The organism is Collinsella aerofaciens (assembly GCF_015558785.1).
In the GTDB taxonomy this organism is placed as follows: Bacteria; Actinomycetota; Coriobacteriia; order Coriobacteriales; family Coriobacteriaceae; genus Collinsella; species Collinsella aerofaciens_P.
The window spans coordinates 1-57,671 of the sequence record NZ_JADMOP010000016.1 but is presented as its reverse complement, the minus strand read 5'-3'; the positions used below and the strand labels follow the sequence as shown (position 1 = coordinate 57,671).

Sequence of the window (57,671 nt, the reverse complement as noted above, 5' to 3'; positions counted from 1 at the left end):
AATTGTCGGCAGAAGCGTTCGCGTCCGCCGAGGTAGCGTTGTAGGCGTTATTGGCTGCCGCGTTGGCAACGAGTGCCACGAAAGCCGCCGTGCTGCCCGCAGGGGCGGCCTGGGAACCAGACACGGCGCGTGCCGCGGCGGCGACGTCGTCGCGATTGAAGGAGCCGGTCTGCCCGCCGTTGGTGAGCTCGTCGATGGCGACTTGATAGACGTCGCGCGAGTGTGCAGGGTCGCAGCTCACCGGCGAATCGTCGTCGAGCATACTGTCGATCATGGACCAAGCCTCGGCCTCGTCCATGGCATCTGCGGCTCGAGCGATGGTAGGGACACCATCATCGGCATGACGGCGCTGGAACGCACCAGTCAGGCCGGAAAGGAATGCCGAGGTAGACTGCTCCGCCTGAGCCTGAGAAGCAGAAGCCGCAGCGTAAGGAGTCGCATCCTGCTGCTGAGCTGGAATCGAGGCGGTCTTGAACTCGCTTTGATGCTGATTGAGATTGGCGGCACCGCCCATGGCATCGGGCTGGAACAGACGCTCTTCACGCTGCGCACGGTACTCGGAGATACCCAGCGAGGCGGCATAGATACCCACGCCCGCCACCGCGCCCACGGCGAAGGGAACCGCACCCGCCACGACCGTCTCGTTCACCGACGAAAACGGCAGCGTCGCGGCATACATAACCACGGGAGCGGCAAGGCCGATCCCGCACGAAAGTCCGGCAAGGACTGCTCGTTGTGTTGCATCAGAAGAAGCCATGAGCTCTCCCCATCTTCCAGCACCCAAATCGCATCATTCAGTTGGCTGCGCGAGAGAAGATGAAGCGGGGCTATGCCCCAAAGCAACGGTATATGGTTCGTTTCATCTGCGTTTTCCGTCGCGAAGCTTAAAAGCTATTATGCGAAACCGCCCTGTCGATTGCAAGCGACGATGTCGGATTGAAACGGGAAACCTGCTGCTTGCCAGTCTTATGGTCAAAAATAAGCGCGGAGCGGCGATATGGAAAAGGGCCGAGGCTCAAAGCCCCGACCCTTTATCGCATTGATGACTATCGCTGCGCGTGGATGACAACCTAGAACGTCTGCTCGTAGTCGCTGTGCTTTTTGGCCGAACGCACCAGGAACTCCTGGTTGGTGTTGGTGCCCTTAAGACCCTTGATAAACGACGCGGCTGCGCGCTCGGTGTTGTTCATGCCGGCAAGAATGCGACGCAGACCAAAGACAAACGGACGCATCTGCTCGTCGACCAACAGGTCTTCGTTGCGCGTACCGGAGGCAACGGGGTCGATAGCCGGGAAGATGCGGCGGTCGGCCAGGTCGCGGTCGAGCTTAAGCTCCATGTTGCCGGTACCCTTGAACTCCTCGAAGATGACCTCGTCCATCTTAGAACCGGTGTCGATGAGGGCAGAGGCCAGGATGGTGAGCGAGCCACCGTTCTCGATATTACGGGCTGCGCCCAGGAAGCGCTTGGGAGGATACAGGGCCGCCGAATCGACGCCGCCCGAAAGGATGCGGCCCGAGGCGGGCGCCGCCAAGTTGTAGGCGCGGGCAAGACGCGTAATGGAGTCGAGCACCACCACGACATCGCCGCCCAGCTCCACGATGCGCTTGGCGCGCTCGATGACGAGCTCTGCCACGCGAGTGTGGTTGTCGGCGGGCATATCGAAGGTCGACGCCACAACCTCACCCTTGATGGAACGCTGCATATCGGTGACCTCTTCGGGGCGCTCGTCGACGAGCAGGCAGATGAGGTGCACCTCGGGGTTGTTAATCGAGATAGACTGGCAGATCTTCTTGAGGATCGTGGTCTTGCCGGCCTTGGGCGGGGACACGATCAGGCCACGCTGACCCTTGCCGATCGGCGACACGATGTCGATGGCGCGACCGGTAATGGAGTCTTTGCCGTGCTCCATGCGCAGCGGCTCGTTGGGATAGACCGGGGTGAGGTCACCAAACTTGGGGCGGTTGCGAATCTGCTCGGGGTCTAGACCGTTGACGGTCGTGATTTTGGCGAGGCCGGCGCGCTTGTCGCCGCCGCGCGAAGGACGAAGCGAGCCCTCGATGACGTCGCCCGTGCGCAGACGCGCGGAGCGGATGAGGTAGGCGGGGACGAAGGCGTCGTCGTTGGACTTCATGTAACCGTGGGCATGGATGATACCGGAGCTGTCCGGACGAATCTGCAGGATGCCCTTGATGTCGCGGAAGCCCTCGGCCTTCGCGGCGGTGACGTAGATCTCCTCGACGAGCTCGGCTTTCTTCTTGCCGGTCGTCTCAATCTCGAACTCCTTGGCCTTCTCGCGCAGTTCGGCGACCTTCATGGCCGCAAGTTCCTCACGCGAAAGCGTGGGCTCGGTGGGGGCGGCGTTGCGCTCCTTGTTGCGCTGTTTGCGATCGCGCTGGCGGTTGCGACGGTCGTTGTTGCGGTCGTCCTTGCGCTCGCTGCGCTCGTCGTTGCGCTTGTGCTGGCGACGGTTGGGGCGAGCGCCGTCTTCGGCCTCGGCGGGCGCGGCGCCACCGGTTGCGGCGGCATCGGCGTTAGCCGCAGTATCATCGCTGGCCTCGGCCTTGGAATCGCCCTGCAGCTCGGCCTCGGCCTGCTGCTCGGACGCCTTGGCCTTAGCGGACTTCTTGCGACCGCGCTTGGGCTTCTCGGACGCAGGCTGTTCAACGTCCTGGGGCTCGGCGGCATCAGTCGATGCATCGACGGTCGTCTCGGCGGAATCCTCGGATGCACCCTTCTTGGCAGCCTTGGCCTTGGACGTGCGCTTAGCAGCAGTGCGACGGCTGCGACCGGGACGGACGTCGGCGGGCTCGACATCGGCGGGAGCAGCCTCGGAAGTCGTAGCATCCTGGACGGGCGCGTCGGCGGCGGTTGCAGACTCGGCGGTCGCCGCAGCATCCCGAGCGGCTGCAGCTGCGGCTGCGGCCTTCTCTGCCTCGACGAAGGCCTTGGGCTTGCGACCGCGACGGTGCGGGCGCAAAGCCGGATCGACAACGGGAACTTCGCTGGCCTCGACAGGCGCAGCGGACTCAGCAGGCGATGCGCCCTCCCCTGCCGCGGAACGGACCGAAGCCTCAGTGAGCTCGGGGGTTACCTGTTCAGCAACCTGCTCGGCCTTAGCAGCCGTGCGACGGCGTGTGCGCGGTGCCGGCTTCTCGGTCGGTTGGTCGGCGGCAGGGGTCTCGGGCACAGACGGAGCTGCAAGCTCGGTCAGAGCCGCGGCCTCGCGCTCGGCAGCACGACGGCGGGCGCGCACCACCTGAGCCTCGCTAATCTGCGCCAACGCACGTGCCTGCGCGACCTCATCGGAAATCGGCGCCGAGGAGTCAGCTGCAACGGTGCGCTTGGCGCGCGTCGTGCGCGCGGTACGGCGCTTGGGCTTGGTGACCTCCTCGCCGTCAGCGGCAGGCTTGGCCGCGCGGCGCGTGCGCTTGGGCTTTGCCGGAGCAGCCTCCTCACCAGTTGCAGGCACGGCCTTCTCAGCCGTTGCAGCCTTAGGCGTCTCAGGAGCCGAGGTTTGCGCGGGCGCCGCGACCTGGTCCGACGCAACCGGTGCAGCGGGAGCGGCTTGCGTCGTCGTTATTTCGTTTTCTTGCTGTTGATCAGACACAGTGTTTGCTCAACTTTCTTTTCAAGCCCTGTGATCACATGCTCCCTGCATAAACCTTCAGGGCGGCTAAACAGTCTAGCTCCGTCAAATACCGACGGACATCATTGATCTGTATCGAGATATTTGCGTCATATACGCAGCGTTAGTGTAACACAACCGCCGCCACCTGCAACTTAGTCATTGGGGACGTTCTTAAACGACTATTCAAAAGGGACACTCTTTGGTTTACCGCCCACAAATCTGACTGCCTCCGCCAAAACTATGGCGGTTTACTACGATGAATCGCTCAACCGCGACCACTCCGAAACTTGTTGAACTAAAACCGCAGGTAGATGCCTTGCACTTTTTAGCTAAAAGCCGGCGTGGTTGGAATATCTCAATTCATCGTAGTAAACCGGCATAGTTTCGTATTTCCAGCAGTTCCAAATTCGTCAATACGTCGGCGTTTGCAAAAAAGCCCGACCTCCGTGTGAGATCGGGCTTTCAAGGCTTAGTTAAACCAAGTCTGTACGGTCAAATGACCCGTAGCTTACATCTGCTCGGGCGCGGAAACGCCAACGAGGGTGAGCACCAGGGCGAGCGTCACACGGACGGCATCGCAAGCGGCCAGACGGGCACGCGAAAGCTCGGGGTCGACGGGACGGCCCTCGCTCGGCAGCACCTGACAGGCAGCGTAGAAGCTGTGGAAGTCGCCGGCGAGTTCCTCAGCAAAGTGCGTCAGACGGAACGGGGCGCGGTCGCGAGCGCAGCTGGCGATGAGGTCGGTGAGCTCGTTGAGCTTGCGCGAAAGGGCGAGCTCGGTCGGGTCGGTCAGCAGCGAGTAATCGACGTTCTCACCGATGGCCTTGGCGGCGACGGCCTTCATGCCCATCTCGTCAGCCTGCTCGGGCGTAACGTCAGCGGCACGGCGCAGGATGGAGCACACGCGGGCGTGAGCGTACTGCACGTAGTACACCGGGTTGGAGTTGTCGCGCTTCTTGACGGCCTCAATATCGAAGTCGACCATCTGGTTGGAGCTCTTGGAGATGAGGGTGTAACGGGCAGCGTCGGAGCCGACCTCGTCGACGAGCTCCTGCAGGGTCACCATGGTGCCCTTACGCTTGGACATACGGACGGGCTTGCCGTTGCGCAGCAGGTTGACGAGCTGGCCCAGCAGAACCTCAAACTTGCCGGGGTAACCCAAGGCATCGCAGACGCAGCGGACGCGCTCGATGTAGCCGTGGTGGTCGGCGCCCCAGATGTCGATGACGTGGTCGACGCGCTGGAACTTATCCCAGTGATAGGCAACGTCGGAGGCGAAGTAGGTGTACTCGCCGTCGGACTTGATCAGAACGCGGTCCTTGTCATCGCCCAGGTCGGTGGAGCGGAACCACAGGGCGCCGTCCTTGGTGTAGAGATAGCCCATCTTGTCGAGCTTCTCAAAAGCGCGGTCGACGGCGGAGGTGCCGGCGGTCTCGCCCTCGGTGTCCTTCACATACAGCGAGCGCTCGGAGAACCAACGATCGAAGTCGCAGTTAACGGCATGGCAAAGGTCGCGCATGTTGTCGACCATCTTTACATAGCCGCGCTCGCGGAAGCTCTCCATGCGCTCCTGCGGATCGGCGTTGACCCACTTATCGCCGTCGGTGCGCCAGAACTCGGCGGCCTCGTCGATGATGTAGTCGCCGCCGTAGGAGTCCTTGCCCAGGGTCTCGGCAAAGTTGTCCTGATACGGATGGGTCTCGGGATGCTCGTCGTTCTCGTCGGCAACAAAGGCGTCGCGGTCGGCGATCAGCAGCTTGTGAGCCTCGTCGATATCCACGCCCTGCTTGGCGATGATGTCGGCAAGCTGCATATAGCGCGTGCTGATGGAGTTGCCGAAGGTGTTCATCTGAGAGCCGTGGTCGTTGATGTAGAACTCACGCTGGATGTCGTAACCGGCGTGATCCATAACGCGGCAGAGCGAGTCGCCCAGCGCGGCCCAGCGGCCGTGGCCGATGTGCATGGGGCCGACGGGGTTGGCGGAAACGAACTCGACCTGGGTCTTCAGGCCACCACCGACGTTGGACTTAGCGAAGTCCATACCCTTCTCGCGAGCCTCGCCAAAGATGGCATTCTTGACGGCAACGGAGAGGTAGAAGTTGATGAAGCCGGGGCCTGCGATCTCGACCTTCTCGATCGCGGGGTCCTCGGGCATATGGGCAACGATGGCCTCGGCGATCTTGCGCGGGGCGCAGTGGGCCAGCTTGGCGGACTTCAGGGCCATGGTAGAGGTCCACTCGCCATGAGAAGTGTCAGCCGGTCGCTCGATAGCGCAATCGTCAAGTTCAAATGCGGAAAGGTCGCCGGCCTCCTGGGCCGCAGCAAGCGCAGCGCGTACCAGCTCTTCAATCTTCTCGGGCATAGATCCTCCTTGTGTTAAAGCCCCCGAGCTCTTGGTCACTCGTAGGGCAAAAGCCAGAGTTTGTAGCACTCTATCACAAGCGACGGGCACTGTCGCAGGGTAAAGCTAATAGATATTGCATATGCACAAAAATGACTACAGCTTGTATGGAGTCACTCAAAGATGCCGGTCTGCCTGCAGATTATGCAGGCGTTGAAAATGCATAAAGGTGTGAATGAGCTGCGTCTGTTATCGAATACTCTTACCTATCAGAGTTGTGTGCTTTTCCTGCATAAAGTACGGGTTTGCGCACGTCAGCGTGTTATTCTAGACATACGTAAATTCGTATAAGTTGGAGGTAGCATGTTCTCAATCGGTCAACACGTCATTCATCCGGGCCAGGGAGTCTGCACCGTCGTCGGTTTTAGGGACGACACACCGCAGCCCATGCTGCTGCTCGAGACCAAGCAGGGACATGCGCAGACGATCCTCATGTACCCCGTGGCGCAGGCCGACCGTCTGCACGCCGCCATCTCTCAGCAAGATGCCGAGCACCTGCTGAGCCACTATGACGAGCTGGAGTGCGACACCTTTACCGAGCGCAACAGCTCGCTTGAGGAGACACACTTTAAGCAGCAGCTCAAGCTGGGCGCGCCCGAGACGGTCCGCGTGGCAAAGACCATGATGCACCGCATTCGCCAGGCCGAGGAAGCTGATAAAAAACCCAGCTCCTACTACATGCGCGTACTCAAGGAGGCCAAACGCCGCTCCATCGAGGAGTTCGCCGTGGCCCTTGGCGTCACCGAGGAGGCCGCCGAAGCCCGCCTAGCCCAAGCCGCCCTCAACTAACCCATCCGCGCCAAAAACCACCACAAAGGGAACAGGCACCTTTGTGGTGGTTTTCTTGTTCTAGTAGTATTCATTCTTATCGATACCCACGAGCACAAGGAGTCTCTTATGGCAGAGCCGCTTACCGCCGGAATCACCCGCGACCGCGCGTTCGAACTGCTCAATGAGCACAACAAGGACCCGTTCCATATCACCCATGGCGAGACGGTCGAGGGCACTATGCGCTACTTTGCGCGCGAGTTCGACCCCGAGAACGAGGAGTTTTGGGGCATCGTCGGTCTGCTGCACGACCTGGATTGGGAGGAGCATGAGGACGACCCCATTAACCACACCATCTATGCTGCCGAGATTCTTGAGGGCGAAGGTGCGTCTCCCGAGCTCATTCGCGCCATCCAGACGCACACGTCGGACTTCAACACCTCACTACCCAAGCCCGAGCTGCAGATGGAAAAGATCCTGTTTGCCTGCGATGAGCTCACCGGCCTGATCGGCGCTGCCGTCATCATGCGCCCGAGCAAGAGCGTTATGGACTTTACGACTAAGTCGCTCAAGAAGAAGTTCAAGGACAAACGCTTTGCCGCCGGCTGCTCGCGCGACGTGATTTCGCAGGGCGCCGAGATGTTGGGCTGGGAGCTCCCCGAGCTCTTTGACCGCACCATCGCGGCCATGCAGTCCTTCGCCCCCGACCGAGATACCTTCCAGGCCTAACCGTCAACGCCACCTAAAACCACCACAAAGGGGACAGGCACCTTTGTGGTGGTTTTTGTTTGCGCGGGCGTTAGGGACGGACCTGGCCGGTGCCGCGGAGCTTGTATTTGTAGGTGATGAGGGCCTCGGCGGCAAAGGGGCCACGGGCGTGGAGCTTTTGGGTCGAGATGCCGATCTCGGCGCCCAGGCCAAACTCGCCGCCGTCGGTGAAGCGCGTGCTGGCGTTGGCGTACACGGCCGAGGCATCGACCGCATCCAGGAAGCGCTCGCAAGCATCCGTGTCCTCGGCAACGATGGCCTCGGAGTGCATCGTGCCGTAGCGGTTGATGTGTGCGATGGCCTCGTCCTCGTTTGCCACGACCTTCACGCTCATCTCGAGCGCCAGGTACTCGCGACCCCAGTCCTCCTCAGTCGCGGCGACGTAGTCATCGCCCTCCACAAGCCCGGCATCGGCGCATGCGGCGCAGGTTGCCTCGTCGCCGTGAATCAGCACGCCGTGGTCATGCAGCACGGTCACGACCGCGGGCAAAAACGCATCGGCCACAGCACGGTCGACCAGCAGCGACTCGGCGGCATTGCACACGCCTACGCGCTGGGTCTTGGCATTAACGATAATGTTGAGCGCCTTATCAAAGTCGGCGGATTCATGCACGTAGATGTGGCAGTTGCCCGTGCCCGTCTCGATCACCGGCACAAGCGACTCGCGCACGCAGCGCTGGATCAGGCCTGCACCGCCGCGCGGAATGAGTACGTCGACAATACCGCGGAGCTTCATGAGCTCGCCGGTGGCCTCGCGGTCGGTGGACTCGATCATCGACACGGCCTCGCGCGGGAAGCCCTTGGCCTCGAGCGCATCGGCCAGCAGCTCGGCGATCATGGCACACGAGTGATAGGCCAGCGAGCCGCCGCGCAGAATGCAGGCGTTGCCGGTACGGATGCAGATGCCTGCGGCGTCGGCCGTCACGTTGGGGCGCGCCTCGTAGACCATAGCGACCAGGCCCAGCGGCACACTCACGCGGGTCAGGTCCACGCCGCTTGCAAGCACGCGGTGGTCGAGCACGCGGCCCACGGGATCGGGCAGCTCGGCGAGCTTTTCCAGGCCGGCGGCCATGCCCTCGACGCGCTCGGGCGTCAGCAGCAGGCGATCGAGCAGTCCGGCCGAGGTACCCGCATCGCGCGCGGCGGACATATCGAGCTCGTTGGCGGCAACGATGGAATCGACGCCATCGTGCAGCGCCGCGGCCATGGCGCGCACGGCCTCCTGACGCTGCTCATCGCTCGCCGTGGCAAGCGAGGCCGACGCTGCCTTGGCGGCAACGGCAAGATCGTGGACGTACGTGGCTATATCGACCGACATGGGCGGCCCTTTCTCCTAGAAGTTTGCAACCATGGTAGCCGATTTGCGCATGGCCTCGCCCGCGGCGGTAGAATTGGTCAACCCGAAACACCGCAACGAACGGAAGACTCACATGGCCCTCATCACTTCGTACCACGTCCCCGGCCTTTACGTCGAGGACCACAGCATCGACGTCCCCCTTGACTGGCGCGGCCTGGAGCCGATGCTCCTGGCCGTCGGCAGCACCATGCGCCGCGGCGCCATGCCGGCACCAATCGCCGGCGCGCCCGAGAGCATCAAGCTCTTCTACCGCGTGGTTTGCGCGCCCGACCGCATCAACGACGATCTGCCGCTGCTCCTGTTTTTGCAGGGCGGCCCCGGCGGCGAGAGCCCGCGTCCGCTGTCGCCCACAAGCGACGGCTGGATCGAGGAGGCCGTCAAGCACTTCCGCGTGGTCCTTCCCGACCAGCGCGGCACCGGACGCAGTTGCTGCGTGGACGGGCGCACGATTGCCGCACTGGGCGAGCGCGCGACGGCGGCCGGCTCCGATGCCGCACGCTCGCAGGCTGACTTCCTCAAGCGCCACCTCGCCAGCTCCATCGTGCGCGATTTTGAGTACCTGCGCCTGGTGGGCTTTGGCGGCAAGCCCTGGGTCACACTCGGGCAGAGCTACGGCGGCTTTTTGACGTTGAGCTATCTGTCGCTCTTCCCCGAAGGCGTGGCGGCGAGCTTTACCTGCGGCGGCATTCCACACGTGCCAGCGAGCGCAAGCGAGGTCTACGCGCACACCTTCCCGCGCATGGCGGCCAAGACTCAGCAGTATTACGACCGCTACCCCGCCGACGTCGAGCGCGTGGCGGCACTGGCCGATGCGCTCGAGGCCCAGAAGCCCGTGCTGCCCGACGGCTCACCGATGACGGTCGAGCGCCTACAGCTCATGGGCAGCGACTTTGGTATGAAGCCGAGCTTTGAGCGCATGCATTGGATTGTCGATCACGCTTTTGCCGACGGCGACGGCACGCTGGCCTGCGGCGCCTCGGTATCTGACAGCTTTTTGATGCGCGCCTTCGAGCGCACCAACACGCGTACAAACCCGCTGTACTGGACACTGCAGGAGTTCATCTACGCCGACGGCGACACTATGCCCATTGGTTGGGCCGCGGCCGAAGAGAAGGCACACCGCGCCGAGTTCGACACCCTCGCGCGCCCGCTCATGTTTACCGGCGAGGCAATGTTCCCGTGGATGTTCGAGCAGATGCCCGAGCTCAAGCCCTTCAAACCCGCCATGGACCTGCTGATGGAAGACACCAGCTGGGACAAGATCTACGACCCGCAGCGACTGGCGTGCAACGAGGTGCCGCTCCAGGCCGCGGTGTATTTCGACGACATGTACGTCGATTCGGGCTTGCAGCTCGATACGCTCAGCCGCGTGGGCGACTCGCATGCCTGGGTGACCAACGAGTTCGAGCACGACGGTCTGCACGGCAGCGTGGTGTTCAAGCACCTCTTCGACGAAGCCCTCAACCGCGGAGACCTGCGCCGGATCTTCTAGCAAAGGAGTGTCCCCACCTGCCGGCACAAAAGGAACGTCCCCAAGTGCCGGCACGAGAAAGACAGCGCTGCGGGAAACGATCCGCAGTGCTGTCTTTCTTTATGCAAATACGATCAAGTTATCCCTGTGTATCGCCGGCTTCTCGGCCAGGTTAGCGAGCAGGCGGTTGCTGGCGATCTGGTCCTGGCGGCGACCGGCAGCAAGTTCCAGCACGTCCGAATCGGCCTCGGCGATACCGCGGGCGACAACCATACCGCTCGGGTCGCACACGTCGAGCACATCGCCCTCGGCAAACTGGCCATCGACCTCGCGAATACCCACCGCAAGCAGGGAAGAACCACGGCTGACCAGCGCCTTCGCAGCACCATCATCGACCGTCACCGAGCCATGCGCCTTGTCGCCCAGTGCGATCCACAGCTTGCGGGGTGCGATGTCCAGACGCTCCGCCGGCGGATCGAACAGCGTGCCCACGCTCTCGCCGCGGGCGAGGCGCACGAGCGCATCGGGCTCCTCGCCCGAGCAAATCACGCTCTGAATGCCCGCCGTCATCAGGATGCGGCTCGCGCGAATCTTGGTAATCATGCCGCCCGTGCCCACCGATGTGGAAGAATCGCCCGCCGAGGCAATAATCTTGGCATCGATCTTATGCACGACAGGAACAAACTCGGCCGTGGGGTCCTCATGCGGATTGGCAGTATAGAGGCCATCGATGTCCGAGAGCGTCACGCACAGATCGGCAGAAACCAGGCAGCTCACAAGCGCCGCCAGTGTGTCGTTGTCGCCAAACTTGATCTCGTCGACGGTAACGGTGTCGTTCTCGTTGACGACCGGCACCACGCCCAGCTCCACCAGGCGCAGCAGGGCGTCGCGCGCGTGCAGGTAGGACGTGCGACGCGCCGTGTCGTGACGCGTGAGCAGCACGAGCGAGGTGAGCAGATCCCGTGCATGGAATTCCTCGTCGTAGGCCGACGAGATGATGCACTGACCAGCCGAGGCGCAGGCCTGCAGGCTCGGCAGGTCGCCGACCGGCTTGCGGTCGAAGCCCAACACGGGATAGCCGCAGGCGATAGCGCCCGAGCTCACCACGACCAGGCGCCAGCCGAGCTTGCGCAGGGCTGCGGCCTGATCGGCAAGCCCGCCGATAAAGGTGCGGTTGACCTTGCCGTCGGCGCCCACCACCGTGGACGAACCGATCTTTACCACCATCGTTTTATAAGAAGTCGTCATACGTCAAACCAATCGACTGTTCAGCGAACGGACGAACGGGCAAGCGAGAAAAATGATCCGTTTTCCTCCGTCGCATGCGGATCATTTTGCCCAGGGAAAGGCAGAGGCCGCGGCCATGTTCTTGCGCACGAGCTCGTCGCGTACCTGAGCCAGGCCCTGCTCCATGCCCACCACATAGGTCTGCGGGTACAGGAAGCGCTTGAAAGCTGCGTCCAGATGATCGAGCGCCCAAACACAGCGCTCGCGCGCGTCCTGGATGCTCTCACGCGGAGCCACTGCACTGCCATCGCGCACGATCGGCACCAGCAGCTCGCGATACTCAAGCTCCGACACATCGGTCACCAGGGCGGCATCATTCACGGCCACGAGGGTATTGCCGCGCGCGGCGCCCTCCCCCGCCAGATGGTCCTCGTCGTAGATCATGTCGCAGACCGGGCCGCCAAAGCCGTCGTAATAACGGCGCACGCGCTGCACGCCCGGGATCGTGCGCTTGTAGGGCTGCTCGGAGAGCTTGACCACCGGCGTCCATGGATCTGCCTCGCTCGCACGGCGGGCGGAAAGCTTGTACACGCCACCCAGCGCCGGCTGGTCATAGCAGGTCGCGAGCTTGGTACCCACGCCAAAGCTATCGATGGGCGCGCCCTGGTCCAGCAGCGACTGAATCGTGTACTCGTCAAGATCGTTGGAAACCGAGATCCCCACATAGGGCAGGCCCTCGGCATCAAAACGGCCGCGAACATACTTGGAGAGCTTGGCGAGGTCGCCGGAGTCGATGCGAATAGCCGACAGACGCTCGCCCACCGCCTCCATCTCCTTGGCAACCGTAATGGCATGCTCGCAGCCCTCGCGCACGTCATAGGTGTCGATGAGCAGCGTACAGTTCTTGGGGCTCGACTTGGCAAAGGCGCGGAAGGCCTCGAGCTCGGAATCGAAGCTCATCACCCAGCTGTGCGCATGCGTGCCAAAGACGGGAATACCATAGCGGCGGCCGGCGAGCACATTGGACGTAGAGGAGCAGCCGGCAACGTAGCTCGCGCGCGCAACGGCCAGGCCGCCATCGGGACCCTGGGCGCGGCGCAGGCCAAACTCCGCCACGGGGCGACCGTCGGCGGCGAGCACCACGCGCGCCGTCTTGGTGGCGACAAGCGTCTGGAACCCGACGATGTTGAGCAGCGCCGTCTCAAGCAGCTGGCACTCGAGCGCAGGACCGGTGACGCGCACCATGGGCTCGCGCGGAAAGACGAGCTCGCCCTCGGGGACGGCGTCGATATTTACATGCGCACGAAAATCGCGCAGGTAGTCGAGGAATGCGGACTTGAACATCGCGCCGCCGGCAGGGGCCTCAAGCGAGGCGAGGTAGTCGATATCCTCGGGCGTAAAGCGCAGGTTCTCGACGAGCTCGGGCAGCTCGGCGGTGCCGCACATGACGGCATAGGCGCTGCCAAAGGGATGGTCGCGGTAAAACGCGGTAAAACAACCCTGCTCATTGGCCTTGCCGCTCTCCCACAGGCCCTGGGCCATAGTGAGCTCGTACAGATCGGTGAGCATTGCAATGTCGGTGGGATGCGAGATGTCGGTCAAAGCCATGGGGCGACCTTTCGGATGTGTGGTGCAGAATTTGAGGGTTGGACGAGAGCAGAGCATGCGGACATGACGCCCGATGCGAGTCGGTTAGAGCAGGCCCATGCTGGTCAGGATCGTGTAGCCCATAAAGATGACAAACGCGATGAGGGCAAGGACAATGATGATTTTTTGAGCCGGCGCCATGCCAGGGATCTCGTTCTCGCCTGTAGGCTCCTTGGAGGTAACCATGCGCTGGGCAAAGGTCATCTCGTCACGACTCGGCTTAGGCTCGACGGACTTGGGACGAGCGGCCTTTTTAGGCTGAGGTTTGGGTGCGGTGGGCGCGGGCATCGCGGCGGCGGGCTTGGACGCAGGCGCGGGCGCAGGCTCGGATGCAACCTTCGCAGCGGCCTCCTCGGCCTTCGCACGCTCGGCACGCAGGGCAGCCAGCTCCTCACGCTCGCGACGGGCCTCTTCCCGAGCCTCGCGGCGGGCCTTCTCAGCGCGGAGCTCTTCCAACTCGGCGCGCTCCTCGTCGGACAATGGTTGGGACTCAAGCTCGGCCATGGTATAGCCCTTTCTTTTAAAAAAAGCCGCCGACACAATGTCAGCGGCTTATCAAATCCATGGGTGGAGACGAAGGGAGTCGAACCCTCGGCCTCTGCCATGCGACGGCAGCGCTCTCCCAACTGAGCTACGTCCCCAGGACAAGTCGATATTTTACCTACGGCTCGCCAACTGTCAACGCCCAATAACCAGTCTTTTTGGGACGCGGCTATTTTGACAACTTTTCGAACAGGCGATCCTCTCGATGATTTTTTAATCCCCGTCCCAGAAAAATCATCAGCGTGCGCTCTACTTTGCGCTGGTGAGGACGCCGGTGGTGTCGAAGGCGGGGGTGAAGCTCTCGTCTACCGCGCCGCCCTCTTGCCAGAACATTGTCGTAAAGCCCAGGTCGTCGGCATGGTCGAGCACCTGCTCGTACTCCTCGCGCGTCACGGCGCGCGCCAACTCGCCGCCCTGCTCGCGCATGAGCGCATTGGGCGTGTACTGGTTCATGACCGAGATCGGCACGTCGCCCACCGTCTGCCACACCAGGTCTAACACGCGGCACGAGTCATCCGCATGCCCCGGCAGCACCAGGTGGCGCACAATCATGCCGCGCTTCATGAGCCCGCCCTCATCCACCAGCTCTCCCCCGCGGCGCTCGATCTCGCGCGCCATCTGAGCCAGGCCTGACACGGCCACACGTGGGTAGTCCTTTATATGAGAGAGCGACTGCGCAAGCCCGGCATCGGCATATTTAAAGTCGGTGAGCCACACATCGACCAGGTCGCCCAGCGCCGCCACGGCACTCGCGCGCTCGTAACCACTCGTGTTGTAGACGATCGGGATAACCAGTCCGCGCGCCCGTGCCGCGGCAATCGCGGCAGGCAACAGGTGCGCATAGTGCGTCGCCGTCACCAAATTGATGTTGTTGGCACCCTGGTCCTGCAGTTCCAGCATAATCTCGACCAGGCGCTCAGGCGAAATCTCAAGGCCAAAATTGCCGGTCGAGATCTCGTGGTTCTGGCAGTAGATACATTTAAGCGAGCAACCGCTAAAGAAGATCGTGCCCGAACCGGCCTCGCCCGAGATAGGCGGCTCCTCCCACATATGAAGCGCCGCGCGGGCCACCCTGAGCGTGTCGTTAGCACCGCATACGCCGCGCGCGCCCTCATCGCGCGCCGCACCGCAACGGCGCGGACACAAATGGCAGGCGGGCGAAAAAAGTTCGGTCAACGACGTCGGCATAAAAACATGCTCCAAAACAACGATTCAGCAGCTCAAACGTAAAGGGCCAGACCGCGTAGACGGCTCCGTCCCTAAGGCGCCGTAATCGTCCGACACGATTTTTGTAATGTCAAGACTGGAATCGATAAAGTGCCGCTTTATGATGTAGGTATTCCGCCCCCCGCGGAGCAACTGGGTGAACCGTCGCGTTTATTTAGGGAGCCCACACAGTCGTGCCTAGTACAGGTATCCTTCGTTGTTAAGGACGCTGGAACAGTCGATGAGGGCACCCACCTGTTTTAGGTGGGTTCATTTTCGTAACGTGGGGGGTGGTTTTCTTTTGCCGAAAATCACCATTACAGTCCATATGGATCCCCGCCGGCATCCCGACAAGCCATCGACAACATCCCAATATCTGGTAAGCGCGTGATTATCGCTGCGTGCAATTCCATGCACCCCCCTTGGTCGAGTATTATGGTTCGGCTATGCGCTTTGCGCATGGCGTTCTTCTGACCTTTTCCTTCGACGCTTGGCGGTTTTTAGATTCATGGCTTCATCCCCGAGCTACATACCGTACCTATGCGTGGCAGCGGCGGCCTTTATCACGACCTTCCTCGCGGTGCCCCTGGTCAAGCGCTTGGCAATTAAGCTCGATGCCGTCGACTATCCTTCTAAGCGCCGCATCAACACCAAGCCCATCCCACGTTTGGGCGGAGCGGCGGTGTTTTTGGGCCTGGTCGTTGCCTGCATTGTGCAAATCCTAGGCACCTGGTACCTAGGCTGGCCACCCGTCCTGGTGCCGCACCCGCGCCTTCACATTAGCTATCCCATGCTGGCGCTCTCCTTTACCGTCATCTTTGCGACCGGCGCTATCGACGACGTCTTCCAGCTCACGCCCAAGCAAAAGCTGGCCGGACAAGTCCTCGCCGCGCTTATCGCCTGTATCGGCGGCCTAAAAATCGGCGTCATCGTCAACCCGTTTGCCCCCGGCGAAATCATGCTCGGATGGCTCGCCTACCCCATCACCGTAATCTATCTGGTGGCATTCACCAACATCATTAACCTCATCGACGGCCTCGACGGCTTGGCCACGGGCATCTGCGGCATCGCGTCGTTCACCATGTTTTCGATGGCCGTTCTCTCGGGCCGCATCGACGCCGCCGCGCTCTCCATTGCGCTCTTTGGCGCCTGTCTGGCCTTTTTGCGCTACAACTTCAACCCCGCAAGCATCTTCTTGGGCGACTCGGGGTCGCTGCTTCTGGGCTTTGCGCTGGGCTCCATCTCGCTGCTCAACGTGAGCCGCACCGCCGCACTCACCTCGCTTATCATCCCGCTCATCGTTGCCGGCGTGCCTATCATCGACACGTTTAGCGCCATCGTGCGCCGCAAGCGCGCCCACATTAGCATCGGGCAGGCCGACAAGGGCCACATCCACCACCGCCTGATCCAAGAAGGCTACAACCAAAAACAGGCCGTGCTGCTCATCTATGCCTGGTGCATCATGCTTTCGGCCGGCGCCGCCGCGATTAACCAGGTCGAGGTGCCCATGCGCGTACTCATCTTTACCGTGCTCGCCATTGGCTCGGCAGCCTTTGCCAAGCATCTACATCTGTTTGAGCCCGTGCTGCGCCACCATTACAACAAGCGCACGCACGAGGACGAGCTCGTCACCCCCGACGACCCCGCTTTTAAGCAGGAGGAGCAGGCAGCCGAGGAGCGCAAAGAAGAGCGCCACCACAAGCTCTAGGGCAAGCTGCCAAGGATGTGCCAAGGCACCGTTGGCCAAGCGCGGCCGCGCCGCACCCACCGCACAAGCCACCCCTCTCCCGCCCCTCGCCTACTTACGTCCCGCCCCTCCAATAAACGCGTTATCATCTTGACCCATGAACATACGTTAGGAGCAATCATGCCAAACGAGAACAGCTACGAAGTCGCGCTGCAAAAGAGCAACGCCATTCGCGAGGGCCTGGCCAATACGCCCGAGAAGTTCACCATGCTCACCGGTGATCGCCCCACCGGCCGTCTGCACCTGGGCCACTACTTCGGTACCCTCAAGGGCCGTGTTGAGCTGCAGGACATGGGCGCCAAGACCAACGTGCTCATCGCCGACTACCAGGTCATCACTGACCGCGACACCACCGAGCACATCCAGGACAACGTGTACAACATGGTCATGGACTACCTTGCCTGCGGCATCGACCCCGACAAGACCATGATCTACGCGCACTCCGCCGTGCCCGCCGCCAACCAGCTCATGCTGCCGTTCCTGTCGCTGGTGTCCGAGGCCGAGCTGGCGCGCAACCCCACGGTCAAGGCCGAGATGGAGGCCTCGGGCCACGAGCTTACCGGCCTCCTGCTCACCTACCCGGTGCACCAGGCCTGCGACATCCTGTTCTGCAAGGGCAACGTGGTGCCGGTCGGTCGCGACCAGCTGCCGCACATCGAGCTCACCCGCACCATCGCCCGCCGCTTTAACAACCGCTACGGCAAGGTGTTCCCCGAGGTCGAGGCGCTGCTGTCCGAGACCCCGCTGCTGCCCGGCCTGGACGGCCGCAAGATGAGCAAGAGCTACGGCAACGCCATCAATATTTCGATGACCGCCGAGGAGACGGCCAAACGCATCAAGAAGAGCCAGACCGACTCCGAGCGCATGATCACGTTCGATCCCGAGAACCGCCCCGGCGTGTCCGGCCTGCTTTCGACCGCCGCCATCTGCACCGGTCGCTCCGAGGTCGAGATTGCCGAGGAGATCGGCATGGGCGGCTCCGGCCAGCTCAAGAAGTACGTGACCGAGGCCGTCAACGAGTACTTCGCGCCGATCCGCGAGCGCCGTCAGCGCTACGAGAACGATCTGGACTATGTAAAGGACGTCCTGCACGAGGGCAACCGTCGCGCCAACGAGATCGCCGATCAGACCCTGGCCGAGGTTCAGGACGCCATGGGCATGGTGTACTAGGCAAAGCGCTTTCGCACAACATAGACGGTGAGATTAGATTTCTCCCCGAAACAGGAACAGGCCCGCTGGCAGTTAGTTGCCAGCGGGCCTGTTCCCGAAGTACACCGTTGAATCGCACAGAGGGGAGGAATGCGAATCAAACTCAACAGGGCAGGCTTTTTCATCGCCTATTGCCTGCTCCGTTGCTGAAACCAATATAGTTCACCATGGTTTACTTTCTAGCGTCAATATGCACCGCCATAGCTTCTCCATAAGTTAACCCAGGTAAACCTGCAACGGAAAACCACCACAAAGGGGACAGGCACCTTTGTGGTGGTTTTGGCCACGGTAGAGCCGCTAGAGCCCTACTGGCCAGCGACAGGCGGCCAAGTCGACGTGCATGGGATCGGTAAACGTCACGCCCTCCCCCATTAAGAGCTCACGCTGGGCATCGGGGCCGCCAAACGCAAAGCCCTCGCAAATGCGACCATCGGCAAACACCACACGATGGCAGGGAATCTGACCAGGGCGCGGATTGCTATGCAGGGCATACCCCACGTACCGCGCACTTCGTGGACGACCGGCAAGCAGCGCCACCTGACCATACGTGGCGACCATCCCCTCGGGAATCTGCTCGACCACCTCGTACACACGCTCAAAAAAGCCCTCAAACGCCAACATGCGCTCCTTTCAACCGGAACCAGCATAAACCACCACAAAGGTGCCTGTCCCCTTTGTGGTGGTTTTGACCGGATAGTTAGTTGGCGGGGCGGAAGAAGGCTACGGCTACGGCGCCGGGACCCACGTGGGTGCCGATGGTGGCGCCAATGGTGTGGATGGGCAGCTCGTTCTCGGCATGGCCGGCCCACAGCGCGGCGCTGTCCTCGATATACTTCTTGAGCACCGCGTCCGAAAGACCCGTATAACCAAGCGCCAGCGGCATGGAGAAGTCGACGCCGCCAGCCTGCTCAACCTTCTGGTTCAACAGGTTTCGACCGTTCTTGGAACCGCGCGCCTTGCCCAACTGCACGATGAGGCCGTCCTCGGCGGCCACGACCGGCTTCACGTTGAGCAGCGTACCCACAGCGCCCGCCGCAGCAGACAGGCGGCCGCCGCGCACCAGGTATTCCAGCGTCTCGAGCAGGCCGATGACGACCACGCGGTCACGAACGGCCTCGACGGCCGCCGCAATCTGGGCCGCACTACGGCCCTCGTCCACCAGGCGCAGCGCATACTCAACCAGCACGCGCTCGCCCAAGGTCACGTTATTGCTGTCCACAACGAACACGTCGCCGCCCGGCGCCTCGGCAAGTGCGGTACGGGCGCTCTGATTGGTGCCCGAAAGCTTGGCGCCCACGGTAATAATCACGGCCTCGTCGCCGGCCTCACGCGCTTCGGCAATTGCCTGTGAAAAGGCATACGGGTTGACCTGACCGGTCTTGGGCAGCTCATCGCGCTCCACGAGCATCTCGTAAAAGCGCTGGTGATCGATGTCGACGCCATCCATATACACGTCGGAGCCAAAGGTGACGGACAGCGGCAGAACACGTAGAGCGGGGTGCTCCGCCGGAGACATATCGCTGGCGGAATCGGTAATAATGCGGACGGACATAGCGAATCCTTTCTTGCGCAGATCTCGCGCAGGGAATTTTGACAACAATGTCCCGACACGGCGTGCGCGCTCAAACGGGACGATGCAGTTGTTAATTGGAAGCAAATGCCTTGGCGGCCTTAGATCTCGCGCAGGGTGTTGAGAATCGTACGCAGCGACGCGTACATCTGCTCGCGTTGCTCCACGCCCATGGCCTTACCGGTGGTGTCGAGCACTTCGCGAATGATGCGATCGGCCTCGCTCATGCTCTCGCCGCCTAGGGCAGTCAGGCGCACCGGGGCACGGTACTTGACGGCCGCATCACCCGAATCATCGACCTCGACGTAGCCGCCCTCCTCCAGATGTGCCAGCGTGCGCGAAACGGCGGCACGGGTAACGCCGGCCATGCGGGCGAGGTCGGCGCCGGTCAGGCCGTCCTTGCTGCGCTCAAGATAGTACAGGCACATGACGTCGGAGCCCTTAAGGCCGAGCCTTGCGCCTTCGGACGTCTTGATGCGCTGAATCTCCTTGTAGAGCCCGCTGATCAGTCCGACAAAATCCTCAAAACGTGTCTCGTCGTTCTGCTGCATGGGAGACGACCGCCTTTCGCTTGCATGATGCTAACGGGTTAACATCTTAACCGTACCCAGCGGACGCCAGCCCTGCGTGCCTCATTTGTTGACCCATCAACATAAAAACCACCACAAAGGACAGGCGCCTTTGTGGTGGTTTTGGGCATCAATAGGTTCTAGGCGCCGCTACAGCTCCACACAGGGATTGTCGCGGGTCACAAGCGTCTTAACGACAACCGTCGCTCCCAGATAGCGCTCAAGCAGCTCGGCCAAGCGATCGATGGCAGCCTGGCAGTCCCCCATTCGCTCGGGCTCTACGCACTCAATCGCCAGGAATGCGTCGGCCGAATCGTCGGATAGAGCCGTTCGAACGCCATCGCGCCAGTTCCAGCAGCGGCACACGGCGCCCGCATCGTCAATGTAGGCGAGCTCGCCGGGCAGCGTCGGGTCATCCGCTTCCTCGCCAAGTGGCAAGAACGCATCGCCACCGTCGGTCACCTTCAAGCGAAGATCTCCCTCAATCGCATGCAGGTCCTCGCCGCCAACGGGCAGCGCGTAGGACAGCGACACCGTGTTATAGATGTCCACCGCCGGCGTGATGTGGCCCACCGGCTTCCCTTTGAGCACGCGTTTGAGCAGGTTCTCAACTGAGCAACGCGCGCCCTTCTTGGTCTTGAACAGCCGGTACGCGTCACGCCAAGCCTTAACCGGCGCATTCTCGCTGATGGTATCACTCGTCAGGTGGCGTTCCGCATCGATGTTGGCGCGATCGAGCAGCGCCGCAATCGCGTCCACGTCCTCTTGAGGAATCTGAGCCGCGGGCTTCATGCCCTTCACAACCACAACGCCGACCGCTGCCCGCGGAAACAGCTCCCAGAATGAATCCTCGGCAATAAAGCTCTTCATACGCTCTCCCTTCATCGTGCGCGCCCGAGCGAGGGCACCTAAAAAGCGCCCTTACGACGGCCACCTTCAAAGTCCTACGGTGCCGCCACAAGAGCGCTTACGCTGCCCCCATCCGGAGAAGGGGGCGATATGTCAGGCGTATTGTAACCTGAGTCATCCGCGCGAGCAAAACCACCACAAAGGTGCCTGTCCCCTTTGTGGTGGTTTTGGGTCTGAGGCGACGCTAGTGGCGGAGCCCCAGCAAGCCGCGGCCGCGATGGCGGGCGTCGGCGGACACCTGGGCGTGCGGACCGGCAGCCTTGACGGACTCGGGCAGGTGCGAGTACTTCTTCTCGAAGTTCTCCTCGAACATCACCGCCAGGTTGTGCGCTGCCTCGTCGTAGCGCGCGGTGCTCTGCCAGTACTGGCGCGGCACCAGGATGCCATCGGGCACACCGTGGCACGTAGTGGGAATGTCGACATTAAAGATATCGTCGTGCACAAACTCGCTGTCCTCGATGGTGCCGTCGAGGGCGCGAGCGACCAGTGAGCGCGTGTAGGCCAGCTCGATGCGATGACCCACGCCGTAGCCGCCGCCAATCCAGCCGGTGTTGACCAGATAGACGCGCGTGCGGCCGTCGGCGATACGCTCACCGAGCATCTTGGCGTAGACCATAGGATCGAGCGGCATAAACGGCTCACCAAACAGCGAGGAGAACGTGGGCGTGGGCTCGGTGACGCCGACCTCGGTGCCAGGGATCTTGGCGGTGAAGCCCGTCACAAAGTGATACATGGCGGCGTCGGCCGTCAGGCGCGAGATGGGCGGCAGCACGCCAAAGGCATCGCAGGTCAAAAACAGCACGACGCTCGGGGTGGTGCCCATGCCCTTGGTCCACGCGTTGGGAATGTGCTCCACAGGGTAGGCCACGCGCGTATTGTGCGTGATCGAGACGTCGTCGTAGTTGGGCTTGCGATTCTCGTCGAGCACCACGTTTTCGCAGATGGCGCCAAAGCGGACGGCGTTGAAGATCTCGGGCTCGTGGAACACGTCCAGGCCCTCGCACTTGGCGTAGCAGCCGCCCTCGACGTTAAAGATGCCCATGTCGGACCAACCGTGCTCGTCGTCGCCGATCAGCAGGCGCGTGGGGTTGGCCGAAAGCGTGGTCTTGCCGGTGCCCGACAGGCCAAAGAAAATCGCGGTCTCGTGCGTGACGGGATCCATGCTGGCCGAGCAATGCATGGGCAGTACGTCATCCTCGACGGGCAGCAGGTAATTCATGACGCTGAAGATGGACTTTTTGATCTCACCGGAGTAGCCGGTGCCCGCGACCAGAATCACGCGCTCCTGGAAGTTGATGACCACCGCGGCGCTGGAGTTGAGGCCCTTGATGGCGGGGTCACACTGGTAACCTGGCGCGGCAAGGACGCAGAAGTCCGGCTCGCCGGTGCGCGCGATTTCGCGGGCAAGCGGGCGGGCGAGCATCTGCTTAATAAAGAGCGCCTGGCTGGCACGCTCGCAGGCGACAAGCAGGCGACGCGTATGGTTACGATCGGCGCCGGCCATACCGCGCGTGACGAACACATCGCGCTCGTTGAGATAGTCGACGATGCCGGCTTTGATGACCTCGTAGCTTTCGACGGACAGCGGGCGGTTGACGGCACCCCAGGCAATCTTGTCGTGCACGTCGGGCGTATCAACGATAAAGCGGTCGTTGGGCGAACGTCCGGTACGCTCCCCCGTCTCGATCACGAGTGCACCGTTGGAGGCCATACGGCCCTCTTCGCGGCGAATCGCATGCTCGACGAGCTCGGCTGCCGGCAGGTCGACCAGCAGGCGGGGCTGGTTCTCGGCGGGATCTTCGACCAGCGTGATGCCAAAGTTGGACAGAACTTCTGCGGGGGTAACACCTGGCATGGGGCCTCCTTTAAAAGCGCGACACGTGGACGCGGCGCGCACTTTACTCACGTAAAGCCCGTTGTACCCGATATGCAAAAACGTTTTTGCGGCAACGGCGAAGCGCCCGCCCAACGGTCAAAAATCGCACGCAAGCGGCCTAGTCATTGGGGACGTTCTTAAACGACTAGTCGTTGGGGACACTCTTGAACAGGCAACAGCCAAGGAGTGTCCCCAGATGCCGGCACTTAGGGACGTTCCCAAAGTGCCTGCACATAAGGAACGTCCCTAAGTGCCGACTACCGAATGGCGCCGCCGAAATTATCGAACAACCTGTTCAAAAACACGAGCGGACACCGCGGTGTCTATACTAGAGCGCAGCAATAGAAAGGACCCCGCTTTGAGCATCACGCCCCTCGATAGCATTCGCCGCGCCATCGCCCGCCGTAACGGCATCTCCAACCCCGCTGCATCGAAAGACGGCGCCGCGAAGGCCCAGGGCGGCCGCATCGAGAACGGCCTGTTCCCCGCCTCCCACACGGCCGAAGAGCTCGCGCGCATCCAGGAGCTGAGCCAGCGCAACGCCGGCGGACCCGATAGCAGCCAAGCCACACGTCGCCGGCGCGAACGCGATCGGGAGCCCGGCCCCGTCCGCCGCATGGTCAACGCTTGGTGGAACCGTCTGCTCGGCGCCGTCTACGGCGGCGGCTTCTCCATGCAGGAAGCGGAATACGAGGAGCACGCCACCAGCCGCGACTATCTTTGGAACACCCTCGGCACCGCCGTATGGGGCCTGGCGTTTCCGTTGCTCACCATCGTGTCTACGCAGCTCGTGGGCGCCGAAGAAGCAGGCAAATTCTCCATCGCCTTTGTCACCGGCACGCTCATCATGATCGCGTGCAACTACGGCGTGCGCAATTTCCAGGTCTCAGACATCGACGAAAAGACGTCCTTTGCCTCCTACCAGCTCAACCGCTGGCTTTGTGGAGCGCTCGCCCTAGGCTGCGGCCTCATGTACAGCAGCGCCCGCGGCTATGATGCGCAGATGGCGACGATCGGCCTGGGCGTCTACCTGTATAAGGTCATCGATGGCGTCGCCGACGTGTACGAAGGCCGCCTGCAGCAGGCCGACAAACTCTACTTGGCTGGAATGAGCCAAACGCTACGCTCCGTCGGCGTCATCGCGGTCTTCAGCGTGGCGCTGTTCCTCACGCGCAGCATGCCCATCGCGGCCATGGCCATGGGTGTCACCGCGATCGCCTCGCTCGTGCTGGTCACCGCGCCGCTCGCCCTGCTCGAGACCGAAAAATCGCGCCGCGTGAGCCTGCGCGAGGTCGGCCACCTGTTTGTCCAGTGCGCCCCGCTCTTTGGTGCACTGTTCCTGTTCAACCTAATTGAGAGCATGCCCAAGTTTGTGATGGAAGGCACGCTGGCATACAAATATCAGCTGTACTTTAATGCCCTGTTCTTTCCGGCGCAGGCTATTCTGTTGAGCATTGGATTTATCTATAAACCGCAGCTCCTGCGCTTGTCGAGCATTTGGGCTAATCCTCGCAAGCGTCGTCGCTTTGACCTGATTATTGTTGCCGTTATGGCGCTGATCGTGGCCATCACCGGCGTGTGCGCCGCATTTATGGCAGGTCCCGGTATTCCCCTCATGAGCTTTATGTACGGCCTCAGCTTTGAGCGCTACCGTACGCTGGCGTTGCTGATGGTCGTCGCCGGCGGCGTCACCGCGGCCATCGACTTTATCTACGCCATCATCACGGTGCTACGCCACGCTGGAGACGTCACCAAGATCTACCTGATCTGCTTCGCCGTAAGCGTGGTGCTGCCGGTGATCTTGATTAAGCTGCTGGGTCTGATGGGCGCTGTGGTGAGCTACCTAGCCATCATGGCCCTACTCCTGGTGCTACTGATTATCGAGTACGCCCACATCCGCCAACGCATAGAACGCGACCGCAACCCATACGGCGCCTAATTAGCTGCCCGGTCACCGGAATTTGCGATGGAATCACCCCGGCTGGGGTCTCGTTGCGGACAATATTCATCACGCAAAACTAAGTGAGTAGACTTTTACCGAATCCCCGACCACACCAACAGAGCACAAGTCTGTGACCTGCGGTTTTATTGAGGCAAATATGTTGGGTGCTCGGCATTTCCAAAAAAGTCTACTCACTTAGTCGGCGGGCAGCCAAATGATTATTTAATCCCCGTCCCAGAGAAATCAATTAGCGGGCAGAAGGGCAAAAGAAGTCAAAAAACCCTTCCCAAATTAGCTACCACTTGCACCGATTATTCGCCCGGGTTGATGTTCGCGTAGAACTCGGCCCCGTCGTCCAGGCGCAGGATGCCCACGCGGCCGAACTCGGAGCCGGTGGCGGCGGCGCAGTCGATGTCGATGCGATCGGGCACACCAGCAGTGTCCTCGCCGCCCAAGCGCACGATCTGCCCGCGTCCCGATTCCTCATCGAGCCCCGCCAGACCACCGACCTCGCAATAGCGCCCAAGCGATACCGTGGGCGTGTGACCGCTCACCACGACCGGGCCCTTGCCCTCGGCAGAAAGCAGCCCGGTCGACGCATCCCAATAGCCATGACGAATCCACAGCAGGTCATCGGACGACTGCACCGCGAGCATCTGCTGCAGCAGCTCGCGATCGGCACCCACCGCTCCAACGCCATCGGCACAATCGACGCCATGCTCAAGCAAAAACGCCCGCGCCGCCTCGGTCTCAATACCGGCATGTACCAGCAGATACGGGCGCTCCTCGGTCTCGACCACCGCGTAGAGCGGCAGCGCGGCCATCCATCGCACGAGCTCCTCGTATGCCTCAAATTCCATGTCGTTGAGCTGCTCACGCGTCGTCCAGCCACCGTTGATATCCCAGGTCTCGGCATCGAGCGGATCCTGGCCAATTATGGCATCGAGCATGATCTGCTCGTGATTGCCCTTGAGCACGTGGGCGTTGGGCAGCGAGCGCACGAGCTTAATAACGCCGACCGGATCGGGCCCGCGATCGATCATGTCGCCCAGCACGTACAGCGTGTCGTCGGACGTCAAAGAGATCTTAGACAGGGCCTCGTCAAGCGCACGCACGTGCCCGTGAGCATCAGATGTCACATAGATCGCCATGGTACGCCTCTCCTTGCATTGCGGCCGAAGCCCGGTGCCGCAACTAAAACTTCAAGTTGAACTTAAACGTTACCCATTGTACTCCGTTGCAATAAAGCTGGAAAGGGTTTCCGAGCAGAGGCAAAGACGGCAGCCATCTATGACGATATCGCGCACGCCCGCAATCCAACCCCATAAACCCACCATCTTTGGGTACAAATAACCGCAGACAACTGACCGTGCCACGCCAACCACCCAGGAGCGGACACTATCCATGAACCAGATCCTTCTCTTTATCGGCCTCGTCATCATTTTGTGCCTGACCATCAAACCCGTCGGCAAAAAACTCCCCTTCCCCACCCTGCTCATCTTTATCGCGCTGGGCATGCTGTTGGGCGTCAACGGCCCGACGCATATCGACTTTAGCGACTACGCACTCACCGAAACCGTCTGCAGCACGGCGCTGCTGTTCATCATGTTCTACGGCGGCTTTAACACCAATATCGACCGCGCCAAGCCCGTCGCTGCGCCGGCGGTGCTGCTGAGCACGCTCGGCGTCGTCATCACTGCCGGCATCACCGGCGTGTTCGCCCACTTCGCGCTGGGGATCGACTGGATCGGCAGCCTGCTGCTGGGATCGGTCGTGGCATCCACCGACGCGGCGAGCGTCTTTAGCGTACTGCGTGAGCACAGTCTGTCGCTGAGAGGTGGCACCGACTCGCTGCTCGAGGTCGAATCGGGCTCCAACGACCCCGTCGCCTACATGCTCACCGCTGTGCTCGCTACACTCGCGGCCGGCGGCGACATCAACATTCCCGCACTGCTGGCCAAGCAGATTATCCTGGGCGTGGGCCTGGGCCTCGCCATCGGCTGGGCGGCGGGCCGCCTGATTGAACGCGCGCACGCAACGGCCAAGGACGCGCAGACCATCTTCTTGTTCGCCGTGGCCATCGTCGCCTACGCGCTGCCGAGCTACCTGGGCGGCAACGGCTTTTTGGCCGTGTACCTGGCAGGCATTGTACTGGGCGCCAGCGACATCACCGGCAAGGTCGAGATGGCGCACTTCTTTGACACCCTCACCGAGATGGCCGAGATGACAATCTTCTTCTTGCTCGGCCTGCTCGTGACGCCCGCCCGCCTGCCGCAAATGCTGCTGCCGGGCCTGGCGCTCATGGCGTTTATGCTCTTCGTGAGCCGTCCCATCGCCGTCGGCGTGCTCCTGGCGCCCTTTAAGACGAACCCCCGCCAGGTCGCGCTCGTAAGCTGGGCAGGCCTGCGCGGCGCAGCTTCGGTCGTATTTAGCCTCTTTGCCGTAGTGGCCGGTGTCCCCGGCGGTCACGACCTGTTTGACCTGGTGTTTGTGATTGCCGTGTCGAGCATTGTGGTGCAGGGCTCGCTGCTGCCGGCGGTGGCGAAGAAGCTCGATATGATCGATGCGACCGGCGACGTGCGCCGCACCTTTAACGACTACCGCGACGAGGACGGCATGTCGTTTGTAAAGCTCAAGGTGTGCGCTGGACATCCGTTTGCCGGACGCTCGCTCGCGGACATTGGCAGCGCCACAAATATGCTCGTGGTCCTGGTGCTGCGCGACGGGGCGCACCCGGTACTGCCCAATGGCGACACCGTGATCCAGGAAGGCGATCTGCTGGTGATGGCCGCGCCGACGTTCGAAGAGCGTACCGAAGTTACGCTGCGCGAGGTCACCGTGACTCCCCACGGTCGCCTGGCCGGCCAGCGCCTGTGCGATGTGCCGCAAGGCAAACATCCGTTTATTGTGGTGATGCTCAAGCGCGAAGGCCAAACGATCATCCCCGACGGCAACACCCTAATATACGCCGGCGACGAAGCCGTCATCGCCACGCTAGCATCGTAGTGACTAGGAGGTAGCTACTTTAGGACGAAGAGATCAAGCGCCTAGGAACCTCATGTCTTCGCTCGCAGATTTGGATTTGCCTGAGGAGTAAAGCACCCCTCCCCCATGTAACCATCCTGTAAATCATAGCGACGCACTCGAGTTTTACCGTGATGCGGTCGCGCCTGGCGCTCCACTGTGCTAAAGTAACCCGAACGTCCAAACGACTACAAGGGGGAACTAGAAGATGGCACGTGTGCACAACTTCTCAGCTGGCCCGGCAGCGCTGCCCACAAGCGTGCTCGCCGAGATCGCCGACGAGATGATGGACTACCGCGGTTGCGGCATGTCCGTGCTCGAGATGAGCCATCGATCTAGCATGTACCAGCAGATCATCGACGACGCCGAGGCAACCCTGCGTCGCCTGCTGAGCATCCCCAACAACTACCGCGTCCTGTTTTTGCAGGGCGGCGCCACGCTGCAGTTTGCGGGCATCCCCATGAACCTCATGCGCCGCGGCCGCGCCGGCTACATCGTGACCGGCAACTTTGCCAACAAGGCATACAAGGAGGCCGCCAAGTACGGCGAGGCCGTGCTGCTCGCGAGCTCCGAGGACACCAATTTCGACCGCATTCCCAACATGGCCGACATCAACGCGCGCATTGCCGCCGAGGCCGCAGGCGACGGGCTCGACTACGTCTACATCTGCCAGAACAACACCATCTTTGGCACCATGTACCACGAGCTGCCCAACTGTGGCGACGTACCGCTGGTCGCCGATGTCTCGAGCTGCTTTTTGTCGCAGCCGCTCGACGTCGAACGCTACGGACTCATCTACGCCGGCGCGCAGAAAAACGCCGGCGCCGCGGGCGTGACCGTGGTCATCGTGCGCGACGACCTCATCACAGATGGCCCCGCCTTTGCGCAGACGCCGCAGTACATGGACCTTAAGACCCAAGCCGCCAAGGGCTCCATGCTCAACACGCCCAACACCTTTGGCATCTACGTATGCGGCAAGGTGTTCCACTGGGTCGAGGAGACCGGCGGACTTGCCGCCATGGCCGAACGCAACTGGGCCAAGGCCAACCTGCTCTATGACCTGCTCGAGCACAGCGAGCTGTTCCATGGCACCACGCAGGCCGACAGCCACTCCATCGCCAACGTTACCTTCCGCTCCGGCGACACCGAACTCGACGCGGCCTTTGTCGCAGGCGCGGCCGAGCACCAGATTCAAAACGTCAAGGGCCATCGCCTGGTGGGCGGCATGCGCGCAAGCGTCTACAACGCCGTGACCATGGAAGACGTGCAGGCACTGGCCTCGTACATGAAGGACTTCGAAGCGCAGCATAGTTTGAGCCCGCGATCTAACTAGCCCGCAACCCGCGGGCCGACCAGCCACTTCAAACCACCTGTTTAAACCAAACCTGCTAAGGAGTTTTCCATGCGCAAGATCAAAACCATCGATGACATCACTAAAGACGGCAAAGTCGAGTTTGGCGAGGGCTACGAGTTTGTGGGCACCGCCGAGGAGGCCGACGCCATCCTGATGCGCTCCACCGACCTGCACGGCTACGAGCTGCCCGAGGGCATCCGCGCCATCGCCCGCTGCGGCGCCGGCGTCAACAACATCCCCGTCGAGGAGTACGCCAAGAAGGGCGTCGTGGTCTTTAACTCCCCCGGCGCCAACAGCAACGCCGTCAAGGAGCTCGTCCTGGGCATGCTGGTGCTCTCAAGCCGCGGCGTGGTGCAGTCGATGAACTGGGTGCGCGACAACGCCGACGACCCCGAGATTCAGGTCGATGCCGAGAAGGCCAAGAAGGCCTTTGTGGGCCGCGAGCTCAAGGGCAAGCGCATCGGCGTCATCGGTCTGGGCAACGTGGGCTCCAAGGTCGCCAACGCCTGCGTCGATTTGGGCATGGACGTCTACGGCTACGATCCGTTCATTTCCGTCGAGCACGCGTGGGTGCTGAGCCGAGAGGTGCAGCGCGTGGGCACGCTCGAGGACCTCTGCCGCGGCTGCGACTATCTCACCGTGCACGTGCCCAGCAAGGCCGACACCATCGGCATGATCAGCACCGAGCAGATTGACCTGCTCGCCCCGGGGGCTGTGCTCATCAACTACGCGCGCGAGACCATTATCGACGAAGACGCCGTCGACGCCGCTCTGCGCGCGGGCAAGCTCAGCTGGTTTAGCTGCGACTTTGCCACGCCCAAGACCGTCAAGATGCCCAATACGTTTATCACCACGCACTCGGGCGCCGGCACCGGCGAGGCCGAGGCCAACTGCGCCGATATGGCCATTAGTGAGCTCAAGGATTACCTGGAAAACGGCAACATCGCGCACAGCGTCAACTACCCCGCCTGCAGCATGGGCAAGGCGCGCGCCGCGAGCCGCATCGCCTGCCTGCACGCCAACGTGCCCAACATGATCGGCCAGATCACGGCGATCCTGGCCAAGGACAACGCCAACGTGCAGCGTATGACCAACGAGTCCGCCGGCGAGAACGCCTACACCATGTTCGACACCGACGAGCACCTGGACAGCAGCACCATCGAGGCGCTCAAGCAGATTCCGTCGATGTATCGCGTGCGCGTCATCAAGTAGCGCCGACTGACCTGACGGGCAGCTCCCCATGTGGCCTGCCCGTCACTGACATTGAATGCCCGCGGGGGTGCCTTTCGCACGAGAGGCGCCCCCGTTTTTGTGAGCGCTCCATTAAATGCACCGAGCCGCTTCTTGGCATACAATCTGTATGTTGACCTAACTATCTGTGAGGTGCCTATGGTTGATACAGATTTTGCCTGGCGGCTTACGCAAGGGCTCGTGCGGATCGACAGTTCCGACCCAGGTGCGTATGAGGGCGAGATTGAACGCTATATCAAAGCGTTGGTTGAGGAACGGTTGGCGCAGCTGAGCCATCCGGTACTCGATGCCGTGCAGGTTGAGGAACTCGAGGTGCTGCCCGGGCGCCGCAACCTTATGGTCACCGTGCCGGGACTGAGCGACGAGCCACGGCTCGTCTATATCTGCCATATGGATACCGTTACACTGGGCGATGGCTGGGACGCGGACATTCCGCCGCTCGGAGCGATCGTGCGCAACGATAAACTCTATGGCCGCGGTGCCTGCGATATGAAGGGTGGCCTGGCCTGCGCCATTGCCGCACTGGTCCATACGCTCGAGCGCGTGGCGGCAGAAGGCAAGCTGCCCCGCCGTGGCTTCTCACTCATTTGCTCGGTCGACGAGGAGGACTTTATGCGCGGCTCAGAGGCCACGATCGATGCTGGCTGGGTCGGCTCGCGTGAATGGGTGCTGGACACCGAGCCCACCGACGGACAGATCCAGGTGGCGCACAAGGGGCGTACGTGGTTCGAGATTGAAATGACTGGCGTGACGGCGCATGCGAGCCAGCCCTGGAAGGGCGCGGATGCCGTCGCCGCCATGGCCGAGGTCGTGTGTTCGCTCCGTCGCGCGTTTATGGCGCTGCCCGCGCACGATGAGCTGGGGCCTTCGACCATCACGTTTGGCCAAATCGAGGGCGGATATCGCCCCTACGTCGTACCCGACCGCGCCAAAGCCTGGGTCGACATGCGTCTGACGCCTCCGACCGATACGGCCGCCGCGACGCGCATGGTAGAGCAGGCCATCGCCGTCGCCGAAGCCGCCGTTCCCGGTTGCCATGGCAGCTACACCGTGACGGGCGACCGCCCCGCCATCGAGCGCGACCCGAACTCTCCCCTTCTAGCAGCGCTCAAGCGTGCCGCCGATGACGTGACGGACGCGGACACGACCGTCGGCTTCTTTACCGGCTACACCGACACCGCCGTCATTGCCGGCAAGACAGGTAACCGCAATTGCATGAGCTACGGTCCCGGGTCGCTCGCGCTCGCGCACAAGCCCAACGAATATGTGCCCCACGCCGATATCGTTCGTTGTCAGCAGGTGCTAATCGCGCTCGCCGATAACGTGCTCTGGGACGCGAGCGGCCAAGTTGGGGCATAATAAGCCGCGAACAAACCGACTCGTGCGTTAGGACCGCCCATGAAAGCACTTCCGTTTCCCTGCATCCGCCCGGCTCAGGACCGCGTGCTCGAGGCGCTGCCTGCAATGGGCAGCATCCTGAGCGGCAACGATGCTCTGCGCGGAGCCATTGCCGATGGTCTGATGCTCAAGGACCCGGGTGCGGCGTATTACGTGTACGAATGCTCGGGCGAGCCGGGACGTGTGACGGGTGTCGTGGCGATCTGCCCGGTTGGTGCGCTGGCGGGCGGCGACGCGGTTGCCGCCGATACGACCGCCGCTGCGCGCGCAATCGCCGACCTCAAGGTACAGCCCCGTCCCGTAACGCTTGTCTACGAAGCCTCTCCCGTCATGGATATCATCCTCGGCGCCGCAAAAGAGGGCGCTTCACTCTATGCCGTCACCGACCCCGCCGGCATTACGCACCGCGTGTGGGGGGTCAAGCGCGAGGACGCCGTCGGGGCCATCCGCGCCATGCTCGACCAGGCGCCGGAGCCGGCACTGGCCGACGACCCTGCCTACGCTGTCGCACTAGTCGAGGCATCACAGCTCCTGACCGACGATGCACGTGCCGCCGGCACCTACACGGGCAAAGAGCCGTTCAACTTTGCCGTAGCTGCGCTCTTCCCCGCCGCGCAGGTCAGCGGCGGCGCGGCGCAGGTTCCGACGGGTCTGCTCACGCACCAGGTCGCGCGGTTCTAGCAAGACCAGACCGTCCAGCATAAAAATCGGCAGCCCAACAAACAGGGGGCGGAGATGCAGCAGGCACATGCATCTCCGCCCCTTTTGCGTCGAGAAGTTATGCCGACGACCCGTGCCGCCGCGCTCGCGTTATCCGCGCTGCGGACCCGCAGTAGCCACGAGCGGTTCAAGCCCCAGCTCGCGCGCGTAGTCTTCCTGCGTAAAGACTTCGACCAGTTCAAACGTATCGGCCGCATCGTCAAACGCAAAATGCAGCACTGAGCAGTTGCCCGGCACGCGTTCGCGCTCGTCGGCCGCCGCGCCCCGCACGTGGTCCAAAAACTCCTTGATAGCCGAACCGTGGCTCACCGCGAGCACGCACTCGTGGTCCGGACGTCGCATAAGATCGGTTATCGTCGCCGCCATGCGCTCGCGCACCTGCATCTGGCCCTCGCCGCCAAACTGACGATAGAAATCTCGCCACGGGCGCTCGGGCATAAGCATCACGCGCTCGGCCTCAAAGTCGCCAAAGAACCACTCACGCAGACCGTCCAGGCGCTCGTACGCCAAGCCCGGCCACAGGTTGGCGATAGTCTGCTCGGTGCGATGAAGTGTGGAGGTGTAGGCATGATCGGGTTCAATGCCGCGCGCACGCAAGAACATGCCGGCACGCGCCGCCTGGTCGCATCCCAGCTGCGTGAGCGGCGAGTCACTCCAACCCTGAATAATGCGCTTAAGGTTGAATATTGTCTGCCCATGACGAACCAGATACAGGTCTTTATTCATAGGGGTCCTTTCGTTCGTTACCAATCAAGGAGCGAAAACGCACCGTCGCAATAGCCAAAATGAAGCACGGCACCGTTGTCGGGTAGCTCTCCCCTGCCAGTCACATACTCAAGAAACTCCTGGCAGGAAGAGCCGTGGGAGACTGCCAGCACACAGTCGTGCTGCGGCCTGGCCATGATGTGGGACAGCGCCGCGACCATGCGCGACTGGAGCTCGCCTTCAGACTCGCCACCAAAGGCCACCGGATAATCACCCCAGGGCTGCGGCGGCATCTCGCGATTTGATGTACCCTCCAGCGAGCCCAAATGCCACTCGCGCAGGTCATCGACCAGCTCTATCGAGCGGCCCTCACCAGCAATTAGCTCAGCCGTACGCCGCGCCCGGCCCAACGGGGAGGAATACACACGGTCAAAGGTCACGCCACGCGCCTCAAACGCCGCGCGCGTCGCCAGCGCCTGCTCGCGCCCGTGCGCCGTAAGCGGCGAATCGTGCCCACCCTGCAAAATGTTCTGCACATTGAGCTCAGTCTGCCCATGCCGCACCAAATACAAATCTGCCACACGTCCTCCCCTCGCACCACCGCAAAGGGGACAGGTACCTTTGTGGTGGTTTACCGCCGGATCACACCGCGGTGACGCTCAACTACACCAGTACGTCGACAAGCGAGCGCTTGGGTACGTGGTGCACCTGCGCCTCGTCGCGCCAATAATTGATGGAGCCGTCGGGGTTGGAATCGATCGCATCGATCACCTGTGTCTCGGCCGGAACGCCAAACGCCATGATCAGCTTGAGCTCATACTTGTCGTTATCGAGCCCCATGGCATCGATCGCGTGGGGCGTAAAGGCCTTGAACATGCAGGCTGCCACCTCGGGCGTGGCGCTGCGGGCGGCGAGCATCATCGTCTGCGCGGCAATGCCCGTGTCGACCTCGGTAATGGGAGCGGCAGGCTTGCCCGGAACGGCGCGCTCGGCCAAAATCGCGATGTAGCCGGTCGGGCGCTCGCCCTCGGCAGGACCCGGCCAATCCTTAAGCGCACCGGCCCATGCAAGCTCATCAAATACGCGCGCGCAATCCACGGCACCGCTCACCACATGAAAACGCAGACGCTGAGCATTGGCGCCGCAGGGAGTCAGGTGAGCCAGCTCTGCCAGCTCGAGCAAAAACTCACGCGGCACGCGCATGGACTCGTCAAAACGGCGGCACGTACGGGCACGACGGACCAGCGCATCAAACGCTTCCAAGCCGAGCTTTTCGCAACCCTGCTCTGCCATCGATTCGACACTCGACGGCGCCTCGGGAACTGCTTCGTTCATAGGGACCCCCAATACAAGCCAATTGTCCTTAGGAGAATCTAACCTAAAACCTAGGCAATTACATACAGCGGCGTAATGTTCTACAATTGTTGATTAATCCTCACTGGAGCGGGAACAAAAGTAACAATTCGGGAATGTGGGGCGGCAATTCGTCCTTCCCGCCCCATGCATCGGCGCCCTTGGGCGATACTTGTTGCAGCACTTTTGGCGTACGCCGCACGGAGAGCAATGAACGCGACGTGCACCGCACGGAAAGGAGACATTATGGGCATCTTTAAGAATGATGACCAAAAATCGAGCCAGTTTGGATTTGACGAGAAAAGCATGGCAGGCAAGGCCGTCAAGGCCGTGCGCTGGATTTACGCCATCACGGGCGTCTTGGCGCTCGTCGCCGGCATCGCACTGCTGTTTGCGCCTGCCAAGTCCCTCGTCTTCCTAACGACCGTCTTGGGCTTCTACTTTGTGATCACGGCCGCGATCAGGCTGTTTACCGCTGTTTTCGAGCCACTGCTGCCCACCGGCTGGCGCGTGACGAGCATCATCTCCAACCTACTCATTATCTTGGGCGGCGTCATAATCCTGCGCAACCAGGCCTTCTCGACCGCGACGCTCACCACGATGGTGGTTATCGTGGCCGGCTTTGGCTGGATCGTCGAAGGTGTCATGTCCATTCTGGAGTCCGAGCTTTCGTCCAACCGTGCCCTCGCCATCCTGAGCGGCGCACTCTCCATCATCGCCGGCATGTTCGTGTTTATCTATCCGCTGTGGTCGGCCAAGATGCTCGTCATCTTTAGCGGCGCCGCACTGCTGGTGTTTGGCGTAACGCTGATTGTTCGCGCTATTCAATTTGGCAAACTGGTGCACTAGATGCCGCGAACGCTCTTTATTGATGCAGACGCCTGCCCGGTCACGCGCGAGTCGATTGACTGCGCGCGGCGAGCGGGCGTTGCCGTCGTTATCGCCGGCAACAGCACGCAGAACCTGGAACGCCACATTCGCCGCAACGATCCGCGCGACGTCGAGCATGCGCGACGCGGATTTTGGGTCACGACGCTCGATGTGAGCGTGGGCGCCGACAGCGCCGACTTTGCCATTGTCGAACGCCTGCAGGCGGGCGACGTAGTCGTGACGCAGGACATTGGCTTGGCGAGCATGGTGCTCGGGCGCGATGCCGCCGCCATCGGCGTGCGCGGGCGCGTCTACGATAAGGCGACCATCGACATGCAACTGTTTATTCGCCACGAGGAAAAGAAGGTGCGCCGCGCCGGCGGTCGCACCCGCGGGCCGGCAGCCTTCACCAGCGAAGATCGCGCTCGCTTTAAACGCAACCTCACCGAGCTGCTGCGCTAACCAAGGTAGATTTTTGGGACATGTCCGGAAATCTGCTTTTTGCTTTGGGCGGTGTGAGCGCTCAAAATCCATGGCTCAACAAAAAACGGGTTTCAAAATGCCATGCGTCGCCGCATTGTGCAGGCGCCGAGCATGGCTATTTTGAAACCCGTTTTGTTAGGCCCACTTAGAGGCCGAAGGCGGATAGGATGAGGCCCCAGCCGGCACCGATGACGTACATCATGATCAGGAACAGGACGTTTTCGCGGGCGCTGCGGTTGGTGCGGAACAGCACCAGGTAGCCCACACCGGCAGAGATGAGCGTGCCGGCGAGCATCGGGGCCAGCTGCAGCGCGCCTTCCAGGTACAGTTGCGTGATGACGACGCTGGCCGAGCAGTTGGGGATCAGGCCGACGAGTGCCGAGCCCAGGACGGCGAGCGTCTCGTTGCCACGCAGGAACTGCTCGATCGCGGACTCGCCGAAGGTCTCGAGCACGGCGACCAGGACCAGCGTCACCAGGAAAATAAAAACCGAAACCTGCACAGTGTGCGAGATGGCGCTGCGAATAATCGACAGGAGGGGCGCGCCCTCGTGAGAGTGGGAGTGACCGTGGCCATCATGGTGTTCATGCTCGTCCTCATGACCGTGATCGTGGCCATGTCCGTGTTCGTGCTCGTCCTCGTCTTCATCGCAACCGCAATGGTCGCGCTCGCACAGCTCATGGATGTGATCGGCGCTCACGCCCGCCTCGGCCACCTCGTCGATGATGTCACCGCCAGTGTGGTCGTCGTGCGCGCAGTTCACATGAGCCGGATTAGCAGCGGTCCCCAGCACGGTACGGCGAATCGCCGCATGTGCGCGAGCGTTACGACGCAGGCCGCGAATGGCGGCGTCCACGATAAAGCCCGTGACCAGCGCGATCAGTGCCTTCGAAGCCAAAAGCATCGCCATAGTCTGCACGGGCACCTGCTCTGCGAGCAACAGCGGCAGCATCTCATCGGAGGTCGAAAGGAACACCGCCACCAACGTGCCCAAGGTCACGACGCGACCGGCGTACAGCGTGGCCGCCATTGCCGAAAAGCCGCACTGCGGCACCATGCCCAGCAACGAGCCAACCACGGGGCCCGCGGCACCGGCGCGCTTGATGGCGCCGTTAACGCGGTCGCCCGCAACGTGCTCCAGGGTCTCGAGGGCCAGATACGTCACCAACAAAAACGGCACCAGCGACAGCGTGTCCCTGCCAGCGTCGAGCAAAATATCAATCAGCAAATCCATGACGGATGGAACCTTTCGTGTCTTTCGGCAGCATTGTAAAAGTCCTAGCGGTCAACTAGGGTATTGTAGTTGTCCTAGGCGCGATGCCAATAGTTGCCCATGGTAAACTATCATCTCGCCACATCTCAATGAACCCGAGCCGCGCGGTGCGGCCCGTCCAAGGAGCAGTTATATGAACGTTTCACAAGCACTCGAATACGAGCGCCAGCCGTTTATTCCCATGTTTATCTATGGCGATCACGGCGCCATGGAGTCCGAGCGCCAGAAGGGCGAGGAGGCCCTTAAGGTGCTCGAAACCGAGTACTTTACCGCCGAGGGCGACCCCAGCTTCGACTTTGCCACCGTGCGCGACCTGGCTGACCGCAACCGCGACCTGTGCGACCAGATTGGCGAGGCACGCCTGCGCAACGTGACGCCCGCGACGCTTTCGCGCGGCCTGTCCGATGCCGACACCTGCGCCGCCATCGGCAAGATGCAAAAGCGCACTGCCGCGTCCGTCATGCGCGAGATCCGCGGCGACCGCGACGCGCTCGGCGTGGCCTACGCCCGCAAGCCCATCCAGGGCACCGTGCTCGGTGTCGACATCGAGACCACCGGCCGTGCACCCGAGCGCGGCTATATCATCAACGTGGGCTGGGAGATCATGGAGCTCACCAGCGACGCCGTCCCGCATGACGCCGAGGCACACTACTGCGGCTTGCCCGACATCTACCGCGGCGAGGATGTGCCGCTATCGAACATCCATCACATTACCTGGGACGACATCGACGGCAAAAAACCATTCCGCGAGAACAAGGAACTGCAGAAGCAGCTGCTCAAACTTATGAAGAAGTACCCGTACATGGCGCATAACGCCGCGTTCGAAGACAGTTGGTTCAAGATCCACCTGGACGGTTACGCCGAGGCACGCCGCGCCGGCAAGATCATCGTCATCGACTCGCGCCAGATCTGCCGCAGCCTGGATGCCGACGTCCGCTCGCTCCCCCGCGAGTCCGCCCCCGCCGCGCTCGAGAACTGGGCGCGCCGCCGTGGAACCCTCGCCGCCGACGCCAACGAGCAGCATCTGGGCCTGGACGACACCGACCTCATGCTCCGCACGGTTCAGGCCGAGTTCAATCTCAAGAACCTGTTTGCCAAGTAGAAACGTCTACGACAAACTCCGGCGTAGATCACGAGCGGCCTCGCAGCGGGAAACCCCGCAGCGGGGCCGCCCTACGTTCCACAGATAGATCTGCCATCACAAATTCTGAACCCTCATTTTGAACGATTTCGGCCAATTCCCGACACGCAATTCGTTGTCGGATGGTGATGCATCGATATCAAATGTGCAGCAATTGAGTATTTCTATGCTATAGCCGAGCTGCGAAAACGTTTATTTATGGCATACCAACCCATAATTGCGTCAAGCTTTTGGACAGCATTTGGTTAGACCTCTAAAACGGCTTTTCCACTCAGCGCCGTCAACACGGCATTAGCTGACACGATATATATCATGAGTATCGTATTGTCACATACCACTGCAAAAGCGGTCTACCAGGCCGCGTATTCGGTGTCTGCGAAAGGCATCGAGTCCTGTAGCCCTGCCGCGATTTACGGATCATGTCCCACCGGAACGCTCCTTGACGCAGCCGCAGAATGGCTCACCAAACATGATGTTTCCCTCGACGCAAATGATTCCCTCGAGGTGATGGTGTTTGATCGCAGGAATGCGCGCTATGCAATGAACTGTCAATGCCACGTTTCTTCAAAACGATTCTCGAACTCACGCTTTATAGAGCTCAAAGATGGCATCTTCATTGTTGGCGTTGAGCTTTGCGCACTTCAGGCCGCCACCTATCTTTCTTTTCGCGAACTAGTGGAGTACTACTTTGAACTGTGCGGCGCTTATTCCCTTGGAACCGACTCTTCCACCTCCTATACCGAGCGTTTCGCGCTCACCTCGACCGAGAGGTTAAAGCAGTTCTTTAATTCCATTACCAGATGCGGCGGTCTGGCCCTTGCCCGAAAGGCGATCCAATGTGTACGCGACGGATGCCGGTCTCCCATGGAAACGGCATTTGTCATGATGCTAACGCTGCCCAAAAGCGAAGGAGGGCTTGGTATTAAGGGAATTGAGACCGATTACGAGGTGCAGGTCACCACTGCCGCAAAGAATCTCACGAGACGCAAAAAGTTCTTTATGGATGCGTATCTAAAGAAATCTCGCACAGACATTGAATACAACGGTTTTTATCATGACGCGGAAGAAGACCGCGCCATCGATGAGGAGCGCAAGAATGCACTTGCGTCCATGGGGTACGGAATCATCACCGTCAGCCGTTATTCCTTTATGCATGCCAGCTCTTTTGTTAGGGTCATGGAAGCAATCCAGCGGAAAGAGGGCGTACGCCCCTCGCGTCTGCCAAAAGACTTTCAAATCATGCAAGAGGACCTGAGACAGTTTGTGCTCAGAAGGTTTATAGAAGAGAAAAAGCAAATTCAGAAGCAGCTTCGCCAGGATTCCGAAGAGCGTCAACGAATCGACCTCGAAAAAGCAACGCTCGAAGGCATCACGCTGGATGACCCGACAATTAATGAAGTTCTGGCAATCGATGACATGCAGACTGTCGAATCCGACAGCCCATCATTTGCCCAAACAAGCAGCCTCGCGCCCGAGGGCAGGATCTTCGGGGCCGGAAGCTAGACCGGCTAACAAGGTGGGTACCCTAGCGATGTGCAAAATTGCGAGTATTCAGCAGGGTCGGGTGTCTATCACCCTCGAGTGGATCCAAATGTGGAGCGAAATCACTCTTGCGTGAGAGCGTTAGGCAACATTTGAGGAAGAACTCATCGGATTAACACCCTAAGATAACTCTTGAACTGCATTATATGACCTGCAATAAATTAGCGGACCCCCTATAGTTGCAGAATACTCCATTTTTTGCACGGCACGAGGGTACCCACCTTGGCATCGACTATCAAAAAAACGCTCAGTCCGGGATCTCGTCCACTATTCCCCATCATTTTGTACAACGAATTACCTGAACGTCATTGACATATGAACATGCACTCATATAATCGAAAGTAAATTATATGAGCGCATGTTCATATGAAAGGATATTGCAATGAGCATCCGCGTTGATGAAACGAAACTCGACATCGAGGCCACCGAACCCGCGATCCCGACCACCTGCTCGCCCGAGGACCTTCCCGACGAGGAGCTTCTCTACGACCTCGCCGACCTGTTCAAGGTCTTCAGCGACACCACGCGCATCAAGATTCTCTATGCCCTCATGGGCCGCGAGCTCTGCGTGGCAGACATCGCCGAAGCGACCGAAACCTCGCAGTCCGCGGTGTCGCACCAGCTGCGCACACTCAAGCAGTCGCACCTGGTTAAATTCCGGCGCGACGGGCGCAATATCCTCTACTCGCTCGCCGACGACCACGTCTACACCATGCTCAACCAAGGCATGAGCCACATCTGCGAATAGCGACCAACCACGGTACCAGCGCGGCCTGCACCCAAGCCGCAAATACAGAGAAAGGAACCCACCATGAAAAAGCAGTTTAAACTCAACGAGATCGACTGCGCCAACTGCGCGCGTGAGCTTCAGGACGAGCTGGCCAAGCTCGAGGGCGTCAAATCCGTGTCCGTCAACTTTATGACCCAGAAGCTGACGCTCGAGGCTGATGATGCTGAGTTCGACGAGGTGCTCAACCGCGTTGTAGAGTTTACGGCCGGCGCCGAGCCGGACTGCGAGATCATTCTCTAGCCCAGGTTTACGCCAACCTGCAAGGCCGCGATTGCCGCTGCCTTTGCTCGCGAAATTATATGAGCGAGTGTTCATACATTCAAATGGGAGGATACGAGTCATGGCCACCGCCGACCCCAAAAAGAAAAAGAAGAAGCGCAAGAAGAAAGAGTCACTCGAGCATAAGCGCAACCGCATCCTGGTAGCGCTGGGCATTTTTGCCGTGGTGTACGCCCTCGATGAGTTCGGCACCCTCACCGCCGCATTCGGTACCCCGGGCGACATCTACGCCAGCTTTATGCTGTTCCTCATACCGTTTTTGATTGCCGGCTACGACGTGCTGCAAAAGGCATTCAATAACATCCGCCGCGGCAAGGCCTTCGACGAGAGTTTCCTTATGGCAGTCGCGACCATCGGCGCGTTTGCCATGGTGCTCTTCCCCGATACCGGCCCGCACATGGCCGAAGGCGCCGCCGTCATGCTGTTCTACCAGGTCGGCGAGCTGTTCCAGGCATACGCCGTGGGCAAAAGCCGTAAATCGATCAGCGCCATGATGGACATCGCACCCGACTACGCCAACGTCGAGCAACCCGACGGCACGCTCGAACAGGTCTTCCCCGATGACATCGCCGTCGGCACCGTGATTGTGGTCAAGCCCGGCGAGCGCGTGCCCATCGACGGCGTCATCGTCGAAGGCGAAACCCAGCTCGACACCGCCGCCCTTACCGGTGAGTCGGTCCCCCGCCCGGCCAAAACCGGAGACGATATCATCAGCGGCTGCATCAACATGACGGGGCTCATCCACGTGCGCACCACCAAGCCCTTTGGCGAGTCCACCGTCGCACGTGTCCTGGAGCTCGTGGAAAATGCCAGCGAAAAGAAGGCGCGCACTGAGAACTTTATCACGCGCTTCGCCCGCGTCTACACGCCCGCCGTCACCGGCGCTGCCGCGGTACTCGCGCTCGGCGGCGGCTTGGTCACCGGCGCCTGGTCCGACTGGATCCTGCGCGGCCTGACCTTCCTGGTCGTCAGCTGCCCGTGCGCGCTCGTGATTAGCGTCCCGCTCAGCTTCTTTGGCGGCATTGGCGGCGCATCCAAGCTGGGCGTCCTCATCAAGGGTTCTAACTACCTCGAGACGCTCGCCGATGTGGACACCGTCGTCTTTGACAAGACCGGCACGCTCACCAACGGCACGTTCTCGGTGGTCGCGGTGCACCCCGAGGCTGGCTATACCGAGCAGTCGTTGCTCGAGGTCGCAGCCCTTGCGGAGTCGTTCTCCGATCACCCCATCGCGCAGTCCGTGCGTGTCGCCTACCAGGGCGAGGTCGAACCCAAGCGCGTAAGCGACTCCACCAACGACGCGGGCCATGGCGTGACGGCGATTATCGACGGCAAGCGCGTCATCGTCGGCAATGCCAAGATGCTTGCTGTGGCCGGTATCGAAGCGCCCAATTGCGAGATCGTCGGCACCATCCTCCACGTGCTGGTCGATGATACGTACGCCGGCCACATCGTAATTGCCGACACCATAAAGACCGATGCCGAGCAAACGATTCGCGACCTGCACGCCGCCGGCGTCAAGCGCACCGTCATGCTCACGGGCGACCGCGAGGAAGTGGCTGCTGCGGTGGCCAAGCAGCTGGGGCTCGACGAGTTCCACGCGCAGCTGCTGCCGGGCGACAAGGTCGAGCGCGTCGAGGCATTGCTGGCAGCCGAATCGGGCAAGGGCAAGCTCGCCTTTGTCGGCGACGGCATCAACGATGCGCCCGTGCTCACCCGCGCAGACGTTGGCATTGCCATGGGCGCTATGGGTTCCGACGCCGCGATTGAGGCCGCCGACGTGGTGCTCATGGACGACAAACCGTCCAACATCTCCCGCGCGATCCGCGTGGCGCGCAAGACCATGTCGATTGTTTGGCAGAACATCATCTTTGCGCTGGGCATTAAGTTGCTGATTCTGGTGCTTGCGGCACTGGGCATCGCCAACATGTGGCTTGCCGTGTTCGGCGACGTAGGCGTGGCGATCATCGCCATCCTGAACGCCATGCGCGCGATGGGTGTCAAGAACCTGTAGCGTTTGTGGTCTGTCCGGTCGGGGCCGGGCTTGGTTTTGAAAACGTCCTCGCGCATGAGGCCCGTCTTTCCTGCTCCTGCGGAGCAACGGAAAGACGGGCCTCGCGCTGCGGAGTGTTTTCAAAACCAAGCCCGGCCCCGACCTGCGTTGACACAGCTGGCGGTTCTTGGGCATCGCTTGCTGGTGGGGTTCCTTGTCTGAGTTGGACTTAGTTGGTGGGACCACTCGTCTCGGTCGCTGTCCCACACCGTTCCGGCGCGGGAGGCGCGCCGTTGCGGGAGTGCTAGTCGGTCATTGTTGGCGCCGAAGCACCGTCCCGCCCCAGCATCGATCTTAGCTTCTCAAAGCTTTCCTCGCTCAGGCAGTGCTCCATGTGGCAGCCCTCTTGCGACGCCACCTCGGCCGATACGCCTGCATCCTCCAAAAGCCCCACGAAAAAGCAGTGGCGCTCCCACATTTGGCGCGCGACCTCCAGACCGCGCTCTGTCAGATGAACATCTCGTTTGCCCATTTCGACATAGCCGTTGCTTTCCAGCGTCGCCATGGCCTTGGAAACGCTCGCCTTGGTTACGCCGAGGTACTCCGCAACGTCGATCGAGCGCACGATGCCCTGACGTTCCGACAGAACGTAGATCGATTCGAGATAGTCTTCTCCGGATTCACGTAGGGCCATGGGCCGCCTTTCGCGATGATTGCTAGTTAGCCTTTGGATACTTTTCACAGCTTACTTTACCGCAAAAGTTGCCCATGTCTTACTACTTTGCCTAAAAGTTAGCCGTGTTTCACAAAACGTGCGGGACGAAAACAAAATGGGGACGCCCCGCAAGGAATGTCCCCCAGCTGCCGGCAGGAAAGGAACGTCCCCAAGTGCCGAGCCGCAGCTATAACAGGCCAAAGTGCTTCGCGGCGTTGTAGATGCCGTCGTCGTCCACGGCAGTCGTCACATAGGTCGCCGCAGCTTTCACCGTGTCCTGTGCGTTGCCCATGGCCACACTCGTGCCCACGGCGGCAAACATCGACAGGTCGTTCTCGCCGTCGCCAAAGGCAATCGCCTCGCTCGCGTCGATACCAAGCCGCTCGAGCGTCGCCGCCACGCCTAGGTCCTTGCCGCCGTTAGCGGGAATAATGTCGCAGAACAGGTCGCACCAGCGCGTGGTGAGCGAATGCGACACGGCGTCGGTCACGATATGTTCGTCGGCCGGGTCCACAAAGGCGCAAAACTGGTAGACCGGCGCGTCAAAGGCGTGCTCAAACGGCTCCTCGTGGTAGACGATTCCCGCGTTGCTGCCAGCCGTCACCACGCGCTCGGACAGGCGGTTCACAAACGAGTTCTCGCCCTGCATGCACAGCGAGTCGTAGCGCCCCTGCGCCACCTGGTCCACAATCACCGCGACGTCGTCCGGATCGATCGGGCAGCTGCGGTAAACCCCCTCGGCATCAAAGCAGTGCTGGCCCGAAAGCGTAATGTACGCATCCCAACCCAGGTCGAACAGCCAATCGGGCATCTGGTAGGTCGGGCGACCCGTGGCGATCACGCACGCAATCCCCTGCTCGTGAAAGCTGTCGAGCACCTGCTGTGCCGACGCCGGAATCCGGTGCGTCTTAAAGCTCAGCAGCGTACCGTCGATATCGAAAAATGCGGCCTTGATCATCCTCGCCTACTCCTCGCCCTCGAGCTTCTCGCTCGCCTCGAGCCACGCCATCTCCAGCTCGTCCATGGCGGCGTGGGCCTCGTCGATCTTTGCCTGCTGCTCGCCGAGCGCCGTGTAGTTGGTGGGATCGACCTGGGCCATCGCGGCCTCGGCCTCCTCCACGCGAGCGCGCTGCGTTTCCATCTTGCGCTCGAGCGAGCTCACCTCGCGGCGGAGCTTCTGGCGCTCGGCATTGGAAAGGCCATTGGGCTGACCGCTCGACTTGAGCTTTTCGGCCGCAGCTGCCGCGGCACCGGTATCGAACGTGCCGGTCTTGGCGCTCGGTGCGCCCACGGGCTCGCCCTCGGCGGTGGCGTTGCACAGGCGCAGGTACTGGTCCACGCCGCCGGGCATATGCGTCAGGTGGCCGTCGAGCAGTGCCCACTGCTGGTCGGTCACGCGCTCCATGAGGAAACGGTCGTGCGTCACCAGAATCAGCGTGCCGGGCCAGCCGTCGAGCAGATCCTCGACAATCGCGAGCATGTCGGTATCCAGGTCGTTACCGGGCTCGTCTAGGATGAGCACGTTGGGCTCGTCCAGGATCGTCAGCAGCAGCGACAGGCGACGGCGCTGACCGCCCGAAAGGTCGCCGATGCGGCTCCAGAGCTGCTGCGTCGTAAAGCCCAGACGCTCGCAGAGCTTCTCGGGCGAAGTCTCCTTGCCGTCGATGACGTAGTACTTCTTATGGTTGCTGAGCACCTCACGGATCGTGTCGCCCATGTAGGGCTCGAGCTCCTCGAGCTGCTGCGACAGCACGCCAAAGCGCACCGTCTGGCCAATCTTTACACGGCCGCGCAGGGGCGCGATCTTGCCCTGGATCACGTCGAGTAGCGTCGACTTGCCGGCACCGTTCTCGCCCAAAAGACCATAGCGGTCGCCCGCACCGATGAGCCAGGTCACATCGGTGAGCACCTGCTTGGGCGCGCCATCGGTATCCGCATAGCCGGCGTCCACGTCGATTACATCGATAACCTGCTTGCCCAGGCGGCTCACGGCCAGGCGCTTGAGCTCCAGCTCGTCGCGCACGGGCGGCACGTCGGCGATCAGCTCGCGAGCAGCATCCACGCGAAACTTGGGCTTGGTGGAACGAGCCTGGGCGCCGCGGCTCAGCCACGCGAGCTCCTTGCGCGCCATGTTGCGGCGGCGCTCCTCGGTGACGGCGGCCATGCGATCACGCTCCACGCGCTGCAGGATGTAGGCCGAGTAACCGCCCTCGAAGGGGTCGACCTGGCCGTCGTGGACCTCCCACATGCTGGTGCAGACCTCGTCCAAGAACCAGCGGTCGTGCGTGACCACGAGCATGGCGCCCTGGCCGCGCTGCCAGCGGGCCTTTAAGTGGCGCGCGAGCCAGTTGATGGTGCGCATGTCCAGGTGGTTGGTGGGCTCGTCGAGCATGAGCACGTCGTAGTCGCCGATCAGCAGGCGCGCGAGATCCACGCGACGGCGCTGGCCGCCCGAAAGCTCGCCCACCGTGCCTTCCCAGGGCACATCGCTGATGAGGCCGGCCAGAATCTGGCGCGTACGCGGACTCGACGCCCACTCATACTCGGGCGCGTCGCCCACGACGGCATGATGCACGGTGTCGGTATCGACCAGGTTGTCCTTTTGGCCGAGCAGACCGATCGTCGTGCCGCGGCGGTGCGTCACGCGTCCGTCATCGGGCTCCAGCGTGCCGGCGAGCACGCTCAGCAGCGTCGACTTGCCGTCGCCGTTTTTACCGACAATGCCAATGCGGTCGCCCTCGCCCACGCCGAGCGTCACGCTATCGAAAATATGCTTGGTGGGAAACTCTAGGCTGACGGAATCGCATCCCAAAAGAATCGCCATATGCCCTGCTCCTTCGTAGAAATTCAACGTTGTCCATGATAGCAGCGAAAAGGCGGGGCGCACACGACACAAAAAGGCGGGCCATCTCCCACAAGAGATGACCCGCCTCTCCAATCAGTCCCGTGGCGACCGTGGCCACCGCGGGCCTCAAGCATGTCCCGGACTAGGAGAACATGCCGGTGAGGTAATCATTCAGCCGCTTGTCCTTGGGCCGTTGGAAAATCTCGTCAGTCTCGTCGTACTCGACCATATCGCCCATGTAGAAGAACGCCGTGCGGTTGGACACGCGCGACGCCTGCTCCATGTTGTGCGTCACGATGACGATGGCGCGGTCGGCAACGATCGACGACATGAGGTCCTCGATCGCCAGCGTCGAGATGGGGTCGAGCGCCGAGCAGGGCTCGTCGAACAAGATCACGTCGGGGTTGAGCGCCAGCGTGCGCGCGATGCACAGGCGCTGCTGCTGACCGCCCGAAAGCGCATGGGCGCTCTTGTCGAGCTTGTCCTTGACCTCGTCCCACAGCGCCGCGCCGCGCAGGCTCTCCTCGACCATGCGGTCGAGCTCGTCGCGGTCGGTGATGCCGTGGCGCTTAGGCGCAAACGTGATGTTGTCGCGAATGGACTTGCGGAACGGGTTGGGCTGCTGGAACACCATGCCAATGGAACGGCGCAGCTCGTAGGTGTTTTCGGTCTTGGTGTTCACGTTGCGCCCGCGATAGTTGATCTCGCCCTCCACGCGGCAGCCGCGAATCTCGCGATTCATGAGGTTGAGGCTACGCAAGAAGGTCGACTTACCGCAGCCCGAAGGCCCAATGAGCGCCGTGATCTCGCCCTTGTGGAAGTCGAGCGACGTATTGTGCAGTGCATGGTGGTCGCCATAGTACACGTTGACGTCCTTGGTGGAGAGCACAACCTCGTCGCTCACGGCCTTGCCGCTCACGCGCACGCGCTTCTCGCTCTCCCCCACGCTCGACAGGAAGTCCCGGGTGTCGGACGATGCCGCTTCGGTTGCGGGCGTTACATTCATCTCGCTCATTCGGCCGTCATCTTCCTTGCCAGTTGCTTGCCCACAATGCGGGCGATTACGTTAAACAGCAGCACGCAAATCATCAGCAGTGCAGCGGTGCCCCAGACGATCCGCTGGGCCTCGGGGCTGCCCTCGCCATAGATCTTGTAGATGTGCACGGCGAGCGACTCGCCGGGACGGAACACGTTCCAAGCGCAGGTGGGGCTCGACAGGTTAAAGCTCAAGAAGTTCAGGCGAACCGGCGAGCTCATACCCGAGGTAAAAAGCAGTGCTGCGGCCTCGCCAAACACGCGACCGGCCGAAAGCACGATGCCCGTCACGATGGCAGGCATGGCCTCGGGGATCAGGATGTGCAGCGTGGCCTCCCAGCGAGTGAGGCCCATGGCCAGGCACGCATCGCGCTGGGCCTGCGGCACGTCCTCGAGCGCCTGCTGGATCACGCGCACCAGGATGGGGATGTTGAACATGGTGAGCGCGACGGCGCCGGAGATGATGGAGTACTTCCAGCCCAGCTGCACCGAGAACACCAGAAAACCGAACATGCCGACGACGATGGAAGGCAGCGAGGACAACGTCTCGATGGCGGTGGAGGCGATGTCGCGGATGGGTCCGTCCGGCGCGTACTCAACCAAAAAGACCGCTCCGCCCAGGCTGATGGGCACCGAGATGATCAGGGTGATCAGCAGCAGGTAGAACGAGTCGAACAGCTGGTAGAGCACGCCGCCCTGCGTTCCGTTGGCGCGCGACGGCTCCGTGAGAAAGCCCGGCTGGAACAGCGTCGAGATGCCCTCGAACAGGATATAGGCCACCATGGAGACGACGATGAGCATGACGATGGCGACGATTGCCGTCAGCACGCCCGTGGCGATGCGGTCCTGCTTTTGGACACGCCTGAGTCTCGCCTCGTCGATGTGGATGCGCGTGCTAGCCACGAGCCTTCGCCCCCTTGCGGCCAATAAGATGGATGATCAGGATAAAGATGAGGCTCATGCCCATCAGCAGCAGACCGAGCGCCCACAGAACGTCGTCCTGGGCCGAACCCTCGGCATAGACCGCCATGGACGTGGTGAGCGTGGTGGTGATGGTGGACGCCGGCGACAGCAGCGACGTCGGCATGGCCTCGATACCGCCGATGACCATGCGCACGGCGAGCGTCTCGCCAAAGGCACGCGTCATGCCAAGGATGACTGCAGTCATGAGCGACGGCATGGCGGACTTGAGCACCACGTGCCAGATGGTCTGCCAGCGGGTGTAGCCCAGCGCGAGCGAACCTTGACGGTAGCTGTCGGGCACGGCACGCAAGCCGTCGACCGAAAGGGTGGTCATCGTCGGCAGGATCATGACGGCCAGCACGATGGCGCCGGGCAAGATGCCCAGACCCGTACTCACGTGGAAAACGCTCTTCATAAGGCCAACGACCACGTGAAAGCCGATCAGGCCAAAGACGACCGAGGGAATACCGGTCAAAAGCTCAATAAGCGGCTGAAAGACCTTGGAACCAAACTTAGGCTGGATCTCGACCGCAAAGATGGCAGAGCCGATAGCGATGGGCAGCGCGATGAGCATGGAGAGCACCATGACCGCAAACGAGGTGACGATCAGGGGCAGGGCGCCGGTATAGGGCAGGCCGCTTTCGGCCGTGTTGGCCAGGTCCCACTTGGTGCCGGTGAAGAACTCCACGACCGAGACGCCGTCCTTGACAAAAGCCGAGAGGCCCTTTTGGGCGACCATAAAGATGAGCGCGGCAACGACAAACGTCACGAGCGCTACGCACGCGCCCGTGACGCCCAGGCCCACGTTCTCAAGGTCGCGCTTTGGCAGCTGTTTTGCCATTGCAAACCTTTCCGGGGGCGATTACTTATTTAGCAGAGACCTTGCCGCTGGCGTCCTTGACGACCTTCATGGCAGAGACGGGGATAAAGCCCTGCTCCTCGACGAGTTTGCCCTGGACGTCGTCGGAGAGCATGAACTCCAGGAAGGCCGTGGTGGCCTCGTCGGCGTCCTTGGAGCAGTACATGTGCTCGGTAGCCCAGATCTTGAAGGAGTCGTCGGTGACGTTTGCACTCTTGGGCTCGACGCCTTCGACCTTGATGGCGTTGAACTTGGAGTCATCAAAGTGTGAGAAATCGAGGTAGGAGATGGCGTTGTCGGTGCTGCCCATCTGAGTCTGGACGTCGCCGGACTTGTCGAGCTCGGCGTCGCCCTTAAAGTCGACTGCCTCGTCGCCAAAGACGGCAGCCTCGAAGGTGGCGCGGGTACCGGAACCGGCCTTGCGGTTGAGAACGACGATCTTGGCGTCGTCGCCGCCGACCTCCTTCCAGTTGGTGATCTGGCCGGAGAAGATGCCCTTGAGCTGCTCGAGGGACAGGTCGTCGACCTTCACGTTCTTAGAGACGACGGGACCCATGCCCACGACGGCGACCTCGTGGTCGACGAGGTTCTTGACCTGGTCGGCCTCGAGCTTGGTCTCGGCGAAGACGTCGGAGTTACCGATGGTGACGGTGCCGGCGGCAACAGCGGTCAGACCTTTGCCCGAACCGTTGCCCGAGCCGGAGACGGAGACGTCGGGGTTGGCATCCATGAACTTCTCGGCAGCGGCCTCGACGAGAGCCTGGAACGAGGAGGCACCGTCGTAGGTCACCTCGCCGGAGACGGACTCGGCAGCAGCGGCGCTACCCTCGGCAGCGGTGTCGGCGGCGTTGGAGCCACCGCAGCCAACGAGGCCGAGACCGACGATGCTGGCAAGACCACCAGCGAGGCCGAGGAACTGACGACGAGAATAAGCCTGATCGAGCATGATCTTCCTTTCATACATGCGACTCGCGGGCACCCCGCCCGCTTTGCTGTTTGGAAAGATACGGCCCCAACCGGGCATCGCCCTCGCCAACTACGGTTTTTTACGGGCATCTGATAGACCCTTACCGCAAGCGCAGCACGGCCTTTACAAATGAATAACAAACCCGGCTTTTAGCGTGGCGCGCCTTTTACACCAGAGGAAGGTAGTCATTGGGGACGTTCTTAAACGACCAGTCGTTGGGGACAGTCTTTGTGGATTGCCAATAAGGAGTGTCCCAATCTGCCGGCATTTGGGGACGTTCCTTATCTGCCGGCACAAAAGGAACGTCCCCAAGTGACGCAAAAAAGCCCGGGCAAAAGCACCGGGCTCGTAATGCAAGTTTGTATCCAAGCAGGATATAGGGGAAGCCCTACAGCTCCAACTCGTTGAGCTTTAAGATGGCCACGATGTAAATCTTGAGCGCCTGCTTGAGCTGCTCCTCGTTGGCGCATTCGTTGGGGCCGTGCATCTGGCCGCCCCATGTGGGCAGCTCCAGACCGGTCTCCTCGGGGCCAAACGACACGGCGCGGGCAAAGTTGCGCGCGTACGTACCGCCGCCCATGGCAAAGGGCTCAGCATGCTTGCCCGTAAACTCGTTATAGGTATCAATAAGCGCCTTCACGGCCGGATCGTCGGCAGACACCGAGAACGGCACCTTCGCGCGACCCAGCTGGCACGTCACGCCAAAACGGCCCACGAGCGGGTCGAGCTGCTCGCGGATAGTATCGGCACTCGTGCTGTCGGGGAAGCGCACGTCGATGACCTGCTCAATATGGCCATCCGCCACGCGGATGACGCCAGCGTTGCAGGTAAGCGGGCCAAACGCCGGACTCGTCGCATCGATACCCAGGCCGCGGCCATAGGCATCCGCATGCACAAAGGCCAGGAACTTGACGAACTCGTGCTCGGCAGGCGTCAGCAGGCGTTCGTCGCGTGCACCAAACGCGTCCTCGGCCTCGCGCAGATACGCCACGATCAGGCCGACGGCGTTAATCGTTCCCTCGGGCATCGAGGCATGACCGCCAATGCCATGGGCAAAAATCTGCGCGTGCCCGTTATCGAGCGCCGTAATCTCCAAGCGGTCGGCGTTCTCGACCGGCGCCGGCAGCTCATCAGCGGCAATCGCGAGCTCGCAGATGGACTGCGACGGAATGGCGTTGCTCGCCTCGGCACCGCTCCAGGACACAATGCGCCCGCCGTCGATCTTGGGGCTCACAAACGTCGCCCCAAACTGGCCCTTCTCGGCATTGCAGACCGGGAACTCGGCATCGGGCGTAAACAAAAAGTCGGGGTCTGTGTGGTTCTCCAGATAATGGTGAACGTCGGACATGCCCACTTCCTCATCGCAGCCCAGCAGCGCGCGGAAGGTATAGCGCGGCACAATGCCGTGCTTGAGCAGGTAGGCACCGGCGTAGAGCGACAGCACCGCCGGACCCTTGTCATCAATCACGCCACGGCCGAGCAGCCAGCCCTCGCGACGCTCCATCGCGAACGGATCGGTGTTCCAGCCGGGGCCGGCGGGCACCACGTCCACGTGGCAGATGGTCGCGAGCTGCTTGTCGCCGCGACCCGGGATATCGGCAATGCCCACATAGCCCTCGTCGTCGCCCGTCTGGTAGCCGAGCTTTTGCGCAATGCCGAGCGCGCAATCGAGCGCATCACGGACCGGTCGGCCAAACGGCGCACCGGGCTCTGCATTGGCAGCAACGGCCACGGACGGATAGCTCACCAGTTGTTCGATATCGGCGACGACATCTTCCCAGACCTCGTCGACATACTCGATAACGCTCTGCTCCACCTGATTCATGGACGACCTCCTCACCAATGAGTGACGGGTACGCCCGCCCCTCACATTACGTCTATTAGATAGCGAAAAGGTTAGCAAGCTCGGCCACCGAGTGCACCACTGCATCGGCACCCGCCGCCTCGTGCTCGCCCGGCGCCGCCGCGCCCGAATAGATACCAATGCACGGCACGCTCATCGCGTGCGCGCCCTCGACGTCGTTAAAGCGATCGCCGATCATCACGGCATCGCCCGCCGTCGCACCGAGCTCTGCCAGGGCATCGCGGACCGAATCGGCCTTGGTCTCGCGCCCCTGCGGCGGATTCATGCCAACCACCGCCTCAAACTGAGAAAGTCCCAGCTCTCCCACCATGTCGATACACTTTGCCTCCATGCGTGACGTCGCCACGGCCATACGCTTGCCTTGGGCGACCAACCCATCCAGCAGCTCGGGGATCCCGTCAAACACGGGATACTCCTCCGGTCCCAGTTCATCAAAAAAGGCACGGTACTCGTCGGCCACCACAAGCGACTCCTCGCGGGAAAAGCCATAAAAGTCGTGAAAGCTCTTCCACAGGGGCGGCCCGATCATGCGGCGCAGGTCACCCATCTGCGCCTCCGAAAACCCGCGCGCGGCCAACGTCTTGCGCGTCGAGGTCATCACCGCCCGGCCCGTATCGGCCACCGTGCCGTCAAAATCGAACAGCACAACCGGCCGCTCGCATAGCTGTAATGCCGCCATCGGCACTCCTCTTCCCCAGTTGATGATTTCCACACCGACACTTCAAACTGTTGACTATTCAACAATTGAACCTAGCAATGTAGAGCAACTCCACTATACTTGTCGCACTTTGCTCTCAGAAGGCGGCGCGAAAGCGCCCCAACGAAAGGTGCAATTATGTCTTTTGCCATCATAACCGACTCCACGTCGGACATCTCCCCCGCCCGTGCTCAAGAGCTTGGCATTTACGTCATTCCACTGCATGTGATTATCGAGGGCGAGGACCTGCTCGACCAGGTACAGATCACCGCCGAGGAGTACGTCGCCCGCATGGCCGGCTCCGAGCAGCTGCCGCACACCTCGCAGCCGAGTGCCGGCGAGTTCAAGGCACTCTTTGACCGCGTGCGTGCTGACGGCCACGACAGCGCGATCTTTATCTCGCTGTGCAGCGAATGGTCCGCCTGCTATTCCAACGCATGCCTGGTCGCCGAGACCCACGAGCTCGACGTGCGCTGCATCGATTCGCGCACCGGCTCGGGTGCCGAGGGCCTGCTGGTGGAGTACGCGCTCGCTATGCGCGAGGACGGCCGCAGCCTGGACGAGACCGAGGCACAGATCCGCGCGACCCTGCCCGACGCGCACCTGCTGCTGATTCCCCGCACGCTCGAGAACCTCGTTAAGAACGGCCGCGCGCCCAAGCTCGCCGGCCAGCTCACGCAGATGCTCAATATTCGCCTGGCCGTTTCGCCGGAGTGGCAGTCGGGCGAGATCAAGGCCATCAAGAAGGGCCGCGGCGCCAAGCGCATCGTCGCCAACACCATGGCAGACTGCCTCGCGTTTTTGGCCGAGCATCCGGGCTCCAGCGTGCGCGTGCTCACGACCGGCGCCGGCGAGGAGCAGGAGCTCGTCAACCAAGCGCTCGCAGGCCAGGATTACGTAGACGCCGGCACCGGCCCCATCGGCTGCACCATCGCCACCCATGTAGGCGTCGACGCCATCGCCATTAGCTACTGCCCCCGCTACCAGCCCATCCACTAGGGGCACCTTTACCACCTGCGGTGGAATAGGGACTGTTTTTGGCTTATTAGCCGCCAATCAATCCCTATTCCACCGCAACTTGGAAATCGGCGATCAGCCCAGCGGACCCTGAAACAGCTCCTGATGAGTGCCCATTCTCACCAGCCTAATCACTGGGTTAGTCTTATGGGGAAGATAAAGAACGACCACATCGACCAAGCCATCGGATAGGTGGAAATCGATGTGGCCGTTGTAGTTTCCGCCCGGGTTTGAGAGCTCGTGGGCGCCATACTCCGCCGGAAGTGACCCATGAGCCACAAGCTCTGCAACCGCCGCTTTAAACTCACTTTTTAGCTGCGGATGCATGCGCATCGTTCGTTTGTAGTCCACCTTAAATTGAGCCTCGACTTTAATCTCGAACATCGCTATTCCTCATCGAGGAATGACATAAGCTCATCAGCGTTATTGAATGACAGGCTATCGTCCGGCAAAATCCCCAACTCATGAGCCTCGGCGATCACCATGGCACGCCTCGTCGCCTCGTTGGGCACCTCCGCCCTTCCTACAATCTCAAAAGGAATCTTTCGCTGATTTACCAGCTGCCGAACGGCAAGATTGAGATAGGAATTGAGGCTGAGGCCGACCGAATCCAAGAACTCAGTCGCCTGCTCCTTGAGTCCCTCTTCGATGCGAACCGTCGTAGGCTTAACTGTTGCTGTAGACATTTGCGACCTCCTCGCCCTCGTCTTTTACACCAGTATACCCAATATAAATGGCAATCTGATGTTAAATAACATCAGATTGCCATGCGTATTCATGTCGCGTGGGCACGATTGATCTACATCAGCCCGCTCAGGGCGATGTCGACGGCTTCGTTGAGGTTATCGGTAATGTGTACCAGATCCGGATCGAGCGGGCTGATCATACCGGCGTCCATCACCGGACCGTTGAGCCAGTCGAATAGGCCCTGCCAGTACTCGCTGCCCACCAGCACGAGCGGCATGCGCTTGACCTTGTGCGTTTGCACCAGCGTGAGCACCTCGAACATCTCGTCGAGCGTGCCAAACCCGCCGGGAAACACAATAGCGCCCGAGCTGTATTTGACGAACATGGTCTTGCGCACAAAGAAGTAGCGGAAGTCCATACCGAGGTTCACGTATTTGTTGAGCCCCTGCTCGTGCGGCAGTTCAATGCCCAAACCAACTGACTTGCCGTTGACGCTCGCCGCTCCCCTGTTGGCCGCCTCCATGATGCCGGGGCCGCCACCGGTAATAACCGCCACGCCGCGCTGGGCGATCTTGCGACCGACCGTGCGCGCCGCCTTGTAGAGCGGATCGGTCTTGGGCGTACGGGCGCTACCGAAGATGGTCACCGCAGGCCCGAGCTCGGCAAGTGCGCCAAAGCCATCGACAAACTCGGCCTGGATGCGCAGTACGCGCCACGGATCGGCATGCAACCAGTCGGTCGACTCCTCGGGCGCCAGCAGGTTGGCGTAGGTGTTGTCCTTAGGAATCATGGGGCCGCGCATGACCACGGGACCACGGCGGTACGTCTCGTCGTAGGCAGGCTCGCCCTCGACGTTCTCATTCTTAATCATGGGTACTCCTATCGAGAAAAAGAAAAGCGGGCGGGGTCGACGCCATGCGCCAAACACCCGCCCGAACATCAACTATTCGGTATGGTACCCACGTTGCATCAAGCGCTTGCAAGGCATCGGTCAGCGGTCGCGCAGCCGGCGTCAGCGAATGTGACGAGCAGCTGCCGCTCAACCTTTGCCGTTGCCCACGCTCTGCAAGCGTGCCTGTCGCCCTTAGTAATCCACCGCAGCAGGACTGTTCATCCAGTCGCTCACGAATGCACCGTAACGGCCCTCGATAATGGCCTGGCGGGCACGCTGCATAAGGTTGAGCAGGTAGTAGATGTTGTGCATCGACAGCAGAATGCCGCCGAGCATCTCCTTCTGCGTGACCATGTGGCGAATGAGCGCGCGGCTGTAGCCGCCCGTGCACACCGGGCAGGTGCAGGTGGGATCGATGGGGCCGTCGTCGTGCGCAAAACGCGCGTTGCGGAAGTTGAGGCGACCCTCGCTCGAGAACGCTGTGCCCATGCGGCCGGTGCGCGTCGGCAGCACGCAGTCGAACATGTCGATGCCCACGCCCACACCGCGCACGAGGGTGGTGGGGTTGCCGACGCCCATCAGGTAGCGCGGCTTGTGCTTGGGCATGTACTCGCTTACGAGCGGTGCCAGGGTCTCGAACATGGTCTCGTGGTCCTCGCCCACCGAGTAGCCGCCGATGCCGTAACCGGGGAAGTCGCCGCACTCCTCCAAATGGCGCAGCGAGCGCAGGCGCAGATCTAGGTGCATGCCGCCCTGAACAATGCCAAAGAGCGCCTGGTCGTCGCGGGTATGCGCCTTATAGCAGCGCTCGGCCCACATACTCGACAGCTCAACGGCGCGCTCAACGTAGGCGCGCGTGGCGGGATAGCCCGGGCACTGGTCCAGCTGCATGCAGATGTCGGAGCCGAGTTTCATGGCGATTTCCATGTTGTCCTCGGGCGTCCAGAACACGTGGCGGCCGTCGTAATCGTTGACGATAAAGCGCACGCCCTCATCGGTGAGCTTGACCGCGTCGTTGTGGCTGAACACCTGGAAACCGCCCGAGTCGGTGAGGATAGGACCGTGCCAGTTCATAAACTTGTGCAGGCCGCCCAGCTCGGCGATAGTGTCCTCGCCGGGACGCATGGACAGGTGATAGGTATTGGCAAGCACGATCTGGGCGCCGAGCTGTTTGACGGTCTCGGTAGGAATGCCCTTGACGTTTGCCTTGGTGCCCACGGGCATAAAGATCGGCGTCTCGATGTCGCCGTGCGGGGTGTGCAGCACGCCGGCACGCGCATGCGTCGTCGGGTCCTCGGCGATCAGATCGAATTTAAAAAGGCTCTGGTCCATAAACTGGAACTCCTTGGTTGCGGTTCATACGCAAACCATTATACGGGCAACCAGCAAACCGCACCGACTCGACAGAAACTGATGCATTAAACGACTAGTCGTCGAGGACAATCTTCAGCGCCATCTTGCAAAGGAGTGTCCCAATCTGCCGGCACTTAGGGACTGTCCCCAAGTGCCGGCAAGAGTGTCCCTTATGACTAGTCATTTAAGAACGTCCATTACAGTCGAAATTGTCAGCCCGGGACCGTCTCGGGCTACGATTGAGGCGCGCCCAGAACGGGCCGCCGACCGGGCGCCCGCGCACGGCCGAACGTCCCTGCCCCGAGAGGGCCCGTTGGGTGCTGCCGGCGCGGGGCGCGCCGCCCCCGACGGCTGATAGGAAAGTGCCGGGCAGGTGCCGCGGCTGGTAATGTGAGTGCCGAGGGGGAGGCCATCCGGTCGAACGACTACCGGAAGGATACCACCGTGAAAGCGCCATCCACCAGACCCGCGGCCGTGCTCGGCCTGGACGTCGGCAAGTCGTCGCACTGGGCCTGCCTGATCGACCGCGACGGGGAGGTGCTGGACAGCGCCCCCGTCCGCAACAGGGAGGCCGAGCTCGACGCGCTGTTCGCCTCCGCGCCCGCCGGCACGCTCGTCGTCGTCGACCAGTTCCGCAACATAGGGTCCCTCGCCGTGAGGCGGGCCCGCGCCGCAGGGCTCGGGGTGGATTGGCTACACTGATGTGGACAGTTCCGGGAGGGGCGCAGGAGACGGGAGGGCCGTATATGAGGGACCCCAGGC

At 61.5% G+C, this 57,671-nt stretch carries 51 protein-coding genes and 1 tRNA gene (1 of these 52 running past the window's edge); 20 read left to right on the top strand and 32 right to left on the bottom strand.

The genetic code is table 11. The features are described 5' to 3' along the window. The 3 genes from I2G40_RS08005 to argS form a co-directional block, all read right to left on the bottom strand. On the bottom strand, positions 1-757 hold the 5' portion of the coding sequence (locus I2G40_RS08005) for a hypothetical protein (protein ID WP_195544750.1). Its footprint begins 644 nt before the window's first position; only the first 757 of its 1,401 coding nucleotides appear in the window; the start codon lies at positions 755-757; the stop codon falls past the left edge of the window. A 313-nt stretch (positions 758-1,070) separates the two neighbouring features. Then, positions 1,071-3,608 (bottom strand): transcription termination factor Rho, encoded by a 2,538-nt coding sequence (gene rho / locus I2G40_RS08000; RefSeq protein WP_324252594.1) that lies wholly within the window; start codon positions 3,606-3,608, stop codon positions 1,071-1,073. 529 nt (positions 3,609-4,137) lie between these two features. Then, on the bottom strand, positions 4,138-5,991 hold the full coding sequence (gene argS / locus I2G40_RS07995) for an arginine--tRNA ligase (protein WP_055286535.1): 1,854 nt from the start codon (positions 5,989-5,991) through the stop codon (positions 4,138-4,140). A 342-nt stretch (positions 5,992-6,333) separates the two neighbouring features. Between argS and I2G40_RS07990 the strand changes: the two genes are divergently transcribed. Beyond that, positions 6,334-6,819 carry a CarD family transcriptional regulator gene (locus tag I2G40_RS07990; RefSeq protein ID WP_006235480.1) on the top strand — a complete coding sequence of 162 codons (486 nt, stop codon included), beginning with the start codon at positions 6,334-6,336 and terminating at the stop codon, positions 6,817-6,819. Positions 6,820-6,927: 108 nt separating this feature from the next. Beyond that, positions 6,928-7,527, top strand: a complete 600-nt coding sequence (locus I2G40_RS07985) for an HD domain-containing protein (protein ID WP_161145052.1) — start codon at positions 6,928-6,930, stop codon at positions 7,525-7,527. 70 nt (positions 7,528-7,597) lie between these two features. Here I2G40_RS07985 and I2G40_RS07980 read toward each other — a convergent pair whose 3' ends face one another. Continuing rightward, complete coding sequence (locus I2G40_RS07980; protein ID WP_195544749.1) at positions 7,598-8,884, bottom strand: glutamate-5-semialdehyde dehydrogenase; 1,287 nt, start codon at positions 8,882-8,884, stop codon at positions 7,598-7,600. A gap of 112 nt (positions 8,885-8,996) precedes the next feature. Here I2G40_RS07980 and I2G40_RS07975 point away from each other — a divergent pair, with 112 nt between their 5' ends. Further along, on the top strand, positions 8,997-10,415 hold the full coding sequence (locus I2G40_RS07975; protein ID WP_195502671.1) for an alpha/beta fold hydrolase: 1,419 nt from the start codon (positions 8,997-8,999) through the stop codon (positions 10,413-10,415). A 99-nt stretch (positions 10,416-10,514) separates the two neighbouring features. Here the strand turns inward: I2G40_RS07975 and proB are convergent, their stop codons facing one another. The 5 genes from proB to I2G40_RS07950 form a co-directional block, all read right to left on the bottom strand. Beyond that, positions 10,515-11,642, bottom strand: coding sequence for a glutamate 5-kinase (gene proB / locus I2G40_RS07970; RefSeq protein ID WP_195235027.1), 1,128 nt, complete (start codon positions 11,640-11,642; stop codon positions 10,515-10,517). Positions 11,643-11,723: 81 nt separating this feature from the next. After that, a complete protein-coding gene (locus tag I2G40_RS07965; protein WP_035137238.1) occupies positions 11,724-13,229 on the bottom strand; it encodes a nicotinate phosphoribosyltransferase in 1,506 nt (501 codons plus the stop codon). 84 nt (positions 13,230-13,313) lie between these two features. After that, positions 13,314-13,772, bottom strand: a complete 459-nt coding sequence (locus I2G40_RS07960; protein WP_195544748.1) for a hypothetical protein — start codon at positions 13,770-13,772, stop codon at positions 13,314-13,316. 64 nt (positions 13,773-13,836) lie between these two features. Next, positions 13,837-13,909: transfer RNA gene (locus tag I2G40_RS07955), tRNA-Ala, on the bottom strand. Between the two features lie 151 nt (positions 13,910-14,060). Continuing rightward, positions 14,061-14,999, bottom strand: coding sequence for a radical SAM protein (locus I2G40_RS07950; RefSeq protein ID WP_195544747.1), 939 nt, complete (start codon positions 14,997-14,999; stop codon positions 14,061-14,063). Positions 15,000-15,525: 526 nt separating this feature from the next. On the opposite strand from I2G40_RS07950, the gene I2G40_RS07945 reads away from it, so the two are divergent. Then, positions 15,526-16,725: an MraY family glycosyltransferase gene (locus tag I2G40_RS07945; RefSeq protein ID WP_195544746.1), complete on the top strand. Its 1,200-nt coding sequence runs from the start codon at positions 15,526-15,528 to the stop codon at positions 16,723-16,725. Positions 16,726-16,884: 159 nt separating this feature from the next. Next, positions 16,885-17,934, top strand: a complete 1,050-nt coding sequence (trpS, locus tag I2G40_RS07940) for a tryptophan--tRNA ligase (protein ID WP_022094797.1) — start codon at positions 16,885-16,887, stop codon at positions 17,932-17,934. Positions 17,935-18,270: 336 nt separating this feature from the next. On the opposite strand, the gene I2G40_RS07935 is transcribed toward trpS, so the two are convergent. From I2G40_RS07935 to pckA, 5 genes are all read right to left on the bottom strand, one after another. Next, positions 18,271-18,594, bottom strand: a complete 324-nt coding sequence (locus tag I2G40_RS07935; protein WP_195544745.1) for an MGMT family protein — start codon at positions 18,592-18,594, stop codon at positions 18,271-18,273. Positions 18,595-18,670: 76 nt separating this feature from the next. Further along, positions 18,671-19,525 (bottom strand): DegV family protein, encoded by an 855-nt coding sequence (locus I2G40_RS07930; RefSeq protein ID WP_138374923.1) that lies wholly within the window; start codon positions 19,523-19,525, stop codon positions 18,671-18,673. Between the two features lie 119 nt (positions 19,526-19,644). Next, a complete protein-coding gene (locus tag I2G40_RS07925; RefSeq protein ID WP_022093866.1) occupies positions 19,645-20,094 on the bottom strand; it encodes a MarR family winged helix-turn-helix transcriptional regulator in 450 nt (149 codons plus the stop codon). Positions 20,095-20,262: 168 nt separating this feature from the next. Further along, the gene (locus I2G40_RS07920) at positions 20,263-20,982 is read right to left on the bottom strand and encodes a B3/B4 domain-containing protein (RefSeq protein WP_195544744.1); all 720 of its coding nucleotides are present in this window, start codon (positions 20,980-20,982) and stop codon (positions 20,263-20,265) included. A gap of 223 nt (positions 20,983-21,205) precedes the next feature. Beyond that, positions 21,206-22,876 carry a phosphoenolpyruvate carboxykinase (ATP) gene (pckA, locus tag I2G40_RS07915; protein ID WP_195544743.1) on the bottom strand — a complete coding sequence of 557 codons (1,671 nt, stop codon included), beginning with the start codon at positions 22,874-22,876 and terminating at the stop codon, positions 21,206-21,208. A gap of 379 nt (positions 22,877-23,255) precedes the next feature. Between pckA and I2G40_RS07910 the strand changes: the two genes are divergently transcribed. Next, the gene (locus I2G40_RS07910) at positions 23,256-24,836 is read left to right on the top strand and encodes a lipopolysaccharide biosynthesis protein (protein ID WP_324252593.1); all 1,581 of its coding nucleotides are present in this window, start codon (positions 23,256-23,258) and stop codon (positions 24,834-24,836) included. A gap of 314 nt (positions 24,837-25,150) precedes the next feature. On the opposite strand, the gene I2G40_RS07905 is transcribed toward I2G40_RS07910, so the two are convergent. Next, complete coding sequence (locus I2G40_RS07905) at positions 25,151-25,990, bottom strand: metallophosphoesterase family protein (protein ID WP_195544742.1); 840 nt, start codon at positions 25,988-25,990, stop codon at positions 25,151-25,153. Between the two features lie 253 nt (positions 25,991-26,243). Here I2G40_RS07905 and I2G40_RS07900 point away from each other — a divergent pair, with 253 nt between their 5' ends. The 5 genes from I2G40_RS07900 (at position 26,244) to I2G40_RS07880 (ending at position 32,547) form a co-directional block, all read left to right on the top strand. Continuing rightward, complete coding sequence (locus I2G40_RS07900; RefSeq protein ID WP_195544741.1) at positions 26,244-27,845, top strand: potassium/proton antiporter; 1,602 nt, start codon at positions 26,244-26,246, stop codon at positions 27,843-27,845. A gap of 226 nt (positions 27,846-28,071) precedes the next feature. After that, positions 28,072-29,196, top strand: coding sequence for a 3-phosphoserine/phosphohydroxythreonine transaminase (gene serC, locus I2G40_RS07895; protein WP_195544740.1), 1,125 nt, complete (start codon positions 28,072-28,074; stop codon positions 29,194-29,196). A gap of 69 nt (positions 29,197-29,265) precedes the next feature. Then, positions 29,266-30,429 carry a phosphoglycerate dehydrogenase gene (locus I2G40_RS07890; protein ID WP_195544739.1) on the top strand — a complete coding sequence of 388 codons (1,164 nt, stop codon included), beginning with the start codon at positions 29,266-29,268 and terminating at the stop codon, positions 30,427-30,429. A gap of 177 nt (positions 30,430-30,606) precedes the next feature. Next, positions 30,607-31,827 (top strand): M20 family metallopeptidase, encoded by a 1,221-nt coding sequence (locus I2G40_RS07885; protein ID WP_195544738.1) that lies wholly within the window; start codon positions 30,607-30,609, stop codon positions 31,825-31,827. Between the two features lie 39 nt (positions 31,828-31,866). Further along, a complete protein-coding gene (locus I2G40_RS07880) occupies positions 31,867-32,547 on the top strand; it encodes a DUF1015 family protein (protein ID WP_195544737.1) in 681 nt (226 codons plus the stop codon). A gap of 129 nt (positions 32,548-32,676) precedes the next feature. On the opposite strand, the gene I2G40_RS07875 is transcribed toward I2G40_RS07880, so the two are convergent. The 3 genes from I2G40_RS07875 to I2G40_RS07865 form a co-directional block, all read right to left on the bottom strand. After that, on the bottom strand, positions 32,677-33,312 hold the full coding sequence (locus I2G40_RS07875; protein WP_138374914.1) for a histidine phosphatase family protein: 636 nt from the start codon (positions 33,310-33,312) through the stop codon (positions 32,677-32,679). Between the two features lie 17 nt (positions 33,313-33,329). After that, positions 33,330-33,872, bottom strand: a complete 543-nt coding sequence (locus I2G40_RS07870; protein ID WP_195544736.1) for a histidine phosphatase family protein — start codon at positions 33,870-33,872, stop codon at positions 33,330-33,332. Positions 33,873-33,954: 82 nt separating this feature from the next. Further along, positions 33,955-34,626, bottom strand: a complete 672-nt coding sequence (locus I2G40_RS07865) for a nitroreductase family protein (protein ID WP_195544735.1) — start codon at positions 34,624-34,626, stop codon at positions 33,955-33,957. 264 nt (positions 34,627-34,890) lie between these two features. On the opposite strand from I2G40_RS07865, the gene I2G40_RS07860 reads away from it, so the two are divergent. Continuing rightward, positions 34,891-35,493, top strand: coding sequence for an HdeD family acid-resistance protein (locus tag I2G40_RS07860; RefSeq protein ID WP_035137275.1), 603 nt, complete (start codon positions 34,891-34,893; stop codon positions 35,491-35,493). Continuing rightward, positions 35,494-35,976, top strand: coding sequence for a YaiI/YqxD family protein (locus I2G40_RS07855; RefSeq protein ID WP_195239477.1), 483 nt, complete (start codon positions 35,494-35,496; stop codon positions 35,974-35,976). A gap of 166 nt (positions 35,977-36,142) precedes the next feature. Here I2G40_RS07855 and I2G40_RS07850 read toward each other — a convergent pair whose 3' ends face one another. After that, entirely contained in the window at positions 36,143-37,231 is a 1,089-nt protein-coding gene (locus I2G40_RS07850) for a putative manganese transporter (protein ID WP_195544734.1), read from the bottom strand. Between the two features lie 172 nt (positions 37,232-37,403). On the opposite strand from I2G40_RS07850, the gene I2G40_RS07845 reads away from it, so the two are divergent. The 5 genes from I2G40_RS07845 (at position 37,404) to I2G40_RS07825 (ending at position 43,036) form a co-directional block, all read left to right on the top strand. Further along, entirely contained in the window at positions 37,404-38,372 is a 969-nt protein-coding gene (locus tag I2G40_RS07845; protein ID WP_195544733.1) for a 3'-5' exonuclease, read from the top strand. Between the two features lie 351 nt (positions 38,373-38,723). Then, positions 38,724-39,914, top strand: coding sequence for a hypothetical protein (locus I2G40_RS07840; RefSeq protein ID WP_195544732.1), 1,191 nt, complete (start codon positions 38,724-38,726; stop codon positions 39,912-39,914). 421 nt (positions 39,915-40,335) lie between these two features. Continuing rightward, positions 40,336-40,701 carry an ArsR/SmtB family transcription factor gene (locus I2G40_RS07835; protein ID WP_035137284.1) on the top strand — a complete coding sequence of 122 codons (366 nt, stop codon included), beginning with the start codon at positions 40,336-40,338 and terminating at the stop codon, positions 40,699-40,701. A 63-nt stretch (positions 40,702-40,764) separates the two neighbouring features. After that, a complete protein-coding gene (locus tag I2G40_RS07830; protein WP_195544731.1) occupies positions 40,765-40,983 on the top strand; it encodes a cation transporter in 219 nt (72 codons plus the stop codon). A gap of 100 nt (positions 40,984-41,083) precedes the next feature. After that, a complete protein-coding gene (locus tag I2G40_RS07825) occupies positions 41,084-43,036 on the top strand; it encodes a heavy metal translocating P-type ATPase (RefSeq protein ID WP_195544730.1) in 1,953 nt (650 codons plus the stop codon). A gap of 283 nt (positions 43,037-43,319) precedes the next feature. Here I2G40_RS07825 and I2G40_RS07820 read toward each other — a convergent pair whose 3' ends face one another. From I2G40_RS07820 to I2G40_RS07780, 9 genes are all read right to left on the bottom strand, one after another. Next, a complete protein-coding gene (locus I2G40_RS07820; RefSeq protein WP_099431920.1) occupies positions 43,320-43,709 on the bottom strand; it encodes a metal-dependent transcriptional regulator in 390 nt (129 codons plus the stop codon). A gap of 208 nt (positions 43,710-43,917) precedes the next feature. Continuing rightward, positions 43,918-44,688, bottom strand: a complete 771-nt coding sequence (locus I2G40_RS07815; protein ID WP_195544729.1) for a Cof-type HAD-IIB family hydrolase — start codon at positions 44,686-44,688, stop codon at positions 43,918-43,920. A 6-nt stretch (positions 44,689-44,694) separates the two neighbouring features. After that, positions 44,695-46,554, bottom strand: a complete 1,860-nt coding sequence (locus I2G40_RS07810; protein WP_195544728.1) for an ABC-F family ATP-binding cassette domain-containing protein — start codon at positions 46,552-46,554, stop codon at positions 44,695-44,697. A 163-nt stretch (positions 46,555-46,717) separates the two neighbouring features. Further along, complete coding sequence (gene pstB / locus I2G40_RS07805) at positions 46,718-47,590, bottom strand: phosphate ABC transporter ATP-binding protein PstB (protein ID WP_195544727.1); 873 nt, start codon at positions 47,588-47,590, stop codon at positions 46,718-46,720. Further along, positions 47,587-48,513: a phosphate ABC transporter permease PstA gene (gene pstA, locus I2G40_RS07800; protein WP_195544726.1), complete on the bottom strand. Its 927-nt coding sequence runs from the start codon at positions 48,511-48,513 to the stop codon at positions 47,587-47,589. The genes pstB and pstA overlap by 4 nt, the downstream gene beginning before the upstream one ends. Further along, positions 48,506-49,414 (bottom strand): phosphate ABC transporter permease subunit PstC, encoded by a 909-nt coding sequence (gene pstC, locus I2G40_RS07795; protein ID WP_195544725.1) that lies wholly within the window; start codon positions 49,412-49,414, stop codon positions 48,506-48,508. The genes pstA and pstC overlap by 8 nt, the downstream gene beginning before the upstream one ends. Before the next feature lie 25 nt (positions 49,415-49,439). After that, complete coding sequence (locus tag I2G40_RS07790; RefSeq protein WP_195544724.1) at positions 49,440-50,378, bottom strand: phosphate ABC transporter substrate-binding protein; 939 nt, start codon at positions 50,376-50,378, stop codon at positions 49,440-49,442. A gap of 409 nt (positions 50,379-50,787) precedes the next feature. Continuing rightward, positions 50,788-52,224 carry a M20 family metallopeptidase gene (locus I2G40_RS07785; protein WP_195544723.1) on the bottom strand — a complete coding sequence of 479 codons (1,437 nt, stop codon included), beginning with the start codon at positions 52,222-52,224 and terminating at the stop codon, positions 50,788-50,790. 55 nt (positions 52,225-52,279) lie between these two features. After that, positions 52,280-52,942: an HAD hydrolase-like protein gene (locus I2G40_RS07780; RefSeq protein WP_195544722.1), complete on the bottom strand. Its 663-nt coding sequence runs from the start codon at positions 52,940-52,942 to the stop codon at positions 52,280-52,282. A gap of 156 nt (positions 52,943-53,098) precedes the next feature. Between I2G40_RS07780 and I2G40_RS07775 the strand changes: the two genes are divergently transcribed. Next, positions 53,099-53,959, top strand: coding sequence for a DegV family protein (locus I2G40_RS07775; RefSeq protein ID WP_195544721.1), 861 nt, complete (start codon positions 53,099-53,101; stop codon positions 53,957-53,959). A 93-nt stretch (positions 53,960-54,052) separates the two neighbouring features. Here I2G40_RS07775 and I2G40_RS07770 read toward each other — a convergent pair whose 3' ends face one another. From I2G40_RS07770 to tgt, 4 genes are all read right to left on the bottom strand, one after another. Continuing rightward, on the bottom strand, positions 54,053-54,361 hold the full coding sequence (locus tag I2G40_RS07770) for a type II toxin-antitoxin system RelE/ParE family toxin (RefSeq protein WP_055250871.1): 309 nt from the start codon (positions 54,359-54,361) through the stop codon (positions 54,053-54,055). A 2-nt stretch (positions 54,362-54,363) separates the two neighbouring features. Beyond that, a complete protein-coding gene (locus I2G40_RS07765; RefSeq protein ID WP_152067857.1) occupies positions 54,364-54,663 on the bottom strand; it encodes a type II toxin-antitoxin system RelB/DinJ family antitoxin in 300 nt (99 codons plus the stop codon). Positions 54,664-54,776: 113 nt separating this feature from the next. Further along, the gene (locus tag I2G40_RS07760; RefSeq protein ID WP_195544720.1) at positions 54,777-55,535 is read right to left on the bottom strand and encodes an LOG family protein; all 759 of its coding nucleotides are present in this window, start codon (positions 55,533-55,535) and stop codon (positions 54,777-54,779) included. 213 nt (positions 55,536-55,748) lie between these two features. Next, a complete protein-coding gene (tgt, locus tag I2G40_RS07755) occupies positions 55,749-56,888 on the bottom strand; it encodes a tRNA guanosine(34) transglycosylase Tgt (RefSeq protein WP_055285790.1) in 1,140 nt (379 codons plus the stop codon). Positions 56,889-57,353: 465 nt separating this feature from the next. On the opposite strand from tgt, the gene I2G40_RS07750 reads away from it, so the two are divergent. Next, positions 57,354-57,611 (top strand): IS110 family transposase, encoded by a 258-nt coding sequence (locus tag I2G40_RS07750; RefSeq protein WP_324252592.1) that lies wholly within the window; start codon positions 57,354-57,356, stop codon positions 57,609-57,611. The last annotated feature ends 60 nt before the right edge of the window (positions 57,612-57,671 follow it).

Coding starts and splice junctions, on each gene's coding strand:
- argS (WP_055286535.1), bottom strand. CDS start 5,991: ATGCCCGAGAAGATTGAAGAGCTGGTACGCGCTGCGCTTGCTGCGGCC.
- I2G40_RS07990 (WP_006235480.1), top strand. CDS start 6,334: ATGTTCTCAATCGGTCAACACGTCATTCATCCGGGCCAGGGAGTCTGC.
- I2G40_RS07985 (WP_161145052.1), top strand. CDS start 6,928: ATGGCAGAGCCGCTTACCGCCGGAATCACCCGCGACCGCGCGTTCGAA.
- I2G40_RS07980 (WP_195544749.1), bottom strand. CDS start 8,884: ATGTCGGTCGATATAGCCACGTACGTCCACGATCTTGCCGTTGCCGCC.
- I2G40_RS07975 (WP_195502671.1), top strand. CDS start 8,997: ATGGCCCTCATCACTTCGTACCACGTCCCCGGCCTTTACGTCGAGGAC.
- proB (WP_195235027.1), bottom strand. CDS start 11,642: ATGACGACTTCTTATAAAACGATGGTGGTAAAGATCGGTTCGTCCACG.
- I2G40_RS07965 (WP_035137238.1), bottom strand. CDS start 13,229: ATGGCTTTGACCGACATCTCGCATCCCACCGACATTGCAATGCTCACC.
- I2G40_RS07960 (WP_195544748.1), bottom strand. CDS start 13,772: ATGGCCGAGCTTGAGTCCCAACCATTGTCCGACGAGGAGCGCGCCGAG.
- I2G40_RS07950 (WP_195544747.1), bottom strand. CDS start 14,999: ATGCCGACGTCGTTGACCGAACTTTTTTCGCCCGCCTGCCATTTGTGT.
- I2G40_RS07945 (WP_195544746.1), top strand. CDS start 15,526: ATGGCTTCATCCCCGAGCTACATACCGTACCTATGCGTGGCAGCGGCG.
- trpS (WP_022094797.1), top strand. CDS start 16,885: ATGCCAAACGAGAACAGCTACGAAGTCGCGCTGCAAAAGAGCAACGCC.
- I2G40_RS07935 (WP_195544745.1), bottom strand. CDS start 18,594: ATGTTGGCGTTTGAGGGCTTTTTTGAGCGTGTGTACGAGGTGGTCGAG.
- I2G40_RS07930 (WP_138374923.1), bottom strand. CDS start 19,525: ATGTCCGTCCGCATTATTACCGATTCCGCCAGCGATATGTCTCCGGCG.
- I2G40_RS07925 (WP_022093866.1), bottom strand. CDS start 20,094: ATGCAGCAGAACGACGAGACACGTTTTGAGGATTTTGTCGGACTGATC.
- I2G40_RS07920 (WP_195544744.1), bottom strand. CDS start 20,982: ATGAAGAGCTTTATTGCCGAGGATTCATTCTGGGAGCTGTTTCCGCGG.
- pckA (WP_195544743.1), bottom strand. CDS start 22,876: ATGCCAGGTGTTACCCCCGCAGAAGTTCTGTCCAACTTTGGCATCACG.
- I2G40_RS07905 (WP_195544742.1), bottom strand. CDS start 25,990: ATGGCGATCTATGTGACATCTGATGCTCACGGGCACGTGCGTGCGCTT.
- I2G40_RS07900 (WP_195544741.1), top strand. CDS start 26,244: ATGAACCAGATCCTTCTCTTTATCGGCCTCGTCATCATTTTGTGCCTG.
- serC (WP_195544740.1), top strand. CDS start 28,072: ATGGCACGTGTGCACAACTTCTCAGCTGGCCCGGCAGCGCTGCCCACA.
- I2G40_RS07890 (WP_195544739.1), top strand. CDS start 29,266: ATGCGCAAGATCAAAACCATCGATGACATCACTAAAGACGGCAAAGTC.
- I2G40_RS07885 (WP_195544738.1), top strand. CDS start 30,607: ATGGTTGATACAGATTTTGCCTGGCGGCTTACGCAAGGGCTCGTGCGG.
- I2G40_RS07880 (WP_195544737.1), top strand. CDS start 31,867: ATGAAAGCACTTCCGTTTCCCTGCATCCGCCCGGCTCAGGACCGCGTG.
- I2G40_RS07875 (WP_138374914.1), bottom strand. CDS start 33,312: ATGAATAAAGACCTGTATCTGGTTCGTCATGGGCAGACAATATTCAAC.
- I2G40_RS07865 (WP_195544735.1), bottom strand. CDS start 34,626: ATGAACGAAGCAGTTCCCGAGGCGCCGTCGAGTGTCGAATCGATGGCA.
- I2G40_RS07860 (WP_035137275.1), top strand. CDS start 34,891: ATGGGCATCTTTAAGAATGATGACCAAAAATCGAGCCAGTTTGGATTT.
- I2G40_RS07855 (WP_195239477.1), top strand. CDS start 35,494: ATGCCGCGAACGCTCTTTATTGATGCAGACGCCTGCCCGGTCACGCGC.
- I2G40_RS07850 (WP_195544734.1), bottom strand. CDS start 37,231: ATGGATTTGCTGATTGATATTTTGCTCGACGCTGGCAGGGACACGCTG.
- I2G40_RS07845 (WP_195544733.1), top strand. CDS start 37,404: ATGAACGTTTCACAAGCACTCGAATACGAGCGCCAGCCGTTTATTCCC.
- I2G40_RS07840 (WP_195544732.1), top strand. CDS start 38,724: ATGAGTATCGTATTGTCACATACCACTGCAAAAGCGGTCTACCAGGCC.
- I2G40_RS07835 (WP_035137284.1), top strand. CDS start 40,336: ATGAGCATCCGCGTTGATGAAACGAAACTCGACATCGAGGCCACCGAA.
- I2G40_RS07830 (WP_195544731.1), top strand. CDS start 40,765: ATGAAAAAGCAGTTTAAACTCAACGAGATCGACTGCGCCAACTGCGCG.
- I2G40_RS07825 (WP_195544730.1), top strand. CDS start 41,084: ATGGCCACCGCCGACCCCAAAAAGAAAAAGAAGAAGCGCAAGAAGAAA.
- I2G40_RS07820 (WP_099431920.1), bottom strand. CDS start 43,709: ATGGCCCTACGTGAATCCGGAGAAGACTATCTCGAATCGATCTACGTT.
- I2G40_RS07815 (WP_195544729.1), bottom strand. CDS start 44,688: ATGATCAAGGCCGCATTTTTCGATATCGACGGTACGCTGCTGAGCTTT.
- I2G40_RS07810 (WP_195544728.1), bottom strand. CDS start 46,554: ATGGCGATTCTTTTGGGATGCGATTCCGTCAGCCTAGAGTTTCCCACC.
- pstB (WP_195544727.1), bottom strand. CDS start 47,590: ATGAGCGAGATGAATGTAACGCCCGCAACCGAAGCGGCATCGTCCGAC.
- pstC (WP_195544725.1), bottom strand. CDS start 49,414: ATGGCAAAACAGCTGCCAAAGCGCGACCTTGAGAACGTGGGCCTGGGC.
- I2G40_RS07790 (WP_195544724.1), bottom strand. CDS start 50,378: ATGCTCGATCAGGCTTATTCTCGTCGTCAGTTCCTCGGCCTCGCTGGT.
- I2G40_RS07785 (WP_195544723.1), bottom strand. CDS start 52,224: ATGAATCAGGTGGAGCAGAGCGTTATCGAGTATGTCGACGAGGTCTGG.
- I2G40_RS07780 (WP_195544722.1), bottom strand. CDS start 52,942: ATGGCGGCATTACAGCTATGCGAGCGGCCGGTTGTGCTGTTCGATTTT.
- I2G40_RS07775 (WP_195544721.1), top strand. CDS start 53,099: ATGTCTTTTGCCATCATAACCGACTCCACGTCGGACATCTCCCCCGCC.
- I2G40_RS07770 (WP_055250871.1), bottom strand. CDS start 54,361: ATGTTCGAGATTAAAGTCGAGGCTCAATTTAAGGTGGACTACAAACGA.
- I2G40_RS07765 (WP_152067857.1), bottom strand. CDS start 54,663: ATGTCTACAGCAACAGTTAAGCCTACGACGGTTCGCATCGAAGAGGGA.
- I2G40_RS07760 (WP_195544720.1), bottom strand. CDS start 55,535: ATGATTAAGAATGAGAACGTCGAGGGCGAGCCTGCCTACGACGAGACG.
- tgt (WP_055285790.1), bottom strand. CDS start 56,888: ATGGACCAGAGCCTTTTTAAATTCGATCTGATCGCCGAGGACCCGACG.